General features: G+C 31.9%; 45 protein-coding genes, 2 pseudogenes, 1 riboswitch and 2 other annotated features (1 of these 50 running past the window's edge). Of the genes and pseudogenes, 41 read left to right on the forward strand and 6 right to left on the reverse strand.

Annotation, left to right across the window (positions count from 1 at the left end; genetic code table 11):
* Both AC1Q7N_RS01535 and AC1Q7N_RS01540 read right to left on the reverse strand, forming a co-directional pair.
* A pseudogene (locus tag AC1Q7N_RS01535) lies at positions 1-563 on the reverse strand (IS110-like element ISSep2 family transposase); the annotation flags it as partial.
* A 273-nt stretch (positions 564-836) separates the two neighbouring features.
* Positions 837-1,337, reverse strand: a complete 501-nt coding sequence (locus AC1Q7N_RS01540) for a universal stress protein (protein ID WP_002494483.1) — start codon at positions 1,335-1,337, stop codon at positions 837-839.
* Positions 1,338-1,484: 147 nt separating this feature from the next.
* Here AC1Q7N_RS01540 and ald point away from each other — a divergent pair, with 147 nt between their 5' ends.
* Positions 1,485-2,600 carry an alanine dehydrogenase gene (ald, locus tag AC1Q7N_RS01545; protein ID WP_001830775.1) on the forward strand — a complete coding sequence of 372 codons (1,116 nt, stop codon included), beginning with the start codon at positions 1,485-1,487 and terminating at the stop codon, positions 2,598-2,600.
* A 63-nt stretch (positions 2,601-2,663) separates the two neighbouring features.
* On the opposite strand, the gene AC1Q7N_RS01550 is transcribed toward ald, so the two are convergent.
* Complete coding sequence (locus AC1Q7N_RS01550; protein ID WP_001830888.1) at positions 2,664-3,719, reverse strand: M24 family metallopeptidase; 1,056 nt, start codon at positions 3,717-3,719, stop codon at positions 2,664-2,666.
* Between the two features lie 171 nt (positions 3,720-3,890).
* Here AC1Q7N_RS01550 and AC1Q7N_RS01555 point away from each other — a divergent pair, with 171 nt between their 5' ends.
* Positions 3,891-4,580, forward strand: coding sequence for a metal-dependent hydrolase (locus tag AC1Q7N_RS01555; protein WP_001830786.1), 690 nt, complete (start codon positions 3,891-3,893; stop codon positions 4,578-4,580).
* Between the two features lie 300 nt (positions 4,581-4,880).
* On the opposite strand, the gene AC1Q7N_RS01560 is transcribed toward AC1Q7N_RS01555, so the two are convergent.
* Positions 4,881-5,294, reverse strand: a complete 414-nt coding sequence (locus AC1Q7N_RS01560; RefSeq protein WP_001830808.1) for a universal stress protein — start codon at positions 5,292-5,294, stop codon at positions 4,881-4,883.
* 197 nt (positions 5,295-5,491) lie between these two features.
* On the opposite strand from AC1Q7N_RS01560, the gene AC1Q7N_RS01565 reads away from it, so the two are divergent.
* The 8 genes from AC1Q7N_RS01565 (at position 5,492) to pyk (ending at position 17,343) form a co-directional block, all read left to right on the forward strand.
* Positions 5,492-6,790: a DRTGG domain-containing protein gene (locus AC1Q7N_RS01565; protein WP_001830890.1), complete on the forward strand. Its 1,299-nt coding sequence runs from the start codon at positions 5,492-5,494 to the stop codon at positions 6,788-6,790.
* A gap of 33 nt (positions 6,791-6,823) precedes the next feature.
* Positions 6,824-7,762: a DHH family phosphoesterase gene (locus AC1Q7N_RS01570; protein ID WP_002456462.1), complete on the forward strand. Its 939-nt coding sequence runs from the start codon at positions 6,824-6,826 to the stop codon at positions 7,760-7,762.
* Positions 7,763-7,785: 23 nt separating this feature from the next.
* Positions 7,786-10,983 carry a DNA polymerase III subunit alpha gene (locus AC1Q7N_RS01575; RefSeq protein WP_002486313.1) on the forward strand — a complete coding sequence of 1,066 codons (3,198 nt, stop codon included), beginning with the start codon at positions 7,786-7,788 and terminating at the stop codon, positions 10,981-10,983.
* Positions 10,984-11,286: 303 nt separating this feature from the next.
* On the forward strand, positions 11,287-12,516 hold the full coding sequence (gene ystJ, locus AC1Q7N_RS01580; protein ID WP_002440198.1) for an NADP-dependent malic enzyme: 1,230 nt from the start codon (positions 11,287-11,289) through the stop codon (positions 12,514-12,516).
* A 98-nt stretch (positions 12,517-12,614) separates the two neighbouring features.
* Entirely contained in the window at positions 12,615-13,472 is an 858-nt protein-coding gene (gene accD / locus AC1Q7N_RS01585; protein WP_002440197.1) for an acetyl-CoA carboxylase, carboxyltransferase subunit beta, read from the forward strand.
* Positions 13,472-14,416, forward strand: a complete 945-nt coding sequence (locus AC1Q7N_RS01590) for an acetyl-CoA carboxylase carboxyltransferase subunit alpha (protein ID WP_002484451.1) — start codon at positions 13,472-13,474, stop codon at positions 14,414-14,416. The genes accD and AC1Q7N_RS01590 overlap by 1 nt, the downstream gene beginning before the upstream one ends.
* A 177-nt stretch (positions 14,417-14,593) precedes the next feature.
* Positions 14,594-15,562 carry a 6-phosphofructokinase gene (gene pfkA, locus AC1Q7N_RS01595; RefSeq protein ID WP_002440192.1) on the forward strand — a complete coding sequence of 323 codons (969 nt, stop codon included), beginning with the start codon at positions 14,594-14,596 and terminating at the stop codon, positions 15,560-15,562.
* Between the two features lie 23 nt (positions 15,563-15,585).
* Positions 15,586-17,343 carry a pyruvate kinase gene (gene pyk / locus AC1Q7N_RS01600; RefSeq protein ID WP_001830831.1) on the forward strand — a complete coding sequence of 586 codons (1,758 nt, stop codon included), beginning with the start codon at positions 15,586-15,588 and terminating at the stop codon, positions 17,341-17,343.
* A gap of 380 nt (positions 17,344-17,723) precedes the next feature.
* Here the strand turns inward: pyk and AC1Q7N_RS01605 are convergent, their stop codons facing one another.
* A complete protein-coding gene (locus AC1Q7N_RS01605) occupies positions 17,724-19,082 on the reverse strand; it encodes an amino acid permease (protein WP_001830761.1) in 1,359 nt (452 codons plus the stop codon).
* A 347-nt stretch (positions 19,083-19,429) separates the two neighbouring features.
* On the opposite strand from AC1Q7N_RS01605, the gene AC1Q7N_RS01610 reads away from it, so the two are divergent.
* From AC1Q7N_RS01610 to AC1Q7N_RS01750, 29 genes and pseudogenes are all read left to right on the forward strand, one after another.
* Positions 19,430-20,551 (forward strand): citrate synthase, encoded by a 1,122-nt coding sequence (locus AC1Q7N_RS01610; RefSeq protein WP_002484473.1) that lies wholly within the window; start codon positions 19,430-19,432, stop codon positions 20,549-20,551.
* A 42-nt stretch (positions 20,552-20,593) separates the two neighbouring features.
* Positions 20,594-21,862 carry an NADP-dependent isocitrate dehydrogenase gene (gene icd, locus AC1Q7N_RS01615; protein WP_001830826.1) on the forward strand — a complete coding sequence of 423 codons (1,269 nt, stop codon included), beginning with the start codon at positions 20,594-20,596 and terminating at the stop codon, positions 21,860-21,862.
* A 315-nt stretch (positions 21,863-22,177) separates the two neighbouring features.
* Positions 22,178-22,888, forward strand: a complete 711-nt coding sequence (locus AC1Q7N_RS01620) for a response regulator transcription factor (protein WP_001830897.1) — start codon at positions 22,178-22,180, stop codon at positions 22,886-22,888.
* A complete protein-coding gene (pnpS, locus tag AC1Q7N_RS01625) occupies positions 22,888-24,585 on the forward strand; it encodes a two-component system histidine kinase PnpS (protein WP_002484466.1) in 1,698 nt (565 codons plus the stop codon). Before AC1Q7N_RS01620 ends, pnpS begins: the two co-directional genes overlap by 1 nt.
* A gap of 294 nt (positions 24,586-24,879) precedes the next feature.
* Positions 24,880-27,510 carry a DNA polymerase I gene (gene polA, locus AC1Q7N_RS01630; protein WP_002470417.1) on the forward strand — a complete coding sequence of 877 codons (2,631 nt, stop codon included), beginning with the start codon at positions 24,880-24,882 and terminating at the stop codon, positions 27,508-27,510.
* 15 nt (positions 27,511-27,525) lie between these two features.
* Positions 27,526-28,398, forward strand: coding sequence for a bifunctional DNA-formamidopyrimidine glycosylase/DNA-(apurinic or apyrimidinic site) lyase (mutM, locus tag AC1Q7N_RS01635; RefSeq protein ID WP_001830823.1), 873 nt, complete (start codon positions 27,526-27,528; stop codon positions 28,396-28,398).
* Between the two features lie 15 nt (positions 28,399-28,413).
* Positions 28,414-29,025 (forward strand): dephospho-CoA kinase, encoded by a 612-nt coding sequence (gene coaE / locus AC1Q7N_RS01640; RefSeq protein WP_001830774.1) that lies wholly within the window; start codon positions 28,414-28,416, stop codon positions 29,023-29,025.
* Positions 29,026-29,379: 354 nt separating this feature from the next.
* Positions 29,380-29,763, forward strand: a pseudogene (locus AC1Q7N_RS01645) (IS5/IS1182 family transposase); the annotation flags it as partial.
* Positions 29,764-29,868: 105 nt separating this feature from the next.
* Positions 29,869-30,894: a type I glyceraldehyde-3-phosphate dehydrogenase gene (gap, locus tag AC1Q7N_RS01650; RefSeq protein WP_002440179.1), complete on the forward strand. Its 1,026-nt coding sequence runs from the start codon at positions 29,869-29,871 to the stop codon at positions 30,892-30,894.
* 519 nt (positions 30,895-31,413) lie between these two features.
* Positions 31,414-31,884, forward strand: coding sequence for a transcriptional regulator NrdR (nrdR, locus tag AC1Q7N_RS01655; protein WP_001830825.1), 471 nt, complete (start codon positions 31,414-31,416; stop codon positions 31,882-31,884).
* Entirely contained in the window at positions 31,885-33,255 is a 1,371-nt protein-coding gene (gene dnaB / locus AC1Q7N_RS01660; RefSeq protein WP_001830762.1) for a replicative helicase loading/DNA remodeling protein DnaB, read from the forward strand.
* On the forward strand, positions 33,255-34,175 hold the full coding sequence (gene dnaI, locus AC1Q7N_RS01665; protein ID WP_001830772.1) for a primosomal protein DnaI: 921 nt from the start codon (positions 33,255-33,257) through the stop codon (positions 34,173-34,175). The genes dnaB and dnaI overlap by 1 nt, the downstream gene beginning before the upstream one ends.
* A 352-nt stretch (positions 34,176-34,527) precedes the next feature.
* Positions 34,528-36,465, forward strand: coding sequence for a threonine--tRNA ligase (thrS, locus tag AC1Q7N_RS01670; protein ID WP_002440177.1), 1,938 nt, complete (start codon positions 34,528-34,530; stop codon positions 36,463-36,465).
* 47 nt (positions 36,466-36,512) lie between these two features.
* Positions 36,513-36,688, forward strand: a riboswitch (Lysine riboswitch).
* A gap of 205 nt (positions 36,689-36,893) precedes the next feature.
* Positions 36,894-38,396 carry an amino acid permease gene (locus AC1Q7N_RS01675; RefSeq protein WP_001830900.1) on the forward strand — a complete coding sequence of 501 codons (1,503 nt, stop codon included), beginning with the start codon at positions 36,894-36,896 and terminating at the stop codon, positions 38,394-38,396.
* A 57-nt stretch (positions 38,397-38,453) separates the two neighbouring features.
* Positions 38,454-38,577 (forward strand) — a sequence feature (ribosomal protein L20 leader region).
* 26 nt (positions 38,578-38,603) lie between these two features.
* On the forward strand, positions 38,604-39,131 hold the full coding sequence (infC, locus tag AC1Q7N_RS01680) for a translation initiation factor IF-3 (RefSeq protein WP_001830789.1): 528 nt from the start codon (positions 38,604-38,606) through the stop codon (positions 39,129-39,131).
* 27 nt (positions 39,132-39,158) lie between these two features.
* Positions 39,159-39,359: a 50S ribosomal protein L35 gene (rpmI, locus tag AC1Q7N_RS01685; protein WP_001830767.1), complete on the forward strand. Its 201-nt coding sequence runs from the start codon at positions 39,159-39,161 to the stop codon at positions 39,357-39,359.
* A gap of 51 nt (positions 39,360-39,410) precedes the next feature.
* A complete protein-coding gene (gene rplT / locus AC1Q7N_RS01690; protein ID WP_001830839.1) occupies positions 39,411-39,767 on the forward strand; it encodes a 50S ribosomal protein L20 in 357 nt (118 codons plus the stop codon).
* Between the two features lie 417 nt (positions 39,768-40,184).
* Complete coding sequence (locus tag AC1Q7N_RS01695; protein WP_001830874.1) at positions 40,185-40,796, forward strand: NUDIX domain-containing protein; 612 nt, start codon at positions 40,185-40,187, stop codon at positions 40,794-40,796.
* Between the two features lie 16 nt (positions 40,797-40,812).
* Positions 40,813-41,736 carry a pseudouridine synthase family protein gene (locus tag AC1Q7N_RS01700; protein WP_001830807.1) on the forward strand — a complete coding sequence of 308 codons (924 nt, stop codon included), beginning with the start codon at positions 40,813-40,815 and terminating at the stop codon, positions 41,734-41,736.
* A 160-nt stretch (positions 41,737-41,896) separates the two neighbouring features.
* On the forward strand, positions 41,897-43,198 hold the full coding sequence (gene tig / locus AC1Q7N_RS01705) for a trigger factor (protein ID WP_001830810.1): 1,302 nt from the start codon (positions 41,897-41,899) through the stop codon (positions 43,196-43,198).
* Between the two features lie 286 nt (positions 43,199-43,484).
* Positions 43,485-44,747 carry an ATP-dependent Clp protease ATP-binding subunit ClpX gene (gene clpX, locus AC1Q7N_RS01710; protein ID WP_001830765.1) on the forward strand — a complete coding sequence of 421 codons (1,263 nt, stop codon included), beginning with the start codon at positions 43,485-43,487 and terminating at the stop codon, positions 44,745-44,747.
* 111 nt (positions 44,748-44,858) lie between these two features.
* On the forward strand, positions 44,859-45,446 hold the full coding sequence (gene yihA, locus AC1Q7N_RS01715) for a ribosome biogenesis GTP-binding protein YihA/YsxC (protein WP_001830838.1): 588 nt from the start codon (positions 44,859-44,861) through the stop codon (positions 45,444-45,446).
* A 169-nt stretch (positions 45,447-45,615) separates the two neighbouring features.
* Positions 45,616-46,962 (forward strand): glutamyl-tRNA reductase, encoded by a 1,347-nt coding sequence (hemA, locus tag AC1Q7N_RS01720; RefSeq protein ID WP_001830773.1) that lies wholly within the window; start codon positions 45,616-45,618, stop codon positions 46,960-46,962.
* A 21-nt stretch (positions 46,963-46,983) separates the two neighbouring features.
* Complete coding sequence (gene ccsA, locus AC1Q7N_RS01725; protein ID WP_001832714.1) at positions 46,984-47,796, forward strand: cytochrome c biogenesis protein; 813 nt, start codon at positions 46,984-46,986, stop codon at positions 47,794-47,796.
* A 53-nt stretch (positions 47,797-47,849) separates the two neighbouring features.
* The gene (hemC, locus tag AC1Q7N_RS01730; RefSeq protein WP_001830811.1) at positions 47,850-48,776 is read left to right on the forward strand and encodes a hydroxymethylbilane synthase; all 927 of its coding nucleotides are present in this window, start codon (positions 47,850-47,852) and stop codon (positions 48,774-48,776) included.
* Positions 48,777-48,809: 33 nt separating this feature from the next.
* Positions 48,810-49,490 (forward strand): uroporphyrinogen-III synthase, encoded by a 681-nt coding sequence (locus tag AC1Q7N_RS01735; protein WP_145376450.1) that lies wholly within the window; start codon positions 48,810-48,812, stop codon positions 49,488-49,490.
* Entirely contained in the window at positions 49,480-50,454 is a 975-nt protein-coding gene (gene hemB / locus AC1Q7N_RS01740; RefSeq protein ID WP_002440176.1) for a porphobilinogen synthase, read from the forward strand. The genes AC1Q7N_RS01735 and hemB overlap by 11 nt, the downstream gene beginning before the upstream one ends.
* Positions 50,455-50,477: 23 nt before the next feature.
* Positions 50,478-51,761, forward strand: coding sequence for a glutamate-1-semialdehyde 2,1-aminomutase (hemL, locus tag AC1Q7N_RS01745; protein WP_002456470.1), 1,284 nt, complete (start codon positions 50,478-50,480; stop codon positions 51,759-51,761).
* Between the two features lie 348 nt (positions 51,762-52,109).
* On the forward strand, positions 52,110-53,177 hold the full coding sequence (locus AC1Q7N_RS01750; RefSeq protein ID WP_001830878.1) for an AbrB family transcriptional regulator: 1,068 nt from the start codon (positions 52,110-52,112) through the stop codon (positions 53,175-53,177).
* Positions 53,178-53,343: 166 nt separating this feature from the next.
* On the opposite strand, the gene AC1Q7N_RS01755 is transcribed toward AC1Q7N_RS01750, so the two are convergent.
* A complete protein-coding gene (locus AC1Q7N_RS01755; protein ID WP_001830783.1) occupies positions 53,344-53,904 on the reverse strand; it encodes a DNA-3-methyladenine glycosylase I in 561 nt (186 codons plus the stop codon).
* 63 nt (positions 53,905-53,967) lie between these two features.
* Positions 53,968-54,203: a binding site (T-box leader), on the forward strand.
* Between the two features lie 43 nt (positions 54,204-54,246).
* Between AC1Q7N_RS01755 and AC1Q7N_RS01760 the strand changes: the two genes are divergently transcribed.
* Positions 54,247-56,877, forward strand: coding sequence for a valine--tRNA ligase (locus tag AC1Q7N_RS01760; protein ID WP_001830862.1), 2,631 nt, complete (start codon positions 54,247-54,249; stop codon positions 56,875-56,877).
* 10 nt (positions 56,878-56,887) lie between these two features.
* Positions 56,888-57,671, forward strand: the 5' portion of a protein-coding gene (locus tag AC1Q7N_RS01765) for a bifunctional folylpolyglutamate synthase/dihydrofolate synthase (protein ID WP_002440172.1). It continues 482 nt past the right edge of the window; 784 of the gene's 1,266 nt are visible here — the first part of the coding sequence; its start codon is at positions 56,888-56,890; its stop codon lies beyond the right edge, outside the window.

The following is a 57,671-nucleotide window of genomic DNA, read 5'->3' on the forward strand; positions in this document are numbered from 1 at the left end:
TCCTTGTCGATATCAAGAACCATGTCTGGATGAGTAAAGATTTCTGCGATGTTGAGTGCAATGATTGAATATCGACTACTAAATAATCTTTCTAAACCAGGGAATGTTTGATGGAGTAATTCAAGGATCTGAAATTTAAGTCGATTTTGTTCATTCTCGATTTCTAGATGAAAACGGACGCGTTCTCTTAATTCAAAGAATATTAACTCATGTATAGGTAAGTTGTCTGTTTGTTTAAGCGTCGGTCCTAAACAAGCAAGCTTATGAGCATCTGCCTGATCAGTTTTCCATGATCTTAGAGCGCTCGTTTTAAATTTGGCTTCTAACGGATTCATTTGAATATAGTTAATTTGATTTACACAACAAAATCGTTCCATACTTCTTGAATAGATACCTGTAGATTCAAAAATGAGTTGTGGGTGGTCTAAGTCATTCAAATACTTGAGTAAATAGTTGTAACCATTTTTATTATTTTGGATGAAAAACTCTTTTTGGAATTTTTCATTTTTATAATGTGCAACTACACTACTTCTTTTACTAATATCAACACCTAAGTAATCGATAAAAAAACCTCCTTTGAATAATTGAGAAGCTAAAAACTTTACTTAACCTTTCTCATTTCATTTTCCTATACACGGTTTCAAGAACCCAACATACTACAAACGAATTTCAAAAGGCGAGAGTAAAGCTGACTTGTTTTTTATACGGATTTAAAATCCAAGAGTCTGGACAGTCTACTTCTCTCTATAACTATAAAAAATAGCTATGAAAAAATCTATCGTCATAGATTTCTTCATAGCTAATCTTAGTATGTTTAATTTCATCTATAACAGTGACTAATCTTGATATTTTTCACGTAATTGAGGTGTTGCTACTTGAGGTTGGAAATCTTCAGGCATTTCTTCTGTACGCACAACTAATACGTCACAAGGTGCATGTCGAACAATCGCTTCTGATACAGAGCCAACAATAAAACGTTCTACCGCATTTAAACCTGATGTACCACTCATAATCAAATCAGCACCAACATCACGCGCTAATTTTTTAGGTATAATTGCTTTAGGTGAGCCGAATTCTAAACGTGTGTCCACATTTTTTACACCTGCATTTGTGGCTACTTCTTTATAACCTTTAAGTAATTCTTCGGAGAAATGCTTTGATTTTTCTGTGAATTGAGCATCGTATACTTCATAAGAAGAATACGTACGTGAGTCAATTACATTCACAATAGTTAATTGAGCATCGTTACGTTTAGCAACACCGACAGCTTTGTTAAAAGCCCATTCTGCTTCGTGAGATCCATCGACTGCGATTAATATGTTTTTATAAGAAATCATCATTATTGCCCCCTTTATCTTTCTTAATTCTATTTTAACATAATAAACAGAATATTTAATTAATAATAATTACAAAATTATGTCATTATATGTTATTGTTTGCCGTTTTAATAAGGACACGTTACGATAAGGTTGGAGGTAGATAATATGAAAATTGGGATTCCTAAAGAAATAAAGAATAATGAGAATCGAGTGGGGTTATCCCCAAGTGGTGTACATGCACTTGTAGACCAAGGACATGAAGTTTTAGTAGAAACAAATGCTGGTCTAGGATCTTACTTTGAAGATGGTGATTATCAAGAAGCCGGTGCCAAAATTGTTGATGAGCAGTCAAAAGCTTGGGATGTTGATATGGTCATCAAAGTTAAAGAACCACTTGAATCGGAATACAAATTCTTTAAAGAAGAGTTAATCTTATTTACTTATTTACACCTTGCGAATGAACAGAAATTAACTCAGGCACTTGTGGACAACAAGGTTATATCTATTGCCTATGAAACTGTACAATTACCAGACGGTTCTTTACCGTTATTAACACCAATGAGTGAAGTGGCTGGTAGAATGTCTACACAAGTGGGAGCTGAATTTTTACAAAGATTTAATGGAGGTATGGGTATCTTACTAGGTGGCATACCTGGAGTACCTAAAGGCAAAGTCACTATCATTGGTGGTGGTCAAGCAGGTACAAATGCAGCTAAGATAGCTTTAGGATTGGGAGCTGAAGTGACAATACTAGATGTTAATCCTAAACGTTTAGAAGAATTAGAGGACTTATTTGATGGCAGAGTAAGAACAATTATGTCTAATCCATTAAATATAGAAATGTATGTGAAAGAAAGCGATTTAGTGATTGGAGCAGTCCTTATTCCAGGTGCTAAAGCTCCAAACTTAGTGACTGAAGATATGATAAAAGAAATGAAAGATGGATCAGTGATTGTAGATATTGCGATAGATCAAGGTGGAATTTTTGAAACAACTGATAAGATTACTACTCATGATAATCCGACTTACACTAAACATGGTGTCGTGCATTATGCTGTAGCTAATATGCCAGGTGCCGTTCCACGTACATCTACAATTGGATTGAACAATGCAACATTACCTTATGCGCAATTATTGGCTAATAAAGGTTATCGTGAAGCATTTAAAGTAAATCATCCATTATCTCTAGGTCTGAATACATTTAATGGACATGTGACTAATAAGAATGTAGCTGATACATTTAATTTTGAATACACTTCAATTGAAGATGCATTGAAATAATGCGTGAAATTTACCCCAAGACTTCATTCATGTGAATGGAGCTTGGGGTTTTTTGTTGTTTTGTTATTTTTCGTATTGAGTTAATATTTCATAACCATTTTCAGTTACTAAAATATCATCTTCAATTCTAACACCAGCCACATGAGGGACATATATGCCAGGCTCTATAGTAATCACCATGCCTGCTTCAAGTTGATTATTATTTACACTTGATATATCTTGATATTCGTGTTCTTCAAGACCTAATCCATGACCTAGTCTATGTGGGAAGTAATCACCATAACCTGCTTCTTCGATGATATCTCTAGCAATTTTATCAATATCTTTGATGGTAACTCCTGGTTTAATAGATTTAATTGCTTCTGTTTCTGCTTTTAAAACAATGTTATATATATTTTGTGCTTCCTTATTAGGTGTGCCAAAATGAATTGTGCGTGTCATATCACTGCAATAATGATGGTATACAACACCTAAATCAAATAGTACAAACTCATTTTGCTGTAATTTTCTGTCACCGGGTGTTCCATGTGGTGAAGCAGCATGGTCACCGAAGAGTACCATCGTGTCGAAACTCATTTCATTAACACCATATTTTTTTATTTCGTTTTCGATATGGTTGACAACTTCTCTTTCTTCAACACCTTCTTTAAGAAAGGATTTACCAATTTCAATACATTTATCAGCTAACGCAGCTGCTTTTTTTATATTGATAATTTCATCTTCTGATTTGATATTGCGTAAGTCCTTGATTGATTGATCAACATCTTGATAGTGTTCTATATTAAAGGCTTTTGTTAGTTCTCTTTGACGTTTAACTGTAAGATGTTCACTTTCAATGAGCATTTTAGAGAAAGTTTTAGAGTATTTGTCGAATGGGTTTTCAGTATCTAAATAACCGATGATTTTACCTTTAAACGGTGATTGTTTTACTTCTTCAACTTCCATTTTTGGACAAAATAAAACAGGCTCTTCATTTGATGGAATAAGCAAAGCGAAGAGTCTTTCATGTGGCTCACTTCGATACCCAGTAAAGTAAAAGATGTTTAAGGGTGTCGTAATCCATGCTGCATCAGCATCTTCTTGTTGTAAAACTTTTTTGATTTCTTTTATTTTAGTCATATAATGAACCTCCATCATGTGATGATATATTAATTCTATGCTAATAAGATATAGTTTTCAAAAAGTAAGGGTTATTGATTGAACTTAACAAGCTAAATAGCTCACTAGTGTTATAAATGTGACTGGTAGGGTATACTATTAAAAGATATTACTTTTAGGAGGGTAACTCTTATGAAACTTTCATTTCATGGTCAATCAACAATTTATTTTGAAGGTAACGGCAAGAAAGTTATAGTTGATCCATTTATCTCTGGCAACGATAAATGTGACCTAGATGAACAAACGTTAGAGGTAGATTACATTATCTTAACACATGGTCACGCTGACCATTTTGGTGATGTAGTTGAATTGGCTAATCGTAATCATGCAACTGTGATTGGTTCGGCAGAATTACAAGGATATTTATCTACTTATCACGGAGTCGAAAATGTTCATGGCATGAACATTGGTGGGAAGGCTAAATTTGATTTTGGAACAGTCAAATTTGTTCAAGCATTCCATAGTTCTAGCTTTACACATGACAATGGTGTGCCTGTATATTTAGGTATGCCTATGGGAATTATTGTCGAAGCTGAAGGCAAGACTATCTATCATACTGGGGATACAGGATTATTTAGTGATATGAAACTGATAGCAGATAGACACCCAGTTGATGTATGTTTTGTTCCTATTGGAGATAACTTTACTATGGGAATAGAAGATGCTAGTTACGCTATTAATGAATTTATTAAGCCTACAATCAGTGTTCCTATTCATTACAATACATTCCCGTTAATTGAACAAGATCCAGAGCAATTTAAGGATGCAGTTCAGGTAGGGGAAGTACAAATTCTTAAACCGGGTGAATCAGTGGAATTTTAATTGTTTGTCTAAATGACAAATAGCTTTTGATTTTTAAGTCATTTTCTAAAAGTACAACGATAATTAAAATTTAACAGTAGTAAGTTGTTATTTTGAATTTATGAAATATAAATAAGAGCCTGAGACACACTTAATGTCTCAGGCTTCCTAATGTTGTGGCAAGTCGATTGCTGAATAAAAAATTGAAATTATATCAAGCTTTTTAATACAAATGCCAGGTATTTAATTAGGAACAAGAATTCATTACAAATTCTAGCTCATTTATTATAGTTTTGGTATTTTAGGTTACTAGTATGTCGTTTATTTAACAATTAAAACAGGAATAGTAGCACGTTTAGCTACTTTATGACTTACGCTACCTAAAACAAATTTCTTATTGTCTTCAGCTTTTCGGTTACTTAGAACAATAATTTCATATTTACCACTATTTGCAAATTTTAATAGCTCATCCTTAGCATTGCCTCTTACAATAACTTCATCATAATCAATGCCGTAGTCTTCTAGAGTTTTAAGTGTACTTTCTAAACCTTTAGAACGTTTTTCGGTTAGCTTATCTAAATGTACGCCAGCTCTGATTGACGCTTGAGCATCTTGCTCATTAATGGCATTTAAAACTGTGACGATAGTTCCTTCACCAGCTAAACGAGACACCTCTTTAAGAGCTTTCTCATTTTTAATTTGAGTGTCTACCCCAAGTAGAATATGTTTATACATAAATCATCCCTCCTCAACTTTATTTTAGTAAAGTTTTAGTGTAATTTCCATTAATATTTAAATATTTTGAATATAAACTTTAACGGTAATTTATATTGATTAATATTTAGTATTTTACAATGATTGAACAATGATTTTTTGTACATTAAAAGTTATAATGATAAAAAGACTGTTATAAAGAAATAAGAGGTAACGGGATGACAAAGAATGAACAAATAATTAAACATATCGAATCTTTATCAATTGGCTCTAAAATCTCTGTACGAAAGATTGCTAAAGATCTTAATGTGTCTGAAGGTACTGCGTATAGAGCAATTAAAGATGCGAGTCAACTTGGAATTGTAGCAACTATTGACAGAGTTGGTACTGTTAGAATCGAGAAACGAAGTAGGGAAAATTTAGATAACTTAACGTTTAATGAAATTGCAAATATTGTCGAGGGCCAAATACTTGCCGGTAGAGCTGGACTTAATAAATCAGTTTCAAAATTTGCGATAGGAGCAATGCAATTTGATGATATTCTGAAATATATAGGCAAACACACATTATTAATTGTTGGAAATAGAGAAAATGTACAGATTGAAGCTTTAAAACGTGAAACTTCAATACTCATCACAGGTGGTTTTCGTCCAAGTGCTGAAATTATACGTTATGCAGATGAGCATGAATTACCAATTATTTCTTCAAGTTATGATACATTCTTAGTTGCTAATATCATCAATAAAGCAATGTTTAATCAAAAAATACGCAAAGAAATACTTGTGGTTGAGGATATAGTTAAACCAATCAATGAACTATCAGTGTTATTTGATTCAATGACAATACATGATTACAAAAAAATAGCGAATGAAACCGGCCATACAAGGTTTCCTATAGTAAACGAAGAATTTAAATTAGTAGGTATAGTAACTAGTAGAGAAATCATTAATATGAACGAAGAAGACCTATTAGGTAAAGTTATGACTAAAAATCCATTGAGTGTTAAATTAACAAATACGGTTGCTAGTTGTGCCCATTTATTAATTTGGGAAGGGATTGAATTATTACCAGTAACTGATAATAATAAAAAAGCTGTCGGTGTGATTAACAGACAGGATGTTTTAAAATCAATGCAATTATTAGGTAGACAACCTCAAATTGGTGAAACAGTCAATGATCAAATTGCCAAACATATTTCAATACATCAACAAGGAATAAATGTCGACGTATCTCCACTCATTACAAATCATTACGGTACACTAAGTAAAGCAGTATTTGTTGGAATTATTGAGGAAACGATTCGGCACGAAATGAGAAAGTATAAAAAAGGTAATGTCATGATAGAAAGTATGAGTATTATCTATATTAAGACTGTACCAATTGAATCTACTATTGAAGTACATTATGAAATGTTAGATGTTGGCCGATATTTTGCTAAATTAGAAGTTACTATGATTAATAATGGTGAAAAAGTTGCTAATGCATTAGTAATTTGTCAAATGTTTGATGGATTTTAAATAATATTTAGAAGTTTAAAGGGAGTAATTAATATGGAAGTAAAAATGAATGAAATAATGGAAGCATTAGAACAAAGTGAATTAATTATTATTCACAGACATCTAAGACCAGATCCAGACGCATATGGTTCGCAATTAGGTTTGAAATATTACTTACAAAAGAAGTTTCCAAACAAACAAATTTATGCAGTAGGAGCTAATGAAGATTCTTTGAAATTCATAGGTTTGATGGACGAAATTGACGATGATATGTACAAGAAAGCGACTGTAGTTGTATGTGATACGGCAAATGCGCCAAGAATAGATGACCAACGTTATGATACAGGTACCAAACTTTTAAAAATTGATCATCATCCTGCTACTGATCAGTATGGAGATATTAACTATGTTAATACCAAAGCTTCTTCCACTAGTGAAATAATTTACGAATTCATTTTACATTTCAACGATGAACATATCATTGATGAACAAGTTGCTAGAGTATTATATCTTGGCATCGTCGGTGATACTGGACGTTTTTTATTTAATAATACAACGCCACGAACAATGCAAATTGCTGGAAAATTACTTACATATCCTTTTGATCACAACCAAGAATTAAACAAAATGTCTGAAAAGGATCCAAAACTATTACCATTTCAAGGATATATATTGCAAAATTTTGATTTAAATGATAAAGGATTTTGCAAAGTTAAAATAACTAAAGACATACTTGAAAAATTTCAAATACAACCTAATGAAGCGTCTTTATTTGTAAATACAATCGCAGATATTCGAGGATTAAAAATATGGATGTTTGGCGTTGATGAAGGAGATCAAATTAGATGTCGGTTGCGTTCTAAAGGTCATATTATTATTAATGATGTCGCTAATACATTTGGTGGTGGTGGACATCCAAATGCATCTGGAGTTTCAGTAAATAGTTGGGAGCAATTCGAGCAACTCGCCGAAGCTTTAAACGACAAGTTATAATTTTTAAAAGGAGGTAAGAGACCATGGTAGCACATTTAAATATTCATACTTCTTTTGACCTGTTAGATTCTAGTTTAAGAATTGATGCATTAATAGATAAAGCTAAAAAAGAAGGATATCGTGCGCTTGCAATAACCGATACAAATGTATTGTACGGTTATCCAAAGTTTTATGATGCTTGTATTGCAGCTCACATACATCCAATCTTTGGTATGACTATATATTTAACGGATGGTCTCTATACTATTGAAACGGTTGTTTTAGCAAAAAATAATCAAGGACTCAAGTCATTATATCAACTTTCTTCTGCTATAATGATGAGAAATAAAGAAGAAGTGCCAATTGAATGGCTAAAAAGATACGACGAACATTTAATTATCATATTTAAAGAGGCTGAGTTGTCTCATAAGCAAGTTATTGATGCTTTTGAAGGTAAGAAAGAATTATATTTAAATCACAATAGTAATAATACATTGACTGGCAAACGTGTATGGATGCAATCTGCAAGATACTTAAATGAAGATGATGCTGAAACCATTCCAGCGTTACATGCCATAAGAGATAATACTAAGTTAGATTTAATACATGAGAAAGAAACACTTGATGAACATTTTCCTAGTATAGAAGAACTTCAAACACTAAATCTTAGTGAAGATATGATTACTAACGCGAATGAAATTGAAGAATTATGCCAAGCAGAAATTGCATACCATCAATCCCTGTTGCCACAATTTGTGACACCTAATGGTGAAACTTCGAAAGATTATCTTTGGACGATACTTATACATAGGTTACGAGAATGGGAACTTAATGATAAAACTTATTTCAATCGGTTGAAACATGAATATAAAATTATTACTGATATGGGTTTCGAGGATTATTTTCTTATTGTAAGTGATTTGATTCATTTTGCTAAAACACATGAAGTGATGGTTGGGCCAGGTCGTGGTTCATCAGCAGGGTCATTAGTAAGTTATTTATTAGGTATTACTACTATAGACCCGTTAAAATATAATCTTTTATTTGAAAGATTTCTTAATCCTGAACGCGTAACTATGCCAGATATTGATATTGATTTTGAAGACACGAGACGTGAAAAAGTAATTAAGTATGTACAAGATAAATATGGTGAACATCATGTATCAGGTATTGTGACATTTGGGCATCTGTTAGCTCGTGCTGTTGCTAGAGATGTAGGAAGAATAATGGGATTTGATGAAACGAGTTTAAATGAGATTTCAAAACTTATTCCACATAAATTAGGTATAACTCTTGAAGAAGCATACCAAAAGCCAGAGTTTAAAGCATTTGTTCATCGTAATCATAGAAATGAACGTTGGTTTGAAGTGAGTAAAAAGTTAGAGGGATTACCAAGACATACGTCTACGCATGCTGCAGGTATCATTATCAATGATCAACCATTATTCAAATTTGCCCCATTAACAACTGGTGATACAGGATTATTAACGCAGTGGACTATGACAGAAGCGGAACGTATAGGATTATTAAAAATTGATTTCTTGGGATTACGCAATCTATCAATTATTCATCAAATTATTTTACAAGTTAAAAAGGATTTAAATATAAATATTGATATAGAAGCTATACCTTATGATGATAAAAAAGTTTTTGATTTATTATCAAACGGTGACACTACAGGTATATTTCAATTGGAATCAGACGGTGTTAGAAGCGTATTAAAAAGATTGCAACCCGAACATTTTGAAGATATCGTAGCTGTCACATCATTATATAGACCAGGACCAATGGAAGAAATACCAACTTATATAACCCGTAGACATAATCCTAACCAAGTTGCTTATTTACATCCAGATTTAGAACCAATCTTAAAAAACACATATGGTGTTATCATTTATCAAGAACAAATAATGCTAATAGCAAGTCAAGTTGCTGGTTTTAGTTATGGTGAAGCAGATATTTTAAGAAGGGCAATGAGTAAAAAGAATCGTGCAATCTTAGAAAGTGAGCGTCAACATTTCATTGATGGTGCAAAAAATAACGGTTACGATGAACAGATAAGTAAGCAAATTTTTGATTTAATACTTAAGTTTGCAGATTATGGGTTCCCACGTGCCCATGCTGTTAGTTACTCAAAAATTGCATACATTATGAGCTATTTAAAAGTGCACTATCCTCATTATTTTTATGCAAATATCTTGAGTAATGTAATAGGAAGTGAAAAAAAGACTGCAGCTATGATTGACGAAGCTAAGCACCAAAGAATTAGCATCTTGCCTCCCAATATTAATCAAAGTCATTGGTATTATAAGGCAAGTAATAAAGGAATATATCTGTCTTTAGGTACAATTAAAGGAATTGGATATCAAAGCGTTAAATTAATTATTGATGAACGTCAGCAGAATGGACCTTATAGAGATTTCTTTGATTTTTCAAGACGTATACCAAAAAGGGTGAAAAATAGAAAATTACTTGAGTCTCTTATCTTAGTAGGCGCATTCGACACTTTTGGCAAAACTAGAGCGACATTATTACAAGCAATTGATCAAGTATTAGATTTGAATTCTGATGTTGAGCAAGATGAAATGCTTTTCGATCTTTTAACTCCTAAACAATCGTATGAAGAAAAAGAGGAACTACCTGATCAATTATTAAGTGATTATGAAAAAGAATACCTAGGATTCTATATTAGTAAACATCCAGTTGAAAAGAAATTTGAAAAGAAACAATATTTAGGCATATTTCAATTGTCTAATGGAAGTCACTACCAACCTATACTTGTTCAATTTGACCATATCAAACAAATAAGAACGAAGAATGGTCAAAATATGGCATTTGTAACGATGAATGATGGAAGAACGATGATGGATGGAGTGATTTTCCCAGATAAGTTTAAAAAATACGAAACTTCTATTTCAAAGGAACAGATGTATATCGTATTAGGTAAATTTGAAAAGCGTAACCAACAAATGCAACTTATCATCAATCAACTTTTTGAAGTTGAAGCGTATGAGCAAACAAAATTGTCTAATTCGAAAAAAGTTATTTTACGTAATGTAACACATCTAGAACCACAATTTGAACATTCAAAAGTAGAATCTAATGAACAACATGCATTAAATATTTATGGTTTTGACGAAAGTGCAAATAAGATGACAATGTTGGGACAAATTGAACGTCAACGTCAAAATTTTGATCTATTAATACAAACTTATTCGCCAGCTGATATTAGATTTATTTAACTTTTAACGATTTTTAAATTATGATATAGTTAACTGATGATTATTTCTTAATCATCAGTTTTTCTTTTATAATTATTTTTTGTTCTGATTTAACACACTAAATCTGTTTTATCAGCAGAAGAAATAATTTGAATTGCAACATCTAAAAATCAATTTACTTTCAATGATTGTACTATTGTTCTACATATTTACTAGTAAATCGTGTATATTTAAAATGATTCAGTTTTCTTTTCATGGATTGACTTATGTATTGAATATATATAGTTCAATGACTTCTCACAAAATAAAATAGGGGTTGATTAAATGTCTTTAAGAGATGACGCTTTAGAAATGCATAGAGAGAACCAAGGTAAACTAGAAATTACACCAAATGTTAAAGTGACAAATAAGCAACAATTAAGCCTAGCATACTCACCTGGCGTTGCAGAACCTTGTAAAGAAATCCATGAAGATTCAAGAAAAGTATATGAGTACACTATTAAAGGAAATACAGTTGCTGTTGTAACAGATGGAACTGCTGTTCTCGGTTTAGGGAATATTGGAGCAGAAGCAAGTATTCCAGTAATGGAAGGAAAGGCAGCACTGTTCAAAAGTTTTGCGGGTATTAATGGTGTGCCAATAGCTCTAGATACAACTGACACTCAAGAAATCATAAAAACAGTAAAACTTATTGCACCAAACTATGGTGGAATTAATCTTGAAGATATATCAGCTCCCCGCTGTTTTGAAATTGAAGAAACCTTAAAGAAAGAGACCAATATACCTATTTTTCATGACGATCAACATGGTACAGCTATTGTTACTATGGCTGGGTTAATCAATGCTTTAAAAATTGTAGATAAAGAGTTAACGGATATAAAAGTTGTATTAAATGGTGCAGGTGCAGCAGGTATCGCTATAGTGAAGTTACTTCATGCTTATGGTGTGAATAATATGATTATGTGCGATTCAAAAGGTGCTATTTATTCTGGCAGAAATTTTGGTATGAATGATACAAAAACATATGTAGCTAAGTGGACGAATAAAGATAAAGTTGAAGGTTCACTTGAAGAAGTGATTAAAGATGCAGATGTTTTTATAGGTGTATCTGTAGCGGATATATTAACTCAAGATATGGTGAAGACAATGGCTGATGATCCAATTATTTTTGCTATGGCTAATCCTAATCCTGAAATCAATCCCAATGAAGCCAAACAGGCAGGTGCAAAGGTCGTAGGTACAGGTCGATCTGATTTTCCAAACCAAATTAATAATGTATTAGCATTTCCAGGTATTTTTAGAGGTGCATTGGATGTTGAAGCCACTCATATTAACGAAGATATGAAAAAGGCAGCTGTAGAAGCTATCGTTCATTTAATAGACGAAAATGAGTTACATCCTGATTACTGTATACCAGGACCATTTGATAAAAGAGTAGCTCCATCAGTAGCCAAAAATGTAGCTAAAGCTGCTATGGAATCCGGTGTAGCAAGAATTAAAATTGATACACAAGAAATATTTGATAAAACTATGAAACTTACTGACTTAAAATAGATTAAACGAATAGCTATATTTTTAGTACTATTATGATTTATACAAAAAATATAAAGTCTTTTTAAATGAAGTAACAGAGGATATTTGGAGGTTTACCAATGTTTAAAGATTTTTTTAATCGAAGCAAGAAAAAGAAATATTTAACAGTTCAAGATTCTAAACAAAATGATGTACCTGCTGGTATAATGACAAAATGTCCTAATTGCAAAAAAATAATGTATACAAAAGAATTGAATGAAAATTTAAATGTATGCTTTAATTGTGATCATCATATAGCTTTAACCGCATATAAAAGAATAGAAGCAATTTCAGACGATGGATCATTTATAGAATTTGATAGAGGTATGACATCTGCTAACCCATTAGACTTTCCTGGGTATGAAGAAAAAATTGAAAAAGATCAGCAGAAGACTGGACTTAATGAAGCGTTAGTGTCTGGTACTGCGAAATTAGACGGAATACAATATGGTGTCGCAGTTATGGATGCTCGTTTTAGAATGGGAAGCATGGGCTCTGTAGTTGGTGAAAAAATATGTAGAATTATTGATTATTGTACAGAACATCGTTTGCCATTTATTCTGTTTTCTGCGAGTGGTGGAGCTAGAATGCAAGAGGGAATTATTTCTTTAATGCAAATGGGGAAAACAAGTGTTTCTTTAAAAAGACATTCTGATGCAGGACTATTATATATTTCTTACATAACTAATCCCACTACTGGAGGGGTTTCTGCAAGTTTTGCTTCGGTTGGAGATATTAATTTAAGTGAACCTAAAGCACTAATCGGATTTGCTGGTAGACGTGTTATAGAACAAACAATTAATGAAAAGTTACCTGATGATTTCCAAACTGCTGAGTTTTTATTAGAGCATGGTCAACTTGATAAAGTCATTCATCGAAAAGATATGCGTGAGACTTTATCAAATATTTTAAAAATCCATCAAGAGGTGAGTAACTAATGTTAGATTTTGAAAAACCACTTTTTGAAATTAGAAATAAAATTGATTCTTTAAAAGAATCCCAAGAAAAAAACGAAGTTGATCTTCAAGATGAAATAGATATGCTGGAAGCATCATTAAAAAGAGAAACTACAAAAGTGTACACTAATCTAAAACCTTGGGATCGTGTTCAAATCGCTCGTTTACCAGAAAGACCAACCACATTAGATTATATTCCCTATATTTTTGATTCATTTATTGAGTTACATGGCGATAGAAGTTTTAGGGATGATCCAGCAATGATTGGTGGAATTGGTTACTTAGATGGTAAGTCAGTAACAGTTATAGGCCAACAACGTGGTAAAGACACGAAAGATAATATTTATCGTAATTTTGGTATGGCTCACCCAGAAGGGTATAGAAAAGCTTTGCGTTTAATGAAACAAGCAGAGAAATTTAATCGTCCAATATTTACTTTTATAGATACTAAAGGTGCTTATCCGGGTAAAGCAGCTGAAGAAAGAGGTCAAAGTGAATCAATTGCAAAAAATTTGATGGAAATGGCTTCATTAACGGTACCAGTTATTGCTGTTGTTATTGGTGAAGGCGGAAGTGGCGGCGCTTTAGGAATTGGAATCTCAAATCGTGTTCTGATGCTTGAAAATAGTACTTATTCAGTTATTTCACCTGAAGGAGCAGCTGCACTTTTATGGAAAGATAGTAACTTAGCTCAAATTGCCGCTGAAACTATGAAAATCACTGCGCTTGATTTACTAGATTTAGGTATTATAGATGAAGTGATTAATGAGCCACTTGGTGGTGCACAAAAAGATGAAGAAGTACAAGCTTTATCAATTAAGAAAATGTTCCTTAAACATTTAAATGAATTAAATCAACTCACACCTGAAGAATTAGCAAATGATCGTTTTGAAAAATTTAGAAAAATTGGTTCAGTTGTGGAGTAATTTTGTATAGCTATTAGTCTAATTGTTAGGCTTTTAGCTCTTTTTTTTATGTTGTAATAAAAATTACATTTTTAAAACGTTTACATCTATGAATTGTCTTTCTTTTAATGGAACGTTAAAAAAATTTATGGTAATTTAGAGTTGAAGATAAATCTAGTTAAGGAAAGGTATGTCGTCATGAAGAAGATTGCAGTTTTAACTAGCGGAGGAGATTCTCCGGGTATGAACGCTGCTGTTCGTGCAGTGACTCGGACAGCAATTTACAATAATATTGAAGTTTATGGTGTTTATCAAGGTTACCAAGGTTTACTTGATGATGATATTCATAAGCTTGAATTGGGTTCAGTAGGGGATACAATTCAACGAGGAGGAACTTTCCTCTTTTCCGCAAGGTGCCCTCAGTTCAAAGAAGAGGATGTACGTAAGAAAGCTATTGAGAATTTACGTAAACGTGGTATCGAAGGTTTAGTTGTTATTGGAGGAGATGGCAGCTATAGAGGGGCACAACGAATTAGTGAGGAATGTAAAGAAATTCAAACAATTGGTATTCCTGGTACAATTGATAATGATATTAATGGTACAGATTTTACAATTGGTTTTGATACTGCATTAAACACTATTATTGAATCAGTCGATAAGATTAGAGATACGGCATCAAGTCACGCAAGAACGTTTATTGTTGAAGTTATGGGGCGTGATTGTGGAGATTTAGCTTTATGGGCTGGATTATCTGTAGGTGCTGAAACGATTGTTTTACCAGAAGTCAATACAGATATTAAGGATGTAGCTGAAAAGATTGAACAGGGTATTAAAAGAGGAAAAAAACATTCTATCGTTATGGTTGCAGAAGGTTGTATGAGCGGCCAAGAATGTGCAGATGAGTTAACGAAGTATATTAACATTGATACACGAGTATCAGTGTTAGGTCACATTCAACGTGGCGGTAGCCCATCTGGTGCTGATCGAGTATTAGCTTCTCGACTTGGTGGATATGCTGTTGAACTATTAAAACAAGGCGAGACAGCTAAAGGTGTTGGCATTAGAAATAATCAATTAACTTCTACGCCGTTTGATGAAATTTTTGCTGAAAGTGATCGCAAATTTAATAGTCAAATGTATGAATTAGCAAAAGAATTATCAATTTAAATTTATTTGGGAGGATTATAAAAATGAGAAAGACTAAAATTGTATGTACAATAGGACCAGCTTCAGAATCAGAGGAAATGCTCGAAAAACTAATGAATGCAGGAATGAACGTTGCGCGTTTAAATTTCTCACATGGTAGTCATGAAGAACATAAAGCAAGAATTGATACAATTCGTAAAGTTGCTAAACGTTTAAATAAAACAATTGGCTTGTTATTGGATACTAAAGGGCCAGAAATTCGTACTCACAATATGAAAGATGGACTTATTGTTTTAGAAAAAGGCAAAGAAGTCATTGTAAGCATGAATGAAGTTGAAGGAACACCTGAAAAATTCTCTGTAACATATGAAAATCTAATCAATGATGTCAATATTGGATCATATATACTATTAGATGATGGTTTAGTTGAACTTCAAGTCAAAGAAATTAACAAAGATAAAGGCGAAGTTAAATGTGATATCTTAAATACTGGTGAATTAAAAAATAAAAAAGGTGTTAACTTACCTGGTGTTAAAGTTAATTTACCTGGTATCACTGATAAAGATGCCGATGATATCAGATTTGGTATAAAGGAAAATGTAGACTTTATAGCTGCAAGTTTTGTAAGACGTCCAAGTGATGTTTTAGATATCCGTCAAATTCTTGAAGAAGAAAAAGCAGAAATAACAATTTTCCCTAAAATTGAAAACCAAGAAGGTATCGATAATATTGAAGAAATTCTTGAAGTATCTGATGGATTAATGGTAGCACGTGGTGATATGGGTGTTGAAATTCCGCCAGAAAGCGTACCAATGGTTCAAAAAGATTTAATTAGAAAATGTAATAAATTAGGAAAACCTGTAATTACTGCGACTCAAATGCTTGATTCTATGCAACGTAATCCACGTGCGACACGTGCAGAAGCAAGTGACGTAGCTAATGCAATATACGATGGTACTGACGCGGTAATGTTATCAGGTGAAACTGCAGCAGGTCAATATCCTGAAGAAGCTGTTAAAACTATGCGTAATATTGCAGTTTCTGCTGAAGCAGCGCAAGACTATAAAAAATTATTAAGTGATCGTACTAAATTAGTTGAAACTTCATTAGTAAATGCAATTGGTGTTTCTGTTGCACATACTGCCTTAAACTTAAATGTAAAAGCTATTGTAGCAGCAACTGAAAGTGGTTCAACAGCACGTACGATTTCTAAATATCGTCCACATTCAGATATCATTGCTGTAACACCTAGCGAAAAAACTGCTAGACAATGTGCAATTGTATGGGGAGTAAATCCGGTCGTTAAAGAAGGACGTAAAACAACTGATGCTTTACTAAATAATGCTGTAGCAACAGCAGTAGAAACTGGTAGAGTTTCAAACGGAGATTTAATTATTATTACTGCTGGTGTACCTACTGGAGAAAAAGGAACTACAAATATGATGAAAATCCACTTAGTAGGTGATGAGATTGCTAAAGGTCAAGGTGTTGGTAGAGGATCTGTTGTAGGCCATGCAATTGTCGCAGATAGTGCTAGTGATTTAGAAGGTAAAGATTTATCTGATAAAGTTATTATTACAAATTCTGTTGATGAAACATTAGTACCATATGTTGAAAAAGCTATAGGTCTAATTACAGAAGAAAATGGTATTACTTCACCAAGCGCAATTATAGGTTTAGAAAAAGGCATACCTACTGTTGTTGGTGTAGAACAAGCAACCAAAGAAATTAAAAATGATATGTTAGTGACTTTAGATGCGTCACAAGGTAAAGTGTTTGAAGGTTATGCTAACGTCCTTTAATTTAACAAATGATAAATTAAAAAAGAAGATTTGATAATCACAAAGCTTTAAAGCTATTCATAAGAGAGCCTGGAACATTGATTTATGTTCCAGGCTCTTATTATTTAGGGGAGTTGATTATTGAAATTAAAAATGATTAAATCAACCTTTTATAACACTAATTATTGATTTTAAAGTAGAACACCAAATGTCATCTTTATTTGAATAATAAAAGTAATAAAAGAATGATTGATTGAAAGATAATGATTGTAGAAATTGACATGATAAGGTTAGAGGCTTCTAGATGACGTTAATCAGTAGAAAGTAAGGAAAGTATATCACTCAGATGAATTAAAAAATCGACACTAGTAATGAGAAATTACTAAGTGTCGATGTAAATTTTATCGTGATTCTTTATCAGCTTTTTTGTATCTTAAGTACATTAAACCTAATAAAATAAACCAAATAGGCGTGCAGTAAATCGCTCTTCTTGTATCAACATTTATAAATAACAAGGCAAATACAAAAACAAAGAAAATAAGTATAAGGTATCCCATGTATTGACCGCCTGGTAGTTTATATGTCGCTTTCTTATGAAGTTCTGGATTTTTACGACTATAGTTAATATAAGCAATAATAATTAATGCCCAAACCACAACAAATAATACTGTAGAAATCGTAGTAACATAAGTAAATACAAGTGTTGCATCAGGGAATATGTAATTCAGTAGTGCTGCAATTAACAATAAAGCTGATGATGCAATGATCGCTTTATGTGGCACACCGTGTTTATTAGTACTAGCAAATGTTGGTGGTGCTTGATTTTGGTTTGAAAGTCCATAAAGCATTCTGCTGTTTGAGAAAATACCACTGTTACATGAAGAGGCAGCAGCTGTTAAAACAACGAAATTAATTATTCCTGCTGCAAACGGTATACCAATTAATGCAAACAATCTAACGAATGGACTATTATCTGGATCTACTTTATCCCATGGAATAATGGACATGATGACTGCTAATGCACCAACATAAAAGATTAAAATTCTAATAGGTACACTATTGATAGCTTTAGGTATAGTTTTTTCTGGATCTTTTGTCTCTCCTGCAGTAACACCAATCATTTCAATACCAACAAATGAGAACAATGCCATTTGGAATGACATAAAGAATCCAGAAGCTCCTTTTGGAAAAATTCCATGTTGATACAAATGAGTTAAACTTGTGTTACCAAATGGTGTCTTGAATGCGAATAAAATCATGATTACACCTATAACGATTAAAGCAATGATTGTAACTATTTTAATGATTGCGAACCAGAATTCAAGCTCACCAAACAACTTTGCACTTAATAAATTGAAAGACATTAGAATAAGTACACAGAATAAAGCACTAATCCAATTAGGTATGTCTGGGAACCAAAAACTTATATATTTGGCAACTGCAGTCACTTCAGCCATACCAGTAATAATCCAACATAGCCAGTAAGTCCAACCCGTTACAAATCCTGCGAACGGTCCTATATATGTGTTGGTCACGTCAGCAAAAGATTTGAAATTCGTATTTTGAATAATAATTTCTCCCAATCCACGCATGAACATAAATAACATGAACCCTATAATAATATAAGTAAGTAATATTGAGGGACCAGTCATTGCGATAGTTTGTCCGGCACCTAGGAACAGACCAGTTCCTATAGCACCTCCGATGGCAATTAATTGAACATGTCTATTGCTCAATTCTCTTTGTAAATTCTCAGCCATAAGACAACTCCCTTACTATAAGATATATATATTATGCACTTATAATGCAATTTATACAATTCTTTTCGAAAAAAAGTGTGAAAATTCACCATAATCATTATTAATATTTATTAATCATTCTTGATAACTAAACGAAAAGACATAATGAAATGTGATTTTTTGGACGAGATAAGTTTTGGAAAACCCGTGTTGTTAAGGGTTTTAGAAGAAAAATATTATAAGTGGCGACTAGACATTTTTCTCGTACTGATATGAGAATGTTTTTAATGTTTCACAAATTGTTTGAATTTAGCTATAATATTTATTGAAAGCCATTTCATAAAGAAACAGTAAAGGGGAAATTTATCATGGCAGAATTAAAAAGAGGTTTAGAAGGGGTTATTGCAGCTGAAACTAAAATTAGCTCAATAATTGACAGTCAGTTAACATATGCGGGCTATGATATTGACGATCTCGCAGAAAACGCGCAATTTGAAGAAATAATTTTTTTACTATGGAATTATAGACTTCCTAATGAAAATGAGTTAAATGAATTAAAAGAAAAATTATTTGCTTATATGACTCTTAATAATAGAGTATACAAGCACTTTGAGGAGTATGTGACGGATCATGTACATCCAATGACTGCTCTACGTACATCAGTATCATATGTAGCTCATTTTGATCCAGAAGCGGAAAATGAATCTGATGAGAATAAATATGATAGAGCTATTCGTATTCAAGCTAAAATCGCTTCTTTAGTAACGGCTTTCGCTAGAGTTAGAGACGGTAAAGAACCTGTCAAACCTAATTCTGAACTTAGTTATGCATCAAATTTCTTATATATGTTAAGGGGAGAACTACCAACAGAAGTTGAAGTTGAAGCATTTAATAAGGCATTAATTTTACATGCTGATCATGAACTTAACGCATCTGCATTTACGGCACGTTGCGCAGTATCTTCATTATCAGATATGTATTCAGGTGTTGTTGCAGCTATTGGTTCATTAAAAGGACCATTACATGGTGGTGCAAATGAACGAGTGATGTCAATGCTTAAAGAAATAGGAAGCATTGATAATGTAGATCACTATTTAGATGAAAGATTTGCAAATAAAGATAAAATTATGGGCTTTGGTCATCGTGTTTATAAAGATGGTGATCCAAGAGCTAAATATTTAAGAGAAATGAGCCGTAAAATCACTGAAGAAACAGGGCAAAGTGAACTGTTTGAAATGTCATTAGCCATTGAGAAGAGAATGAAAGAAGAAAAAGGACTTATTCCTAATGTCGATTTCTTTAGTGCTACAGTCTATCATAGTATGAATATTCCACATGACTTATTCACACCAATATTTGCAGTAAGTCGTACTTCTGGCTGGATTGCTCATATTTTAGAGCAATATCGAGACAATAGAATTATGCGACCAAGAGCTAAATATATAGGTGAACAAAATCGTAAATATGTGCCTATTGAAGAAAGACCATAAAATAAATTAGTATTATAACTTTAAAATATGGAGGTTAATTGTATGTCTGCAGAAAAAATAACACAGAGTAAAGATGGTTTAAATGTACCTAATGAACCTATTATTCCGTTTATTATTGGTGATGGTATTGGACCAGATATTTGGAAAGCAGCTAGCCGAGTAATCGATGCTGCTGTTGAAAAAGCGTATAATGGAGAAAAACGTATAGAATGGAAAGAAGTCTTAGCAGGTCAAAAAGCTTATGATGAAACTGGAGAATGGTTGCCACAAGAAACGTTAGAAACAATCAAAGAATATTTAATTGCTGTTAAAGGTCCTTTAACAACTCCAATTGGTGGTGGAATTCGTTCATTAAACGTAGCACTGAGACAAGAGTTAGATTTATTCACTTGTTTACGTCCGGTACGTTGGTTCAAAGGCGTTCCTTCACCAGTTAAGCGACCTGAAGATGTTGATATGGTTATTTTCCGTGAAAATACCGAAGATATATATGCAGGGATAGAATTTAAACAAGGTACATCAGAAGTAAAAAAAGTTATAGATTTCTTACAAAATGAAATGGGAGCAACTAATATTCGTTTCCCTGAAACTTCTGGTATTGGTATAAAGCCAGTATCTAAAGAAGGTACAGAACGTCTAGTAAGAGCAGCTATTCAATATGCACTTGATAATAATCGTAAATCAGTAACTTTAGTTCATAAAGGTAATATTATGAAATTTACTGAAGGTTCATTTAAGCAGTGGGGCTATGATTTAGCTCATAATGAATTTGGTGATAAAGTGTTTACATGGCAACAATATGATGAAATTGTTGAACAAAAGGGTAAAGATGCTGCGAATGAAGCACAAAGTAAAGCTGAACAAGAAGGTAAAATTATTATTAAAGACTCTATTGCTGATATCTTCTTACAACAAATATTAACTCGTCCAGCTGAACATGATGTTGTGGCAACTATGAATTTAAATGGTGACTATATCTCTGATGCTCTTGCAGCTCAAGTTGGAGGCATTGGTATTGCGCCTGGTGCTAATATTAACTATGAAACTGGACATGCTATTTTTGAAGCAACACATGGTACTGCACCTAAATATGCTGGTTTAAATAAGGTTAATCCGTCATCAGAAATTTTAAGTTCAGTTTTAATGCTTGAACATTTAGGTTGGCAAGAAGCCGCAGATAAAATCACTGACTCTATTGAGGCAACAATTGCTTCAAAAATCGTAACATATGATTTTGCGCGTCTTATGGATGGTGCAAAAGAAGTTTCAACATCTGATTTTGCTGATGAACTAATTAAGAATATTAGATAATTTTTTAATAACTTTTTATAAAAATTTCAAAGAACCTGAGACATAAAATATTAGTGTCTCAGGTTTTTTTATTAACAATAAATTTAAAATAAACCTATTTCTATCTTATCTTGAACATTCACTCTGCTTAAATTTCATATTTCTTTTATTAAAGTTTCCTTTAAGAAAATATATGTTGAAGTTACTATTTCGTATAATTGTTAAGGGTAAATTTATAACTTTTATTAAGATTATGTAAATTTGATGTGTAGCTATATTATTTCTATTTGAATATCAGTTATAATATAAATGTATAAAAAGATTAGGAGGCACACTATGTCACAAAAAATATTAGTGGTTGATGATGAGCAATCCATCGTGACCTTACTAAAATATAATTTAGAAACAGCAGGGTATATAGTCGAAGTCGCTTATGATGGTGAAGAGGCATTGAAAAAAGTTGAAACAGAACAACCGGAACTAATTGTATTAGACGTTATGTTGCCAAAAAAAGATGGTATAGAAGTATGTAAAACAATCAGGTCTGATAAAAATTTAGTACCGATTTTAATGTTGACAGCAAAGGACGATGAATTTGATCGAGTTTTAGGGCTTGAACTAGGTGCTGATGACTATATGACAAAACCATTTTCACCTAGAGAGGTAGTTGCCAGAGTTAAAGCAATATTAAGACGTTCTCAATTTGTAAATGAAATTGAGAAGGAAGATGTTGATGATGAAGATATTATCATTGGTTCAATTAGAATTCGACCTGAATTCTTTGAAGTCTATAAAGAAGATGAATTATTAGAATTGACGCCAAAAGAATTTGAATTGTTATTATATTTAATTGAAAGACAAGGAAGAGTTATTACTCGAGAACATATGTTGAATTCAGTGTGGAATTATGAATTCGCTGGAGATTCTCGAATTGTTGATGTACATATAAGCCACTTAAGAGATAAATTGGAAGAAAATCCTAAGCAACCTAAATTGATAAAGACTGTACGTGGTTTAGGTTATAAACTGGAGAGACCTAAAGCTTAATGTTGAAGTTCCATTTGCGTTTATTACTATTAATTAGTACTATTACAATCATTAGTTTTATTGGTTTAGGCGCTATCATTCACAACACAATTTATCAAACATTAACTAGTAATCAAATTAAAAGCTTAGATAGTGAAGCCCGTAATTATGTTAATCTCTTTAATAATAATAAAGAGAAAGAAATCACTAATATAGCTCATAATGAAAAAAATATCATATTAATAAAAGAAAAAGAAAAAGATAAAATTATTTACTCAAGTGGAAATATTAAAGATATTGACCATAGAATTGATAATGAAGCTAATCCTTCGAAATTAATCAATAAAAACACAAAACTCGGTATGCGTTACACCTATAAGAATACAATAGATGATAAAACAATATACATAAGTGGAATTAATAATGAAATTATTGATTTACAAAAGGATTTATGGAAATACTTGTCTATTGTTGGAGTCATTGTATTATTTACGGTCTATTTAGCAAGTAGAAGTATCAATCGAACATATATTAGACCTATCAATGAAGTAACTTATGCTACATCACTTCTAGCAGATGGATATTACCATGTTCGTGTTCCAGAAAGTAATGTGAAGGAAACTAGGGCATTATTTGTGACTACAAATGACTTAGCACGACGATTGCAAAAATTAAACAATAGTCAAAAAATTCAATCCAATAGATTAAAAACTACCTTAGAAAATATACCGAGTTCAGTACTGATGATTGATAAACATGGAGAAATTGTAGTTGCTAATCATGCTTATTATCAGGTGTTTAACCCTGATCAAATGGTAGAAAATAAAAGTTACATTGGTTTCATAGATGATAGTATTGAAAAATTAATTATTGAAAGTTTTAGAACTGAAAAAGTTATCTATGAACAATTAGAAGTTGCTATTAATAACGTACATACTAAATATTTCGATGTATCTTGTATCCCCATTTTAACTAAATCTAAAAAAAATTTACAAGGTATGGTGGTTGTGCTTCATGACATTACTAATTTGCAGAAATTAGAAAACCTTAGAAGGGAATTTGTTGCAAATGTGTCACATGAACTAAAAACACCGATTACTTCAATCAAAGGTTTTGCAGAAACTCTGATTGAAGGTGCTAAAAATGATGAACAATCGCTTGATATGTTTTTAAATATTATTTTAAAAGAATCTAATAGAATAGAGTCATTGGTTACAGACTTATTAGATTTATCACATATAGAACAGCAAAAAGAACTTGAAATAAATTACATGAATTTATCTGAATTAGCTATTAATATAATAGATAATTTGCAAACACAAGCATACAATAAGAGAATCAAAATACAATCTGAAATTGAAAAAGATGTCATCATTGAGGCACATGAAAATAAAATAGCGCAAGTTATTACTAATTTGCTATCAAATGCTATAAATTATTCTTCAGAAGATAATAAGGTAATAGTAAGAGTATATAGAAATGACAATAAAGTTTATTTAGAGATTCAAGATTATGGTATTGGTATAAGTGAAACAGATCAAAAGCGTATATTTGAACGTTTCTATCGTGTAGATAAAGCGAGAAGTAGAGATTCAGGTGGTACAGGACTTGGTCTGTCTATAACAAAACATATTGTTGAAGCACATAATGGTAGAATAGACGTGAAAAGTGCACCTGGCAAAGGTTCGATATTCAAAGTTCTATTTAATGATAATTAAATTTGAGGGCACTACATTGTCGGTACAGACAATGTGGTGTCCTTTGTTGTAGTGATTATTTAGAAATATAATGTTAAGACTTATGCTATTAATTAAAATCAAAATACATCTTGTCATTGACAGACATAAGATGAGTGGAAATTTTTTAAGAAACATTTAACTTAATATTTCTTTAGCATTTATAAGTTAAATATTAGTAATAGCTAATGCGTAGTGAATACTAAACTCGCTTACTCGTTATGTATTTGTATATATGCTAAAATATATGTAAATCTGTTCTGGAGGTTACGTATTTTGAATAAATTAGTATTAATAGATGGTAATAGTCTAAGCTTTAGAGCGTTTTATGCTCTCCCTTTACTTTCAAACCATGCAGGTATTCATACAAATGCAGTTTACGGCTTTGCTATGCTCTTAGAAAAAATAATTAAAGAAGAAAAACCGAATCATTTTTTAGTTGCATTTGATGCAGGTAAAACGACTTTCAGACATTCTAAGTACAGTGAATATAAAGGTGGTCGTCAAAAGACTCCACCTGAATTAAGTGAGCAATTTCCATATATTCGTCAACTTTTAGATGCGTATCATATTAAAAGATATGAACTTGATAATTATGAAGCTGATGACATTATAGGAACATTAAGTAGACAAGCTGATGAAGAAGATTTTGAAACCATTATCATTACAGGTGATAGAGACTTAACTCAATTAGCCACTGATAATGTTACAATATATTATACAAAAAAAGGTGTTACCGACGTTGATCATTATACACCTAAATTTATAGCAGAGAAATATAATGGTTTAGTGCCGAAACAAATTATCGATATGAAAGGTCTAATGGGGGATACCTCTGACAATATTCCTGGCGTTGCTGGTGTCGGCGAAAAGACGGCTATTAAATTACTTAATCAATTTGAGTCAGTAGAAGGGGTCTATGAACATATTGAGGAGGTCACTGCAAAAAAATTAAAAGAAAAACTCATCAATAGTAAAGATGATGCCTTAATGAGTAAAGATTTAGCAACAATCAATGTTCACAGTCCGATTGAAGTATCATTAGAAGATACAAAATTAACTCTACAAGACGACACTACAGAAAAAATTGAACTATTTAAAAAGCTAGAATTTAAACAACTATTAGCAGATATAGACACATCCTCTACGAATGAAGAAGTCATAGATAAAACTTTTGAAATTGAGCAAGACTTTCAAAATGTAGATTTGAATGATTTAAACGAAGCGGTAATACATTTTGAACTCGAAGGCACTAATTATCTTAAAGACACTATTCTCAAGTTTGGTTTTTATACAAATCATCAACATGTAGTGATAAATGCTGAGGATGTAAAGGATTATAAACATTTAGTTCAATGGCTTGAAGATAAAAATACAACTAAAATTGTCTATGATGCAAAAAAAACTTATGTATCTGCTCATCGATTAGGGATTAATATAGAAAATATTGAATTTGATGTTATGTTAGCAAGCTATATTATTGACCCATCACGTTCTATTGATGACGTTAAATCTGTGGTAAGTTTATATGGACAAAATTATGTAAAAGATAATATTACAATATTTGGGAAAGGTAAGAAACATCATATACCTGAAGAACCAATTCTAAACGAACACATTGCCTCTGTGACAGAAGCTATAGCAGCTGTAACTCCAACCATGAAATCACAGTTAGAAGATTATAATCAAATTGAACTGTTGAAAGATTTAGAATTACCATTAGCAAGAATTTTAAGTGAAATGGAAGAAATTGGTATATATACCGATATCAATGATTTGAAAGAAATGGAATTCGAAATTCAAAAAAAATTGGATGTATTAATATCCAATATTCATGAGTCGGCTGGTGAAGCGTTTAATATCAATTCTCCTAAGCAATTAGGTGTTGTTTTATTTGAAACATTACAATTGCCTGTCATTAAGAAGACCAAAACGGGCTATTCAACAGCTGTAGACGTATTAGAAAAACTACAAGGTGAGCATCCTATTATAGATGATATTTTAGAATATAGACAACTTGCTAAGTTGCAATCTACGTATGTAGAGGGATTACAAAAAGTAATAAGCAAAGATCATAGAATTCACACACGTTTTAATCAAACGCTTGCTCAAACTGGTAGATTATCAAGTATAGATCCTAATTTACAAAATATACCTATACGATTAGAAGAAGGAAGAAAGATTAGAAAGGCCTTTAAACCAACTTCTAAAGATAGTGTGATTTTATCTGCTGATTATTCACAAATTGAGTTACGTGTACTTGCTCATATTACGCAAGATGAAAGTTTAAAACATGCATTTATAAACGGACATGATATTCACACTGCAACAGCAATGAAAGTATTTAATGTTGAATCTGACCAGGTTGATAGTTTAATGAGACGTCAAGCAAAAGCTGTTAACTTTGGTATTGTATATGGTATCAGCGATTATGGATTGAGTCAGAGCTTGGGTATTACTAGAAAACAAGCAAAAGCATTTATTGATGATTATTTAGCTAGTTTTCCAGGTGTAAAACAATATATGTCAGACATTGTTAAAGATGCAAAAGCACAAGGTTATGTGGAAACACTACTTCATCGTCGTCGATACATTCCTGATATAACAAGTAGAAACTTTAATTTAAGAAGTTTTGCAGAAAGAACAGCAATGAATACACCCATACAAGGTAGTGCAGCTGACATAATAAAATTAGCAATGGTTAAATTCAGTGAAAAGATTAAAGAAACTAAATATCATGCTAAGTTATTATTACAAGTTCATGATGAACTCATATTTGAAATACCAAAATCAGAAGTAGAAGATTTTAGTAAATTTGTAGAAGAAATTATGGAACAAGCATTAGTGCTCGATGTACCTTTAAAAGTAGATTCGAATTATGGTGCAACATGGTACGATGCTAAATAAAGAAAGGATAATATCATGCCTGAACTACCTGAAGTTGAACATGTTAAAAGAGGTATTGAGCCATTTATAAAAAGTGCAAAAATAGAGAAAGTAACTTTTGCTAAAAATGTAATTAACGGTAAGAATAATAACCGTGAGACGATTATAAAAGGTATGGAATTAGATACTTTTAAAAAACTTACTGAAGGTTATGTTATAAAAAAAGTTGAAAGAAGAAGTAAGTACATTATTTTTTATATAGCGGATCATGACGATGATAGAATCTTAGTTAGTCATTTAGGTATGGCAGGCGGATTCTTTGTTGTTAATAACCTTGATGAGATAAGTACACCGAATTATCGAAAGCATTGGCAAGTCATTTTCGATTTGGATAATAAACAAAAATTAGTCTATTCTGATATCAGACGGTTTGGAGAAATTAGAAATATAGTCAATTTTGATAGTTATCCATCTTTATTAGAAATCGCTCCAGAACCATTTGAAGAGGTGGCATTTGAACACTATTTAGAATGTTTGACAATGAAAAAATATAAGAATAAACCAATAAAACAAACGATTCTTGATCATCGTGTTATAGCAGGAGCTGGAAATATCTATGCCTGTGAAGCTTTATTCAGAGCTGGTATTACTCCGGATAAAATTACTAATTCACTCACTAAACAAGAAAGAAAATCCCTCTTTTATTATGTTCGAGAAGTTTTAGAAGAGGGTATAAAATATGGAGGTACTAGTATTTCAGATTATAGGCATGCAGATGGTAAAACTGGACAAATGCAATTACATTTAAATGTATATAAACAAAAAAAGTGCAAGGTTTGTGGTCATTCGATTGAAACAAAAGTGATAGCTGGTAGAAATAGTCATTTTTGCCCAAACTGTCAGAGATAAAGGAAGAGTGAAATAATGTCTAAAGTGATTGGGATAACTGGTGGTATTGCCACTGGAAAATCAACAGTTTCAGAATTATTAACAGCATATGGGTTTAAAATCGTAGATGCTGATATTGCTTCACGCGAAGCAGTTAAAAAAGGCTCTAAGGGTCTTGAACAAGTTAAAGAGATTTTTGGGGAAGAAGCAATTGACGAAAATGGTGAGATGAATCGTCAATATGTAGGAGAGATAGTTTTTAATCATCCTGACTTACGCGAGGCTCTTAATGAAATAGTTCATCCTATTGTAAGAGAGATAATGGAACAAGAGAAAAACAATTATCTAGAACATGGATATCATGTAATTATGGATATCCCATTGTTGTACGAAAATGAACTACAAGATACTGTAGATGAAGTTTGGGTGGTTTATACATCTGAAAGTATTCAAATCGATCGTTTAATGGAGAGGAATAATTTATCATTAGAAGATGCTAAAGCACGTGTTTATAGTCAAATATCTATAGATAAAAAAAGTAGGATGGCAGATCATGTGATAGATAATCTAGGTGATAAATTAGAACTTAAACAGAATTTACAAAAATTACTTGAAGAAGAAGGGTATATTCAATCGGAGAGTGAATAGTAAATATAATGAAAATTGTATAGAATGCTTTTATTTTGTTATCACAAAGTGTATGTATTATAAATAATTACATATTAAACGCTAATTAGAGGCAAAAAAGCTGGGACATAATTCCTAGCAAAATAGCCAGTAAATGAGTTTTTTATAAATTCATTTACTGGCTTCTTTATTTATAATACTTCGTATTGTTGGTTCGCTTTCTTAGTTGACAGATTCAGCTTGTAGTCTTCAGCTTATTCTGCGTCTTCAAGAGTCTCGTCATAACACTTTGCCTTTACATTGAAATACTTTTAAAAATAAGGCTTTTTCGTATAATTTAACAAATACCACTAAATTAAATTAACGAGGTACCTTATGCATAAAGATTATAATATGACTCAACTTACTTTACCAAAGGAAACTTCAGTACATATTCCCACACATGATATGTCACAATATGTGAATGATATTGTAAAAAATTCCAGGTACTGAATTCATACAGCATTGTTGCGCAACATTATAGCATCCCAATATGATGTTGAAAGTAGTGTTATATGCTTACACACAATCAGTATTTTCTGGTAGAAAAAATTTCTTAATGATACTATTCGAATGATGTGGTTTTCACAAATTCTAAACCCTTCTTATAAAATGATTAATCGATATAGAGTAAATCCAAAAGTAGATGTTTTATTAGAATCCTTATTTATTCAATTCCATAGTCAATGTTTGAATCAAAATCTTATAAATGATAAAGCTTAATTTATATTTATAGATAAATTTATCGGTAAACGCTTTCATTTAAAAATTAATATGTTATACTATTTCCATAAAGTATAACATATAAAACAAGGGGTGCTTTGAATGGCAACGAATATTGCAATTAACGGTATGGGTAGAATAGGTAGAATGGTGTTACGAATAGCACTAAATAATAAAAATTTAAATGTTAAAGCGATTAACGCTAGTTATCCACCTGAAACAATTGCACATTTACTTAATTATGATACGACGCATGGAGTTTATGATAAAAAAGTTGAACCGATTGAAAGTGGTATTAAAGTGAATGGACATGAAATTAAATTACTTTCTGATCGCAATCCAGAAAATTTACCATGGAATGAGATGGATATTGATGTTGTTATAGAAGCGACAGGTAAATTTAATCACGGAGATAAAGCAGTTGCTCATATTAATGCAGGTGCTAAAAAGGTATTACTCACTGGACCGTCTAAAGGTGGAGACGTTCAAATGATTGTTAAAGGAGTCAATGATAATCAACTTGATATTGATACATACGATATTTTTAGTAATGCATCTTGTACTACTAATTGTATCGGACCAGTTGCAAAAGTCCTCAATGATAAATTTGGAATCATAAATGGTCTGATGACAACTGTTCATGCAATAACAAATGATCAAAAAAATATTGATAATCCACACAAAGATTTAAGAAGAGCACGTTCTTGTAATGAAAGTATTATTCCAACGTCAACAGGTGCTGCTAAAGCACTTAAAGAAGTATTGCCTGAAGTTGAAGGTAAACTTCATGGAATGGCTTTAAGAGTACCAACAAAAAATGTCTCTCTCGTTGATTTAGTTGTTGATTTAGAACAGAATGTTACAGTTACACAAGTTAATGATGCATTTAAAAATGCCGATTTATCAGGTGTTCTTGATGTTGAAGAAGCTCCTTTAGTTTCTGTAGACTTTAACACAAATCCTCATTCAGCAATTATTGATTCTCAATCTACGATGGTTATGGGACAAAATAAGGTGAAAGTTATCGCTTGGTATGATAATGAATGGGGTTATTCGAATAGAGTTGTTGAAGTAGCTGACAAAATTGGACAATTAATTGATGATAAAGCAATGGTAAAAGCCATTTAATTAAATATTTATACTTACACTAAACCTGAGATAGCCATATTATCTCAGGTTTATTTATATACAAATAGCCCTAAACAAAGTTGAAGCACCATTGATGTTATTATAGATAACCAATTAGCTTTAGACATATTTCTAGATACTTTCTTTATAAAAAAATGATCCATAGTCATTATTTATTAATCAAGTTGAGATGATTTTGAAATGAGGTGATTTTAACGAATCATCTTTCAAATTATAATTTAATAATGGTACTTTTGGTCGTATTTATAAAATTGTGTAGTACATTTAAATGGTTGAAATTCATTTAATATGGTTAATCACGTTAAAATGTATTATTTTTAATAAATAACATAGCATTCTAAAACCTTTATTTATAAGACAATTTTTCCTTTTTTACACATAGTGGTATTAACAATGTATCATTACATTCTTTCGTTTATAGTTGCAATTGACCTTTCTTTTTTACACAGTACTTTTATAGTATAATGTACGGTGATTAAACTTGGGAGGGTGACATATATGAAATGCCCAAAATGTAATTCTACACATTCCAGAGTGGTTGATTCAAGACATGCAGATGAGGCCAATGCGATTAGACGTAGAAGAGAATGTGAAAATTGCGGAACGCGTTTTACAACATTTGAACATATTGAAGTTAGTCCATTAATAGTAGTGAAGAAAGATGGGACTAGAGAACAATTTTTAAGAGAAAAAATATTAAATGGTTTAGTAAGATCTTGCGAGAAACGACCAGTACGTTATCAACAACTTGAAGACATAACTAATAAAGTGGAGTGGCAACTTAGAGATGAGGGACAAACTGAAATTTCTTCTAGAGAAATTGGAGAGCATGTTATGAATTTGTTAATGCATGTTGACCAAGTTTCCTATGTAAGATTTGCATCTGTATATAAAGAATTCAAAGATGTTGATCAACTCTTAGAGTCAATGCAAGGTATCTTGAGTGATAATAAACGGAGTGATAAATAGATGGGGTTACAAACCTATGAATATGGTCTAAAACCACAAGATGGATTTGAGGTGATTACACATTTCGAATTCACCTCACAACATTTAGATATTTTAAATCGACTATTCACCCCTTTAATCGGAGTTGAATCAATTGGACTCTATCATTTTATGAGTCAATTCATAGATGAAAGTCAACAACTCGGGTTAACGCATTATATATTCATGAATGAACTAAAAATTAACTTATTAGATTTCAGGGAGCAAATGGACAATTTAGAGGCTATTGGATTGATTAAAACATTTGTAAGGCATGAAGAAAAGTACTCTCACTTTGTTTATGAGTTAATTCAGCCTCCAACAGCCTATCAATTTTTTAATGATCCTATGTTATCAGTATTTTTATTTAGTGAGGTTGATAAAAAACGTTATCAAGCACTTAAATCTTATTTCGAAAAAGATGAGAAAGATTTAAGCAAATATCAACAGACAACTAGAAAATTTACAGAAGTATTCAACGTACCTAAAAAGGTCAATGTTTCTGATCAAATTAATTTAAAGCAAATCAAACACTATGATGGTATAGATTTATCTAATGAAACTTTTGATTTTGAAATGTTGAGACAGATGTTGAACCATCATTTTATTAGTAATGAAATTATCGATAAAGAAGCTAAGAATTTGATTATACAACTTGCGACACTTTATGGAATTACTGAAGATGGTATGAAAAATGTTATATTAAGTTCCATTACCAGTGCACAACAATTATCTTTTGAAGAAATGCGTAAGAAAGCTAGAACTTATTACCTGATTGAACATGATAATCAATTACCAAAATTAGAGCATCAAACAAATAAAATTAACGATGAAAAAAAAGATCGACAAGCGGAAGATACAACAAATGATTGGTTACAACTGCTAGATGAAACAAGTCCGATTGATATGTTAGCAAGTTGGTCTGATTCGGAACCTACACAGTCGCAAAAAAGTATGATAGAAGAATTGATTAACCGTGAAAAAATGAATTTTGGTGTAATCAATATACTTTTACAGTTTGTTATGTTAAAAGAAGATATGAAGTTGCCAAAATCTTATATTTTTGAAATTGCTTCCAACTGGAAGAAAATTGGTATTTCAAATGCCAAACAAGCATATGAATATGCATTACAAGTTAATCAACCTAAAAATTACGAAACACATTCTAATGATAAACGACAGAACAATCGTGGAAGACAAAATCAATTTTTATCCAAAGAAAAGACACCTAAATGGCTTCAAAATAGGGACGATCAAGAAGAAAATAAAGAAATAAATGATGACACTCTCGAAGAAGATCGACAAGCATTTCTTGAAAAGTTAAATCAAAAGTGGAAGGAGGAAGATAACTAATGAAAAGTTTCAGAAATATCATGGGCGATTCTCAAAATCTAGATAAACGTATACAAAAAATAAAACAAAATGTAATCAATGATACTGACGTTAAACATTTTCTTGAGAAAAATCGTAGTAATATAACTAATGAGATGATAGACGAAGATTTAAATGTTCTTCAAGAGTATAAAGATCAACAAAAAGTTTATGATGGACATCGCTATGATGATTGTCCGAATTTTGTAAAAGGACATGTTCCTGAACTATATATTGAAAATGAAAGAATCAAAATTAGATATCTACCTTGCCCGTGTAAAATTAAACATGATGAGGAACGATTTGATTCACAACTTATTACATCTCACCATATGCAAAGAGATACACTTCATGCAAAGCTCAAAGATATTTATATGAATAATCGAGAGAGACTTGATGTAGCAATGGCAGCTGATCAAATCTGTACAGCAATTACTAACGATGAAAAAGTAAAGGGGTTATATTTATATGGTCCTTTTGGTACAGGAAAATCATTCATATTGGGTGCTATTGCAAATCAACTTAAATCGCAAAAGATTTCATCAACAATTGTATATTTACCAGAATTTATTCGCACTTTAAAAGGTGGCTTTAAAGACGGTAGTTTTGAGAAAAAATTACAACGTGTGCGAGAAGCTAATATTTTGATGTTAGATGATATTGGCGCAGAAGAAGTCACACCGTGGGTAAGAGATGAAGTGATTGGTCCTTTATTACATTATAGAATGGTACATGAACTTCCTACATTTTTTAGTTCTAACTTTAATTATAGTGAGCTTGAGCATCATCTTTCAATAACTAGAGATGGCACTGAAAAGACTAAAGCAGCACGAATTATTGAAAGAATTAAGACTTTATCGACACCTTATTATTTGACTGGTAAAAATTTTAGAAACAATTGAATTTTATAGTATGTGGTGTATAATAGAGATAAATCTTAATCGTTGAAACTATTGAAGATACGATAATTTAATCTCTGTTACACAGAAAGTCATTAATTGATGAGAATATGGCTAACACATTAAATTATTACTACTTCGTTAATATTGATATTTGTAATGAATATCCGGCTCAAGACCGTTATCTTATGTAAAGTATAGTATATGACTGGTCACGTATGCTTTTCATATACTTAACTAGGGTGGTACCACGACAAACTCGTCCCTTGCTAGGGACGAGTTTTTTTATGCTCAGTAAAGTTAATTTATTCAATAAGCCAACGATCAGATGTTTTATTAAATAGGAGGAAAAAATATGAATCAAATTAATATTCAATTTCCAGATGGTAATACAAAAGAATTTGATAAAGGGACTACTACAGAAGACATCGCTCAATCAATTAGTCCAGGATTAAGAAAAAAAGCAGTTGCGGGAAAATTCAATGGTCAACTTGTAGATTTAACACGCCCTTTAGAACAAGATGGAGCTATTGAAATTATTACTCCTGGGAGTGAAGAAGCGTTAGAAGTACTTCGTCATTCAACAGCTCATTTAATGGCACAAGCATTAAAACGTTTATACGGAGACGTTAAATTTGGAGTTGGACCTGTAATAGAAGGCGGATTCTATTATGATTTTGATATGGATGATAAGGTTTCATCGGATGATTTTGATAAAATTGAGAAAACAATGAAACAAATTGTGAACGAAAATCATAAAATTGTAAGAGAAGTAGTTAGTAAAGAAAAAGCAAAAGACTTCTTCAAGGATGACCCTTATAAATTAGAACTTATTGATGCAATTCCTGAAGATGAGAGTGTAACACTTTATACTCAAGGTGAATTTACTGATTTATGTCGAGGTGTACACGTACCTTCTACTTCTAAAATTAAAGAGTTCAAACTATTATCTACAGCTGGTGCTTATTGGCGTGGAAATAGTGATAATAAAATGTTACAACGAATTTATGGTACAGCATTCTTTGACAAAAAAGATTTGAAAGCACATCTAAAAATGTTGGAAGAACGTCGTGAGCGTGATCATCGTAAAATTGGTAAAGATTTAGAATTGTTTACAAACAATCAACTCGTTGGTGCTGGTTTACCATTATGGTTACCAAATGGTGCTACAATACGTAGGGAAATAGAACGTTATATTGTCGATAAAGAAGTAAGTATGGGATACGATCATGTTTACACACCAGTATTAGCCAATGTTGATTTATATAAAACATCTGGTCACTGGGATCATTATCAAGAAGATATGTTCCCAGCAATGAAGTTAGATGAAGACGAAGCAATGGTCTTAAGACCAATGAACTGTCCACATCATATGATGATTTATAAAAACAAACCTCATTCTTATCGCGAATTACCTATACGTATTGCTGAATTGGGTACTATGCATCGTTACGAAGCAAGTGGTGCAGTATCAGGTTTACAACGTGTTCGAGGAATGACATTGAATGATTCCCATATTTTCGTTAGACCTGATCAAATTAAAGAAGAATTTAAACGTGTAGTTAATATGATTCAAGATGTGTACAAAGATTTTGGTTTTGAAGATTATCGCTTCAGATTGAGTTATAGAGATCCTGAAGATAAGCATAAGTACTTTGATGATGATGAAATGTGGGAAAAAGCTGAATCCATGCTTAAAGAAGCATCAGATGAATTAGGTTTAACTTATGAAGAAGCTATTGGTGAGGCAGCATTCTATGGACCTAAGTTAGATGTTCAAGTAAAAACAGCTATGGGAAAAGAAGAAACTCTATCAACAGCACAACTTGATTTTCTTTTACCAGAACGTTTTGACTTAACGTACATTGGTCAAGATGGAGAACAACATCGTCCTGTAGTTATACACCGTGGTGTAGTTTCTACTATGGAACGTTTTGTTGCATTTTTAACAGAAGAAACAAAAGGTGCATTTCCAACTTGGTTGGCGCCTATGCAAGTTGAAATTATTCCTGTAAATATAGATTTACATTATGATTATGCAAGACTTTTACAAGATGAACTAAAATCGCAAGGTGTCCGCGTTGAAATTGATGACCGTAATGAAAAAATGGGATATAAAATTCGTGAAGCTCAAATGAAAAAAATACCTTATCAGATTGTTGTAGGTGACCAAGAAGTAGAGAATCAAGAAGTAAATGTAAGAAAATATGGTTCTGAAAAACAAGAATCAGTTGAAAAAGATGAATTTATTTGGAATGTTATTGATGAAATCCGTTTGAAAAAGCATAGATAAACTTGAAAATATAAAGTATATCATGTATATTACAAATTAATATAATAAATAGAGTTAGAGGTTGCATTATTAATGACTAACTTATCAGAAGTCGTATGGGACATGTGTTGAATAAGTGAAAGGTAATAATGCCGAAATGATGTTATTTCCATAAATTAGCATTGTTGGGACAACTTTCGAATAGAAGTTGTACTGTCACTTTATGTGATGTGCTACCTTATATAGATAAACATTAGTGGTTGCATATCTTAAAGGTATGTAACCACTTTTTACATTATTGATACAGATATAAAGACAAGTGATATAAAAGTAAAATGATATTAATATTATTTTACTTTTATATCATCTATACCAAATTTATCTACAACAATGATATGCATTGATGTGGTAACAAGTTAGCCTCTACTTATGAAGGAAAGGGAGCTTATATGAAAAAGAATAATAAACAAAATGACGGTGTTCAAAGAGGATTAAAAGATAGACATATTTCAATGATTGCCATTGGGGGATGTATAGGAACTGGTCTATTCATGACTTCTGGTGGAGCTATACATGACGCAGGTGCATTGGGTGCTTTGATTGCCTATGCAGTTATTGGAGCGATGGTGTTCTTTCTAATGACGTCGTTAGGGGAGATGGCGACATATTTGCCTGTGTCAGGTTCATTTAGTACTTATGCTACACGCTTTGTCGATCCTTCACTAGGTTTTGCTTTAGGATGGAATTATTGGTTCAACTGGGTGATAACAGTAGCAGCTGATGTTACTATTGCAGCGCAAGTTATACAATATTGGTCCCCTATGCAAGGTATACCAGCTTGGGTCTGGAGTTGTATTTTCCTTATTATTATTTTCGCGCTTAATTCTTTATCCGTTAGAGTATATGGAGAGAGTGAATATTGGTTCGCACTTATCAAAGTAGTTACAGTCATCATATTTATAGGAATTGGTATCTTAACTATTTTAGGGATTATGGGTGGAGAATTTGTAGGATTTGATACGTTTACAAAAGGAGATGGGCCAATACTAGGTGGGAATTTAGGAGGTAGCTTGCTATCAATTCTTGGTGTATTTCTAGTCGCAGGCTTCTCATTCCAAGGAACTGAACTTATTGGTATTACAGCAGGTGAATCTGAAAATCCAGAAAGAGCAGTTCCAAAAGCGATTAAACAAGTATTTTGGCGTATACTTTTATTTTACATTCTAGCTATTTTCATTATTGGTATGTTGATTCCATATGATAGTAAGGCATTAATGGGCGGTGGTGATAGTATAGCTACTTCACCTTTTACATTAGTATTTAAGAATGCTGGATTAGCTTTTGCTGCTTCATTTATGAATGCTGTTATATTAACAAGTGTATTATCAGCAGGTAACTCAGGAATGTATGCTTCAACAAGAATGTTATATTCGATGAGTAAAGATAAATTAGCTTATAATTCTTTTGGAAAAACAAATAAAAGTGGCGTACCTTATGTATCTCTAATTGCAACTGGAGTACTAGTCATTCTTATTTTCGCATTGCAACATTTAAGTGGAGATGCATATGAATACATTGTAGCTGCTAGCGGAATGACTGGTTTTATTGCTTGGGTTGGTATAGCAATCAGTCACTTTAGATTTAGACGCGCATTTGATAAACAAAATTATGATAAATCAAAATTAAAATATAAAGCGAAGTTATTCCCATTTGGTCCGATTTTTGCAGGTATTTTATGTGTAATAGTTATCATTGGACAAGATGTAGATTTTATTAAAACAGGTAACTTTGATATGAATAGATTTTTTATAACTTACATGGGAATACCTGTATTCTTAATTTTCTTCTTTTATCATAAATTTAGATATAAAACTAAAAAGATTCCTCTAAACAAAGTTGACTTAAGGCAAGATGTTTCGATGGAAGAAGTAAGACACCATAAAAATAATTAAAAAATAGTTTGACTTAAACAATAAATATTGATATGATTATTAACGTTGAATACGAAACGAACCAAGTAGAAGCACCCGCTTCTCACCTGTGGCGACGCTGAAGCAGTTGGCAGGTCAATCATGTTACACATTTATTGTGTCTAAGAAGAGCGGGTAGTTATACTCGCTCTTCTTTTTGCTTGGAACAATTTCGTAAAATTCTGGGAGGTGTCAACCATAGCAAAAGATCAAACTCAAATTAATGAGAAAATTCGTGCAAAAGAACTACGCTTAATAGGCCAAGATGGTGAACAAATTGGTGTTAAATCTAAACGTGAAGCTTTAGAAATGGCTGAACGTGTGGATTTAGATTTAGTTGTTGTAGCACCAAATGCAAAACCACCTGTTGCGAGAATAATGGATTATGGTAAATATAAATTCGAACAGCAGAAAAAAGAAAAAGAAATGAAGAAGAAACAAAAAGTCATTAACGTTAAAGAATTACGTTTAAGCCCAACTATTGAAGAACATGATTTCCAAACTAAGTTGAAAAATGGACGCAAGTTCTTATCTAAAGGCGATAAATGTAAAGTTTCAATTCGTTTCAGAGGTCGTGCGATTACACATAAAGAAATTGGTCAGCGTGTGTTAGAAAAATTTGCAGATGAATGTAAAGATATTGCAACTGTTGAACAAAAGCCTAAAATGGAAGGGCGTCAAATGTTTATTATGTTAGCGCCTATCAACGAAAAATAAACGTTAAATTATAGGAGGAAATGAATCATGCCTAAAATGAAAACTCACCGTGGAGCAGCTAAACGTGTTAAAAGAACTGGTTCAGGTCAATTAAAACGTTCTAGAGCTTTCACATCTCACTTATTCGCAAATAAAAATACTAAACAAAAACGTCAATTACGTAAAGCTAAGTTAGTTTCTAAAAGTGATATGAAACGTGTTAAACAATTATTAGCATACAAAAAATAAGATTTTAAACGAATATATATACGATAGAGATCATCTAAGGAGGAATTTATTATGCCACGAGTTAAAGGTGGAACAGTAACAAGAGCACGTCGTAAAAAAACGATTAAATTAGCTAAAGGTTACTTTGGTTCAAAACATACATTATATAAAGTAGCTAAACAACAAGTAATGAAATCAGGTCAATATGCTTTCCGTGACCGTCGTCAACGCAAACGTGATTTCCGTAAATTATGGATTACACGTATTAATGCGGCTGCACGTCAACATGACATTAGCTACTCACGTTTAATGAACGGCTTGAAAAAAGCTGAGATTGATATCAATCGTAAAATGTTATCAGAAATTGCAATCTCAGATGACAAAGCTTTCGCTGAATTAGTATCAAAAGCTAAAGAAGCTTTAAAATAATATTTATACAAGACCTGGGACAATAATCTTTGTCTCAGGTCTTTTTATATGCTTGTTGTTAATATATTATTTAAAAGCATTTAAAAATTGAGTACAATACCCTGATGTAATAGCGGACATATCTTATTTTTTTGTCATTTCATAATACTAGATTGTTTCAAATCATGCTTTGAAACAATCAATATCTACGAAGTCAATAACTAAAAAAAGATAAATTTGCAATCATGTTATGACAGTAAGGTATATAATGTGGCTTTGTTAAAAGTTTTATAATATCAACAATGTAAGATTATGTCTTATTTTAATTATAAATATAATGGTGCTTTTATCGTTTTACATATACATATATTCAATCGCAAAAAATGATAATTTTTGCTAAAATGACTGATAGTATACTATATCTAAAAGGAGATAATCATGTCTAAATTTGATGAACAAATAATTGTTGTAAACAGAGATATTTTATTTAACAAAGATAAGAATGCTTTTAATGGTTTTTTACATAAAAATAATTTCAAAGGAAAAGAAATTTTTAGTGCGTTAAGTAAATATGAAGTGAAAAGACGTGGTGATATGGAAGATGATCCATCGTTTAAACAATTAATATCATATTGCCTACTAGAAAATGAGAAGGGTGAAATCCTTATTTACGAACGTCTTTCTGGTGGTGGAGAAGAACGGTTACATGGTCAGTCATCAATCGGTGTTGGTGGTCATATGAACGATGTTGTTGGAGCTGATTCTATTAATGAAGTTTTAAGAGTTAATGCTCAAAGAGAATTAGAAGAAGAAGTAGGATTAAGTAATAATAAATCTCAAAATATGGAATATTTAGGTTTTATAAATGATGATGACAATGATGTGGGTAAAGTTCATATGGGCGTCGTATTTAAAATCACTGTGCATTCAAACGATGTTGAAGCTAAAGAAACTGATACGCTAAAAATTAAATGGATAGAACAAGGCGACATTCAATCCTATGAGGATTTTGAAACATGGAGTGCATTAATTCTTCAAGATATATCATGATTGGAGTGCTAAATTAATGGCTGATATTATACCTTTTCCACAGTCTAAAAGTAAAATGATTAAGCAAATAAATGATGCAGAAAGAAATGCAGATTTTGAAAAGATGTATCAATTGTTTAATGTATATGAACAGCATTTCGACCTTAACGAGGAGATTGCACTAAAGAAATGCCAGATGCTTTTACAATTGAATGCTTATTTAGAGTTACGAGAAGAGGCAATTATTTTGTTAAAACGTGGATTCAACTGTTATGACGAATTGATGATATATTATATTAAAAGTCTGAATGGCTTAGGTCAATTTAATGAAGCAGTTGAAGTAATTAATCAAATTATCGATGAAGTTAAAAATCATAAAACCAGAATGGAACTTTTTCCACTTAAAGAATATGCGATATCGAGACTTGATGAAGATAGAAAGGCATTGTCCTCATCTTTATCAGATTTCGGTTCGCTTAACACACGTGAACAAACTTCTTTAATATTACAACTTATTGATAATGGACATTATAATTTTAAAGAATCAGTAGCGAATATACTAATTTCTATGGATTTACCAAAAAATTTAGTGAGCTTAATGTTGGAATATTTAAGATTTGCTGAATATTCTCATACAATTACAATCCATAAATATGGTGAAACTATCAATGTAAACCCTAATCATTTAAGTGGCATTGAGCATACGACGATAAAAGACAAGGTCATTCCTGTCGTAATGAATAGATTAGAAGATGGAGCGTTGCATATTTTAAAAGAAGCACAACATATTATGAATAATCATTCTATACTCATGTATCCTATAGATATAGAGTCGTTATACACTATTGATAATTGGATAGATGCATATGATGTTTACTTCAAACAATTAATTGGTATAGATATAAATGGCTGTAACAATGATACTTTACAATTCATTAAATCATTAGATAATGAAATGTAAAATTTAATTTGTTGCAAATTGAGAAAAAGAATTTTAATATAGAAATCGTTGAAAATAAACTTGAATAACCCATCGTTTTCAAAGTTTGTTAACGCTAAAAACCTATGCTATAATAGGGAAGTTGAAAAAATAAATTAGTCAATCATGGAGGTATTTATACATGACAGCAACTTGGGAAAAAAAGGAAGGTAATGAAGGCGTTTTAACTGTTACTGTTCCTGCAGAGAAAGTAAATAAAGCATTAGATCAAGCATTTAAAAAAGTGGTCAAACAAATTAATGTGCCTGGATTCCGTAAAGGTAAAGTGCCTCGTCCAATTTTTGAGCAACGTTTTGGTGTAGAAGCACTTTATCAAGATGCAGTGGATATTTTATTACCTGAAGCTTATGGTGAAGCAATTGAAGAAACAGAAATTAATCCAGTTGCACAACCAGAAGTTAATGTAACTCAAATCGAAAAAGGTAAAGATTTCATTTTTGAAGCTACAGTTACAGTTGAACCTGAAGTTAAATTAGGTGATTACAAAGGATTAGAAATTGAAAAGCAAGAAACTGACCTTTCTGATGAAGAATTACAAGAATCAATCGACCATAGCTTAAGTCACCTTGCTGAAATGGTTGTTAAAGAAGATGGTGCTGTTGAAAACGGTGACACAGTAAACATTGATTTCTCAGGTTCAGTTGATGGTGAAGAATTTGATGGTGGACAAGCTGAAGGTTATGACCTAGAAATTGGTTCTGGATCATTCATTCCTGGCTTTGAAGAACAAATAGAAGGAATGAAAACTGGCGATGAAAAAGATGTAGTTGTAACATTCCCAGAAGAATACCACGCTGAAGAATTAGCTGGTAAAGAAGCTACATTTAAAACAAAAGTCAACGAAATTAAATTCAAAGATGTACCAGAATTAAATGATGAGATTGCTAACGAATTAGATTCTGATGCTGAAAACGTGGACGAATATAAAGAAAATCTTCGCAAACGTTTAAGTGAACAGAAAGCAACTGAAGCTGAAAATACTGAAAAAGAAGAAGCTATTAATAAAGCAACAGAAAATGCTTCAATTGATATTCCTGAAGCAATGATTAATACTGAATTAGATCGTATGATTCAAGAATTTGGTCAAAGAATCCAACAACAAGGCTTAGATTTGCAAACATATTATCAAATCTCTGGTCAAAACGAAGAGCAACTAAGAGACCAAATGAAAGACGATGCAGAACAACGCGTTAAAACAAACTTAACGTTAACTGCGATTGCTGATGAAGAAAATATTGAAGTATCTGATGAAGATATTGATAAAGAATTAGAAAAAATGAGCGAGCAATTTAACATTTCTGTAGAAGATATTAAATCTACTTTAGGTAATACAGATATTGTTAAAAATGATGTACGCATTCAAAAAGTTATTGATTTATTAAGAGATAATGCGAAATATGTTGAAGCTACTAAAGAAGACTAGTATCGTTCATTAAATGAATGCATAATATTGAATTAGTCAATTGTCTATAAGTTAAATTAAATATAGACAGTGTCAATTGTATAGATTGACAACTTAATATAGCATCATTATGATTTATAATTGTTGATGTTAAATGAAATTTAGGGGCGGGACAATGAAATCATTCATTAAGAATAAGATTTCTGTCCCGCTCCAAGTTATTTAAGCATCTTGATTGTAAATATGTTAAGTTGCATTGTAGAATGCTTTTTAGTATAGTCTTTATGGAATAGGGGTGTAAAAAAGAATGTTCAAATTCAATGAAGATGAAGAAAATTTAAAATGTTCTTTCTGTGGTAAAGATCAAGATCAAGTAAAAAAATTAGTCGCAGGAAGTGGCGTTTATATTTGTAATGAATGTATTGAATTGTGCTCAGAAATCGTTGAAGAAGAATTAGCACAAAATACATCTGAAGGATTTACGGAGTTACCAACTCCTAAAGAAATTATGGATCACCTCAATGAATATGTCATTGGTCAGGAAAAAGCCAAAAAATCATTAGCAGTTGCTGTATATAATCACTATAAGCGTATTCAACAATTGGGTCCGAATGAAGATGATGTTGAATTACAAAAAAGTAATATCGCATTAATTGGGCCAACTGGTAGCGGTAAAACATTATTAGCTCAAACACTAGCTAAAACACTAAATGTACCATTTGCAATTGCTGATGCTACAAGTTTAACAGAAGCAGGTTATGTAGGTGATGACGTAGAAAACATCTTATTACGTCTTATTCAAGCTGCTGATTTCGACATTGATAAAGCTGAAAAAGGTATTATATATGTCGATGAAATTGATAAAATTGCGCGTAAATCTGAAAACACTTCAATCACGCGTGACGTGTCTGGTGAAGGTGTACAACAAGCATTGCTTAAAATTTTAGAAGGTACAACTGCTAGTGTACCGCCTCAAGGTGGTCGAAAGCATCCAAACCAAGAATTAATCCAAATTGATACGACAAACATCTTATTTATCTTAGGTGGAGCTTTTGATGGTATCGATGAAGTCATTAAGAGACGCTTAGGAGAAAAAGTGATAGGATTTGCTAGTAATGAAGCAGATAAATATGATGAAGAAGCTTTACTGGAACAAATTCGTCCAGAGGATCTCCAATCATATGGCTTAATTCCAGAATTTATTGGTCGTGTACCTATAGTTGCTAATCTTGAAACTTTAGATGTTGCTGCACTTAAAAATATTTTAACTCAACCTAAAAATGCGCTAGTTAAACAATACACTAAAATGCTAGAGTTAGATAATGTAGAATTAGAGTTTTCTGAAGAGGCTCTATCTGCTATAAGTGAAAAAGCAATCGAACGTAAAACAGGAGCGCGTGGATTACGTTCAATTATAGAAGAAGCATTAATTGACATCATGTATGATGTACCTTCTTCTGAAAATGTAAGTAAAGTAGTCATTACTGAACAAACAATTAATGAAGAAATTGAGCCTGAATTATATGATGATGAAGGAAATCTAATTAATAAGAACAAGACATCTGCTTAAAATATTTGATTTAAGACTGAGTCACGTGAATTGTGACTCGGTTTTTTTATATGTAAATATAGAAAAAAATGTTAAAGTTAATTATACAATAGTATAAGAAAGAGGAAGTCTATGAATATAAATTTTAATAATATTAACTTAATTATAAGTGCTGTAAAAAAAGCACAGTATCCTGACACTGGATTAACAGAAGTAGCGTTAAGTGGACGCTCAAATGTAGGGAAATCTACATTTATTAATAGTATGATTGGGCGTAAAAATATGGCGAGAACGTCACAACAACCTGGTAAGACACAGACATTGAATTTCTATAATATAGATGAACAACTTATTTTTGTTGATGTACCAGGATATGGATACGCTAAAGTAAGTAAAGTTCAACGAGAAAAATTTGGTAAAATGATTGAAGAATATATTACACAACGAGAGAATTTAAAACTTGTTATTCAACTTGTCGATTTAAGACATCAACCTACTGAAGATGATGTGCTTATGTACAATTATCTTAAACATTTTGATATACCAACACTTGTAATATGTACTAAAGAAGATAAAATTGCCAAAGGAAAAGTACAAAAGCATATCAAAAGAATAAAAGACAAATTAGAATTAGAATCTGGAGATAATATTATAAGTTATTCTTCAATTAAAAATAGTAAACAGCAAGAAATTTGGAACTTTATTGAAACATATATATAAATTTTTTCAATTAGAGAAATGTATTTTAACCACAATTAAAAAATGTCGGTATTTTGGCAAAAAATTGAATGTAGATTATAATCTTTTTAATTTATTTAAGCATTCCACTTAAACATCTTTTTAAATGTGTTATACTTGTTTTATTGTTAGTATATGGAGGGCGTTATAAATGCATTTTGTTGCAATTAGCATAAATCATCGAACAGCTGATGTAACATTAAGAGAGCAAGTTGCTTTTAGAGATGATGCCTTACGATTAGCACATGAAGATTTATATGAAACTAAAGCAATTTTAGAAAATGTCATTTTATCTACATGTAATCGTACTGAAGTATACGCTATTGTTGATCAAGTTCATACAGGACGTTATTATATACAAAGATTTTTAGCGCGCTCTTTTGGATTTGAGGTAGATGATATTAAAGATATGTCGGAAGTTAAAGTGGGGGACGATGCAGTTGAACATTTATTGCGTGTCACTTCTGGCTTAGATTCAATTGTGCTTGGTGAAACACAAATTTTAGGACAAATGCGCGATGCATTTTTCTTAGCGCAAAATACTGGTACAACTGGAACGATTTTTAATCATTTATTTAAACAAGCGATTACTTTTGCTAAAAAAGCACACAGTGAAACAGACATTGCAGATAATGCTGTGAGTGTTTCTTATGCTGCTGTTGAATTAGCTAAAAAGGTATTTGGAAAATTAAAAAGTAAACATGCTGTCGTTATTGGAGCAGGGGAAATGGGTGAATTATCACTCTTAAATCTTTTAGGTTCTGGAATTTCAAATGTAACAATTGTTAATCGGACATTATCTAAAGCTAAAATTTTAGCCGAAAAACACAATGTTTCATATGATTCACTTTCAGCATTACCATCTTTATTAGAAACAACGGACATAGTAATTAGTTCTACAAGTGCTGAAGACTATATCATCACTAATTCTATGGTGAAAACAATTTCAGAAACTAGAAAACTGGATTCATTAGTTCTGATTGATATTGCGGTTCCACGAGACATTGAACCAGGGATTGATGCAATTACAAATATTTTTAATTATGATGTTGATGATTTGAAAGATTTGGTAGATGCCAATTTAAGAGAACGTCAATTAGCTGCTGAAACTATTGCAGGACAAATACCTGAGGAGATTGATTCACACAACGAATGGGTTAATATGCTTGGTGTTGTACCTGTAATCAGAGCTTTACGTGAAAAAGCTATGAATATCCAAGCAGAAACTATGGAAAGTATTGATCGTAAATTGCCAGATCTCTCTGAAAGAGAACGTAAAGTCATTTCGAAACATACAAAAAGTATTATCAATCAAATGTTAAAAGATCCTATCAAACAGGCTAAGGAATTAAGTACTGATAAAAAAAGTAATGAAAAATTAGAGCTATTTCAAAACATATTTGATATTGAAGCCGAAGATCCTCGTGAAAAAGCAAAGTTAGAAAAAGAGAGTAGAGCAAAGGAAATCTTAGCGCATCGAATATTTAGTTTTGAATAAGCATATTAATTTGGTGATGATATGCAAGAAACCCTGTTAATTCGATTTCATGAAATCATATTAATGATTTATCTGTTTAGTATTATATGTTACTTTGTTGATTTCATTAATAAAAATTATAAGACTAGAACTGTAGGTTTTTATTCATTAGGGATTGTTTGGGTTTTACAAACAATCTCTTTGTCTATTTTTTTTATTCATACTAAACAAGTGCCACTAGGTTCTATATTTGACGTTTTTTTCTCTTTAACTTGGATTATTATATCAATTTCGTTGATATTGAATTTGATTAAAGTAATGAATTTTTCTGTTTTTTTCCTTAATTTGATTGGATTTATCCTAATGAGTTTAAATACTTTTCAGCCTGAACATTATCAAACGCAAATTCAACAAATTGCAGTAATTAATGAATTATTACTTGTTCATATAGCACTTGCAGTATTAAGTTATGCATTTTTTGCAATCGCATTTGTAAATTCATTACTCTACATTATTCAATATCGAAATTTAAAGGAGAAAAATTTCGATCAAAATTACTTTAGAATTGGTAGTGTTGCTACTTTAGAAACCATCGTTTTCTATTCAACACTTGTTGCATGGATTATCCTTATATTAAGTACGATTTTAGGTGCACAATGGGGTATCTTTGCAGTCGGTAAACAAATATTTATAGATCCAAAAGTAATATTTTCAACAATTATTACTTTATTATATGGTGTTTATATTTTCATTAGAATAAAAAAATGGATATCACAAAGAAATCTTATCTACTTTAACATTATATTATTTTGTTTGTGTATGATTAATTTATTCTTTTTAACTCATTTTAGATAAGAAATAACCTGTTTTTCATATAAAAAAACCGGTATCGAGGAGGCATTTAACGTATGCGTAAATTAATTGTTGGGTCGCGAAGAAGTAAATTAGCGCTAACACAAAGTCAACAATTTATAGATAAATTAAAATTTATCGATCCGTCTTTGGATATTGAAATAAAAGAAATTGTAACTAAAGGCGACAAAATTGTAGATAAACAATTATCCAAAGTTGGAGGTAAAGGACTTTTTGTTAAGGAAATCCAAAATGAATTATTTAATAAAGAGATAGATATGGCGATTCATTCTCTAAAAGATGTACCAAGTATGATTCCTGACGGTCTTACCTTAGGATGTATTCCTGACAGAGAAATTCCTTTTGATGCCTATATAGCAAAAAATCATATACCATTACAAGAATTGTCTGAGGGCAGCATTGTAGGTACAAGTTCTTTACGTCGTGGCGCTCAAATTTTATCAAAATACCCACATTTAAAAATTAAGTGGATTCGTGGAAACATTGATACTCGATTAAAAAAATTAGAGACTGAAGATTATGATGCTATTATATTAGCTGCTGCTGGATTAAAACGCATGGGTTGGTCAGATAATATTGTTACGACTTATCTTGATCGAGATATATTACTGCCAGCTATAGGGCAGGGTGCACTTGGTATTGAGTGTAGGAGTGATGACAAAGAACTTTTAGATTTACTATCTAAAGTACACAATCATGATGTAGCACAATGTGTGACTGCTGAACGTACTTTTCTATCAGAAATGGATGGCAGTTGTCAGGTTCCTATAGGTGGATATGCAACAATTGCTCAAGATAACCAAATTGAATTTACAGGACTGATTATGTCTCCAGATGGTAAGGAAAGATATGAGCATACAGCATTGGGTACTGATCCTGTAAAATTGGGTATAGAAGTGAGTCAAGTACTTAAAAAACAAGGTGCTTATGACATAATTAAAAAATTAAACGAAGCAGAATAATACTAAACTCTATTATAGAGGTGAAATAAATTTATGAAACCAGTTATAGTTATGACGCAGACGAATGAAGTTCATAGTCATTTAGTTGATATTATCCATAAGCCTTTTATCCAACTAAAACAACTTCATTTTAATGAAAAATTGCTTGATCATAGCTACGACTGGCTTATTTTTTCGTCTAAAAACGCAGTAAAATACTTTTATCCTTATTTAAAAAACGTTAAAGTTAAAAAGGTAGCTGTTATAGGTGATAAGACAGCTCAGTATTGTAATGAATTAGGTATTAGTGTCGACTTTGTGCCACGTGATTTTTCTCAAAAAGGCTTTTTGGACGAGTTTAAGATTAGCGAACAACATTTATTGTTGCCCTCAAGTGAAAAAGCACGTTCTAAATTAGTTCAACAATTGAGCAAATATAATGAAGTCGTTAAAATTGATTTATATAGACCAGTACCGAATTTTAAAAATATAAGTCAAGTTAAGTCTCTTGTTAGAAAACATCAAATAGACGCAGTGACTTTTTCTAGTTCCTCTGCAGTTGAATTTTATTTCAAAGAGGACAATGTGCCTGAATTTGATCATTATTTTGCTATCGGTAAGCAAACTGCTAGGACCATTTTAAAATTCAATACATCTGTAAAAGTGGCAAATAAACAAACATTAGATTCACTTATTGATAAAATAATAGAAAGTAGGGAACAAAATGAAATTTGATAGACATAGAAGATTGCGTTCATCTAAGACAATGCGTGATTTAGTAAGAGAAACTCATGTTAGAAAAGAAGATTTAATATATCCAATATTTGTAGTTGAGCAAGATGATATAAAAAGTGAAATTAAATCACTACCAGGCATATACCAAATTAGTTTAAATTTATTGCATGAAGAGATTAAAGAGGCATATGATTTAGGTATTAGAGCAATCATGTTCTTCGGTGTGCCAAATGACAAAGACGACATTGGATCTGGTGCATATGATCATAATGGAGTTGTTCAAGAAGCGACACGAATATCTAAGAATTTATATAAGGATTTACTTATTGTTGCAGATACTTGTCTTTGTGAATACACAGACCACGGACACTGTGGCGTTATTGACGATCATACGCATGATGTAGACAATGATAAATCACTTCCATTACTTGTAAAAACAGCTATTTCTCAAGTTGAAGCTGGAGCTGACATCATTGCTCCAAGTAATATGATGGATGGTTTTGTTGCTGAAATTCGTGAAGGCCTTGATCAAGCGGGATATCAAAATATTCCTATCATGAGTTATGGTATTAAATATGCATCAAGCTTTTTCGGTCCATTCAGAGATGCTGCAGATTCAGCACCTTCTTTTGGGGATAGAAAAACCTATCAAATGGATCCTGCAAACCGTTTAGAGGCATTAAGAGAATTGGAAAGTGATCTTAAAGAAGGTTGCGATATGATGATAGTTAAACCATCTTTAAGTTATCTAGATATTATTAGAGATGTAAAAAATAATACGAACGTGCCAGTCGTAGCATACAACGTTAGTGGAGAATATAGTATGACAAAAGCAGCAGCGTTAAATGGTTGGATAGATGAAGAGAAAATTGTTATGGAACAAATGATATCTATGAAACGTGCAGGTGCTGATTTAATAATTACTTATTTTGCAAAAGATATCTGTCGTTATTTAGATAAATAGATGATAATTGAGGAGGTCATATGATGAGTTTTGAAAAATCTATTAAAGCAATGGAGCAAGCTGAGAAATTAATGCCTGGCGGTGTTAACAGTCCCGTAAGAGCATTTAAATCAGTAGACACACCAGCTATTTTTATGGATCATGGTGAAGGATCTAAAATATATGATATTGATGGAAATGAATACATTGATTATGTGCTAAGTTGGGGCCCATTAATTCTGGGACATAAAAATCAACAAGTTATATCCAAATTACATGAAGCAGTAGATAAAGGTACAAGCTTCGGCGCTTCAACACTTCAAGAAAATAAACTTGCTGAACTTGTGATTGACCGTGTACCTTCAATTGAAAAAGTAAGAATGGTTTCCTCAGGAACTGAAGCTACTTTAGACACACTTCGTTTAGCTAGGGGTTATACAGGACGTAATAAAATTATAAAATTTGAAGGGTGTTATCATGGACACAGTGATTCTTTATTGATTAAAGCAGGATCAGGTGTTGCAACACTAGGTTTACCTGATTCACCAGGCGTCCCTGAAGGTATTGCTAAAAACACTATCACGGTGCCATATAATGATTTAGATTCACTTAAATTAGCGTTCGAAAAATATGGCGATGATATTGCTGGTGTTATTGTTGAACCGGTTGCTGGAAATATGGGTGTAGTGCCTCCAGTGAATGGATTTCTACAAGGTTTAAGAGATATTACTAATGAATATGGAGCATTACTTATATTTGATGAAGTGATGACTGGTTTCCGTGTAGGTTATAATTGTGCGCAAGGATACTTTGGTGTAACACCTGATTTAACTTGCTTAGGAAAAGTGATAGGTGGAGGTTTACCCGTTGGAGCTTTTGGTGGTAAAAAAGAAATTATGGATTACATTGCTCCTGTTGGGACTATTTATCAAGCTGGCACACTTTCAGGTAATCCTTTAGCAATGACTAGTGGTTATGAAACATTGAGTCAACTTACTCCTGAATCTTATGAGTATTTTAATTCTCTAGGAGATATACTTGAAAAAGGATTAAAAGAGGTATTTGCTAAGCATAATGTTCCAATCACAGTAAATCGCGCTGGTTCAATGATTGGTTACTTCTTAAATGAGGGGCCTGTAACAAATTTTGAGGAAGCAAATAAAAGTGATTTAAAATTATTTAGTAATATGTATAGAGAAATGGCTAAGGAAGGTGTTTTCCTACCACCTTCACAATTTGAAGGAACATTTTTATCAACTGCACATACTAAAGATGATATTGAGAAAACTATCCAAGCATTTGATAATGCATTAAGTCGTATTGTGTGATAATTTTAAAATATAATTATTTAAATTAATTGAGTCTAGGGCAAAAGTCAATGTCCTAGACTTTCTTAACTTATAAGTAGTTTATAACTGAATTAAAAATGCACTTATATCAACTTTTAAAGCTATGTTATGTCATCAATACAGTAAATTCCACTTAGAAATTCAACAGACAAGGCGAGTTGGGGTTTGGGGCCCTAACAAAAAGAATTTCACTGAGAAATTCAACAGACAGGGCAAGTTGGGGTTCGATGGTGGACTAGGAATTTAAGATGCATTTTGTTCTACTCTTTGAATTTAAATAAAGTTAGAAATTTTGTGACTTACTTTTAACGAAAGTAGAGTGGTATTTTGAAGCGGAATTTTATTAATAATTTAATCATATTATTAATTGCTATTATGTTAAGTCTGTTATTAAAAATGTTACATGTGATTTTGCCATTTATGTTTGGACCAATATTAGCGGCGTTATTATGTGTAAAAGTATTAAAATTAAAAATACGATGGCCATTTTGGTTGAGTCAAATTGGTTTAATACTACTTGGAGTTCAAATTGGCTCTACCTTCACACAACAAGTGATTAAAGACATAAGTAAAAATTGGCTAACTATCGTTTTTGTCACTATCCTACTAATTTTATTAGCTTTGATAATTGCATTCTTTTTTAAGAAAATTGCACAAGTAAATTTAGAAACTGCAATTTTAAGTGTTATACCAGGTGCGCTAAGCCAAATGTTAGTGATGGCAGAAGAAAATAAGAAAGCAAATATATTAGTTGTGAGTTTAACACAGACATCACGTGTAATATTTGTTGTTATTTTAGTACCACTTATTTCGTATTTTTTTCAGGATAACCATCATGAAATGAATCATACTACAATGGAAGTACCCACACTTTCTCAGACTTTAAATATATGGCAAATAATCATCTTATTCTCAATGGTGGGAATCATCTATATAGGAATGTCAAAAATTAACTTCCCCACTAAACAATTATTAGCACCTATAATAGTTTTAATTATATGGAATATGACAACACATTTAACATTTTCACTAGATCATTGGTTGTTAGCCACAGCGCAACTTATTTATATGATACGTATTGGATTACAGATTGCCAACTTAATGAGTGATTTAAAGGGAAGAATTGCAATAGCAATAGCCTTTCAAAATATAATGCTCATAGTCACAACGTTTATAATGATAATAGGAATACATTTGATTACTAATGAATCCATCAATGAATTGTTTTTAGGAGCAGCACCAGGAGGTATGAGTCAAATAGTTTTAGTGGCTATGGCTACTGGAGCTGATGTAGCGATGATTTCAAGCTATCACATTTTTAGAATATTTTTTATATTATTTGTCATTGCGCCACTAATTGGTTATTTTATTAATGTTAAATTAAATAATAAATGATTTTAATGACTTAAGTTATACATTTTTAAATAAAACTTCGAAAATATTTGCGAGTAATTGTAATTACTTAAAAGTAAAATCTAGATAAATTAAACGTTGTAAACTTTTAGTATGCGTGAAAAACTCATATTGTTTGAATATCCGCAGCGCAACTTATGTCTATGCTTCACTCATGATTTGGTTTGAAAGGACATCCTTCAAGATGTGAGTCATACAATCCAGCAGCTTCTAAGAATGAGAACACGGTTACTGGACCTAAAAATTTAAAACCATATGCTTTTAAATCTTTTGATAATTGAGTAGCTCTTTGATCAACTTTTTTACGATCTCTAGGTTTTTTATAACCCATATTTATGGGTTGATGATTTACATAAGACCATAAAAATTTACTAAAACTACCATAGTCTTTTTCAATTTTTAAATATCCCTTCGCTTGGCTCACAATTGCTTCTAACTTTTTACGATTATGAATAATGTTTGGGAATTTCATTAAATAATCAATATCCTGTTCAGTCATATGTGCGATAAATTGAGGTTCAAAGTTGTAAAATGCCTGTTCATACGATTCTTTTTTCTTTAATATTGTCAACCATGATAATCCTGCATGTTGTGATTCAAGAGCCATTAGCTTAAATAATTCTTTGCTATCATAGATTGGTTGTCCCCAATAATAATCATGATACTCTATATAGATAGGATCAGTTGTGTTAAAAGCACATTCATTCATAATTTCATCTCCAATACATTGACTTATTTTAATATCCATTATAATATAAATGAGTAAAAGAATATATTATTTGGGAAGAGTAAGTTTATATCATTTTAAAGAGAGCATATGGTGGCTGTGAATATGTAAATGATTAAGTCTGAAGGTAGCCCTATTTTATAACTTCTATTGAAACATAGACGACAAGTAGGTAGAAGCGTGTATGAGCGTTAATCAGAGACTTAAGTGCTTGAAGAAAAGAATGAATTATTTCTTCTTGAATATAGGTGGTACCACGGAACAGAACATCCGTCCTATTTTTTATAGGATGGATGTTCTTTTTATTTTTTAGGAGGTAGACATATGGAAATGAAACCAAAATATGATCCAAGAGAAGTTGAAAAGGGTCGTTATGAGGAATGGGTAAGTAATGGTTACTTTAAACCATCTGAAGATAAATCTAAAGAGGCATATACAATTGTAATTCCGCCCCCTAATGTAACAGGTAAATTACATTTAGGTCATGCATGGGATACTACTTTACAAGATATAATAACTAGAATGAAAAGAATGCAAGGATACGATACTTTATATCTGCCTGGTATGGATCATGCTGGTATAGCAACTCAAGCAAAGGTTGAAGCAAAACTTAATGAACAAGGTATATCTAGACACGACTTAGGAAGAGAAAAATTTTTACAGCAAGCATGGGATTGGAAAGAAGAGTATGCAACATTTATTAGACAACAATGGGCTAAACTTGGCTTAGGGTTAGATTATAGTAGAGAACGCTTTACGTTAGATGATGGTTTAAGTAAAGCTGTAAGAAAAGTATTTGTTGATTTATATAATAAAGGTATTATTTATCGTGGTGAAAGAATTATTAACTGGGACCCTAAAGCTAGAACAGCTTTATCAGATATTGAAGTCATTCATGAAGATGTCCAAGGTGCTTTTTATCATTTTAAATATCCTTATGCTGATGGGAATGGATATATAGAAATAGCTACTACACGTCCTGAGACTATGTTAGGTGACACTGCTATTGTTGTAAATCCAAATGACGAAAGGTATAAAGATGTGATTGGTAAAACAGTTATATTACCTATTGTAGGAAGAGAGTTACCTATTTTAGCTGATGAATACGTTGATATTGAATTTGGTTCAGGAGCAATGAAAGTTACTCCGGCACATGATCCTAATGACTTTGAAATTGGTCAAAGACATCAATTAGAAAATATTATAGTCATGGATGAATATGGTAAGATGAACGATAAAGCTGATAAATACAAAGGGATGGATAGATTTGATTGTAGAAATCAGCTTGTTAAAGACTTAAAAGAACAAGATCTTGTTATAAAAATTGAAGAACATACACATTCAGTAGGACATTCTGAACGTTCTGGTGCAATAGTAGAACCTTATTTGTCTACACAATGGTTTGTAAAAATGAAACCTTTGGCACAAAGAGCTTTGGATAATCAAAATACAAAAGATAGAATTGACTTTTTCCCAGGTAGATTTGAAAATACATTCAATCGCTGGATGGAAGAAATTAGAGATTGGACGATTTCGCGTCAACTATGGTGGGGCCACCAAATACCTGCTTGGTATCATAAAGATACAGGTGAAGTCTTTGTTGGTGAAGAAGCACCTGAAGACATCGAGAATTGGATACAAGATGAGGATGTATTAGATACATGGTTCTCAAGTGCACTTTGGCCGTTTTCAACATTAGGATGGCCTGATACAAATGCTGATGATTTTAAACGTTATTATCCGACAAATGCATTAGTTACTGGTTATGATATCATTTTCTTCTGGGTAGCCCGTATGATTTTCCAAGGATTAGAATTTACTGATAGAAGACCATTTAATGATGTATTACTCCACGGTTTAGTCAGAGCTGAAGATGGGCGTAAAATGAGTAAATCATTAGGTAATGGCGTTGATCCTATGGATGTTATTGACGAGTATGGCGCTGATAGTCTACGTTACTTTTTAGCAACAGGATCTTCACCAGGTCATGACTTGAGATATTCTACTGAAAAAGTTGAATCAGTTTGGAATTTTATTAATAAAATATGGAATGCTGCCCGCTTTAGTTTAATGAATATTGGTGAAGATTTTAAAGTCGAAGATATAGACCTAAGTGGTAATTTGTCATTAGCAGATCAATGGATATTGACTAGATTAAATGAAACGATATCTACAGTAACCGAATTAAGTGATAAATACGAATTTGGTGAAGTAGGTCGTGCGCTTTATAATTTCATTTGGGATGAGTTCTGCGATTGGTATATTGAAATGAGCAAGATACCTATGAATGGCGAGGACGAATCTCAAAAGCAAACGACGCGATCAGTACTTAGTTATGTTTTAGATAAAATAATGAAAATGTTACATCCATTTATGCCTTTTGTGACAGAAACAATTTGGCAAAGTCTTCCACATCATGGAGAAACAATTGTAAAAGCTAACTGGCCAACTGTTGATCAAGCATTAATCTTTAATGAAAGTAAACAAACAATGGAACAATTAGTTGAAATTATTAAATCTGTCCGTCAATCAAGAGTTGAAGTTAACACACCGTTATCTAAGGCAATACCGATTTTAATTCAAACTAAAGATGAAAAGATTAAACATACACTTATGGATAACATAAGTTACCTACACAAATTCTGTAATCCAAGTCAATTGACTATTGATACTGAGATTGAAATTCCAGAAAAAGCTATGACAACTGTAGTAGTTGCTGGTAAGGTAGTTTTGCCATTAGAAGGTCTTATTGATATGGACAAAGAAATTGCTCGACTTGAAAAAGAATTAGATAAATTACAAAGCGAGTTAGATAGAGTAGATAAAAAGTTATCCAACGAGAATTTTGTAAATAAAGCACCAGAAAAAATAATTAATGAAGAAAAAGAAAAACAACAACATTATCAAGAAAAATATAATGGTGTTAAATCTAGAATTGAACAATTAAAGGCATAGGAGCATGATCATGAATTACCTAGACAGCTTGTATTGGATACACGAAAGATCTAAATTTGGTATCAAACCTGGCGTCAAACGTATGGAATGGATGCTAGAACAATTAAATAATCCCCAACATAAAATTAGAGGTATTCATGTGGGTGGAACAAATGGTAAAGGTTCAACTGTTGCATACTTGAGAACCGCATTAATTGAGAACGATTACTCAGTTGGAACATTTACCTCACCATTTATTGAAAGTTTCAATGAACGTATTAGTTTAAACGGTGTACCAATTATGAACGATGAAATTGTTCAATTAGTTGAACGAGTTAAACCTGTTAGTGAAGCCTTAGAGATAGAAACAGATTTAGGTGGGGCTACTGAATTTGAGATTATAACAACAATGATGTTCCTTTATTTTGGTGAGATAAATCCTGTTGATTTTGTGATAATTGAAGCAGGTTTAGGAATTAAAAATGATTCGACGAATGTTTTTAAACCTGTGCTATCCATACTCACAAGTATAGGACTTGACCATACAGATATCTTAGGAACAACTTATTTAGATATTGCAAAAGATAAGGCAGCTATAATTAAACCACATATACCGATTGTTTATGCTGTAAAAAATGACGATGCTTTAAAGTATGTGAGAGATTATGCGCTTGAACAGAACGCAAAACCAATTGAATTGGATCGGGAGATTACCGTTGTCTCCCAAGATGATGAGTTCACATATCGGTATAAAGATTATGAATTAGAAACTATCATTCTTAATATGTTAGGGGAACATCAAAAGGAAAATGCAG

The sequence above is a fragment of the Staphylococcus sp. GW823-FHT05F06 genome, assembly GCF_058795495.1.

Bases quoted from the DNA above. Each gene is read 5' to 3' on its own strand.
- AC1Q7N_RS01540 (WP_002494483.1), bottom strand. From the start codon at position 1,337: ATGATTTCTTATAAAAACATATTAATCGCAGTCGATGGATCTCACGAA.
- ald (WP_001830775.1), top strand. From the start codon at position 1,485: ATGAAAATTGGGATTCCTAAAGAAATAAAGAATAATGAGAATCGAGTG.
- AC1Q7N_RS01550 (WP_001830888.1), bottom strand. From the start codon at position 3,719: ATGACTAAAATAAAAGAAATCAAAAAAGTTTTACAACAAGAAGATGCT.
- AC1Q7N_RS01555 (WP_001830786.1), top strand. From the start codon at position 3,891: ATGAAACTTTCATTTCATGGTCAATCAACAATTTATTTTGAAGGTAAC.
- AC1Q7N_RS01560 (WP_001830808.1), bottom strand. From the start codon at position 5,294: ATGTATAAACATATTCTACTTGGGGTAGACACTCAAATTAAAAATGAG.
- AC1Q7N_RS01565 (WP_001830890.1), top strand. From the start codon at position 5,492: ATGACAAAGAATGAACAAATAATTAAACATATCGAATCTTTATCAATT.
- AC1Q7N_RS01570 (WP_002456462.1), top strand. From the start codon at position 6,824: ATGGAAGTAAAAATGAATGAAATAATGGAAGCATTAGAACAAAGTGAA.
- AC1Q7N_RS01575 (WP_002486313.1), top strand. From the start codon at position 7,786: ATGGTAGCACATTTAAATATTCATACTTCTTTTGACCTGTTAGATTCT.
- ystJ (WP_002440198.1), top strand. From the start codon at position 11,287: ATGTCTTTAAGAGATGACGCTTTAGAAATGCATAGAGAGAACCAAGGT.
- accD (WP_002440197.1), top strand. From the start codon at position 12,615: ATGTTTAAAGATTTTTTTAATCGAAGCAAGAAAAAGAAATATTTAACA.
- AC1Q7N_RS01590 (WP_002484451.1), top strand. From the start codon at position 13,472: ATGTTAGATTTTGAAAAACCACTTTTTGAAATTAGAAATAAAATTGAT.
- pfkA (WP_002440192.1), top strand. From the start codon at position 14,594: ATGAAGAAGATTGCAGTTTTAACTAGCGGAGGAGATTCTCCGGGTATG.
- pyk (WP_001830831.1), top strand. From the start codon at position 15,586: ATGAGAAAGACTAAAATTGTATGTACAATAGGACCAGCTTCAGAATCA.
- AC1Q7N_RS01605 (WP_001830761.1), bottom strand. From the start codon at position 19,082: ATGGCTGAGAATTTACAAAGAGAATTGAGCAATAGACATGTTCAATTA.
- AC1Q7N_RS01610 (WP_002484473.1), top strand. From the start codon at position 19,430: ATGGCAGAATTAAAAAGAGGTTTAGAAGGGGTTATTGCAGCTGAAACT.
- icd (WP_001830826.1), top strand. From the start codon at position 20,594: ATGTCTGCAGAAAAAATAACACAGAGTAAAGATGGTTTAAATGTACCT.
- AC1Q7N_RS01620 (WP_001830897.1), top strand. From the start codon at position 22,178: ATGTCACAAAAAATATTAGTGGTTGATGATGAGCAATCCATCGTGACC.
- pnpS (WP_002484466.1), top strand. From the start codon at position 22,888: ATGTTGAAGTTCCATTTGCGTTTATTACTATTAATTAGTACTATTACA.
- mutM (WP_001830823.1), top strand. From the start codon at position 27,526: ATGCCTGAACTACCTGAAGTTGAACATGTTAAAAGAGGTATTGAGCCA.
- coaE (WP_001830774.1), top strand. From the start codon at position 28,414: ATGTCTAAAGTGATTGGGATAACTGGTGGTATTGCCACTGGAAAATCA.
- gap (WP_002440179.1), top strand. From the start codon at position 29,869: ATGGCAACGAATATTGCAATTAACGGTATGGGTAGAATAGGTAGAATG.
- nrdR (WP_001830825.1), top strand. From the start codon at position 31,414: ATGAAATGCCCAAAATGTAATTCTACACATTCCAGAGTGGTTGATTCA.
- dnaB (WP_001830762.1), top strand. From the start codon at position 31,885: ATGGGGTTACAAACCTATGAATATGGTCTAAAACCACAAGATGGATTT.
- dnaI (WP_001830772.1), top strand. From the start codon at position 33,255: ATGAAAAGTTTCAGAAATATCATGGGCGATTCTCAAAATCTAGATAAA.
- thrS (WP_002440177.1), top strand. From the start codon at position 34,528: ATGAATCAAATTAATATTCAATTTCCAGATGGTAATACAAAAGAATTT.
- AC1Q7N_RS01675 (WP_001830900.1), top strand. From the start codon at position 36,894: ATGAAAAAGAATAATAAACAAAATGACGGTGTTCAAAGAGGATTAAAA.
- rpmI (WP_001830767.1), top strand. From the start codon at position 39,159: ATGCCTAAAATGAAAACTCACCGTGGAGCAGCTAAACGTGTTAAAAGA.
- rplT (WP_001830839.1), top strand. From the start codon at position 39,411: ATGCCACGAGTTAAAGGTGGAACAGTAACAAGAGCACGTCGTAAAAAA.
- AC1Q7N_RS01695 (WP_001830874.1), top strand. From the start codon at position 40,185: ATGTCTAAATTTGATGAACAAATAATTGTTGTAAACAGAGATATTTTA.
- AC1Q7N_RS01700 (WP_001830807.1), top strand. From the start codon at position 40,813: ATGGCTGATATTATACCTTTTCCACAGTCTAAAAGTAAAATGATTAAG.
- tig (WP_001830810.1), top strand. From the start codon at position 41,897: ATGACAGCAACTTGGGAAAAAAAGGAAGGTAATGAAGGCGTTTTAACT.
- clpX (WP_001830765.1), top strand. From the start codon at position 43,485: ATGTTCAAATTCAATGAAGATGAAGAAAATTTAAAATGTTCTTTCTGT.
- yihA (WP_001830838.1), top strand. From the start codon at position 44,859: ATGAATATAAATTTTAATAATATTAACTTAATTATAAGTGCTGTAAAA.
- hemA (WP_001830773.1), top strand. From the start codon at position 45,616: ATGCATTTTGTTGCAATTAGCATAAATCATCGAACAGCTGATGTAACA.
- ccsA (WP_001832714.1), top strand. From the start codon at position 46,984: ATGCAAGAAACCCTGTTAATTCGATTTCATGAAATCATATTAATGATT.
- hemC (WP_001830811.1), top strand. From the start codon at position 47,850: ATGCGTAAATTAATTGTTGGGTCGCGAAGAAGTAAATTAGCGCTAACA.
- AC1Q7N_RS01735 (WP_145376450.1), top strand. From the start codon at position 48,810: ATGAAACCAGTTATAGTTATGACGCAGACGAATGAAGTTCATAGTCAT.
- hemB (WP_002440176.1), top strand. From the start codon at position 49,480: ATGAAATTTGATAGACATAGAAGATTGCGTTCATCTAAGACAATGCGT.
- hemL (WP_002456470.1), top strand. From the start codon at position 50,478: ATGAGTTTTGAAAAATCTATTAAAGCAATGGAGCAAGCTGAGAAATTA.
- AC1Q7N_RS01755 (WP_001830783.1), bottom strand. From the start codon at position 53,904: ATGAATGAATGTGCTTTTAACACAACTGATCCTATCTATATAGAGTAT.
- AC1Q7N_RS01760 (WP_001830862.1), top strand. From the start codon at position 54,247: ATGGAAATGAAACCAAAATATGATCCAAGAGAAGTTGAAAAGGGTCGT.